The 42,970-nt window shown below is 52.0% G+C and carries 32 protein-coding genes; 9 read left to right on the forward strand and 23 right to left on the reverse strand.

Annotation, left to right across the window (positions count from 1 at the left end):
- Positions 1–604: 604 nt before the first annotated feature.
- The 3 genes from HK25_RS07435 to HK25_RS07445 are packed head-to-tail and all read right to left on the reverse strand — an operon-like array spanning position 605 to position 6,581.
- Entirely contained in the window at positions 605–2,173 is a 1,569-nt protein-coding gene (locus HK25_RS07435) for an efflux transporter outer membrane subunit (protein WP_086554796.1), read from the reverse strand.
- Positions 2,170–3,378 carry an efflux RND transporter periplasmic adaptor subunit gene (locus tag HK25_RS07440; protein WP_086554795.1) on the reverse strand — a complete coding sequence of 403 codons (1,209 nt, stop codon included), beginning with the start codon at positions 3,376–3,378 and terminating at the stop codon, positions 2,170–2,172. The genes HK25_RS07435 and HK25_RS07440 overlap by 4 nt, the downstream gene beginning before the upstream one ends.
- Positions 3,378–6,581: an efflux RND transporter permease subunit gene (locus HK25_RS07445; RefSeq protein ID WP_086635827.1), complete on the reverse strand. Its 3,204-nt coding sequence runs from the start codon at positions 6,579–6,581 to the stop codon at positions 3,378–3,380. The genes HK25_RS07440 and HK25_RS07445 overlap by 1 nt, the downstream gene beginning before the upstream one ends.
- Positions 6,582–7,191: 610 nt before the next feature.
- On the opposite strand from HK25_RS07445, the gene HK25_RS07455 reads away from it, so the two are divergent.
- A complete protein-coding gene (locus tag HK25_RS07455; protein ID WP_086635829.1) occupies positions 7,192–7,518 on the forward strand; it encodes a hypothetical protein in 327 nt (108 codons plus the stop codon).
- A complete protein-coding gene (locus HK25_RS07460; protein WP_086554792.1) occupies positions 7,515–8,654 on the forward strand; it encodes an energy transducer TonB in 1,140 nt (379 codons plus the stop codon). Before HK25_RS07455 ends, HK25_RS07460 begins: the two co-directional genes overlap by 4 nt.
- Positions 8,655–8,783: 129 nt before the next feature.
- On the opposite strand, the gene HK25_RS07465 is transcribed toward HK25_RS07460, so the two are convergent.
- Positions 8,784–10,307: a UvrD-helicase domain-containing protein gene (locus HK25_RS07465; RefSeq protein WP_158092799.1), complete on the reverse strand. Its 1,524-nt coding sequence runs from the start codon at positions 10,305–10,307 to the stop codon at positions 8,784–8,786.
- Between the two features lie 245 nt (positions 10,308–10,552).
- On the opposite strand from HK25_RS07465, the gene HK25_RS07470 reads away from it, so the two are divergent.
- From HK25_RS07470 to HK25_RS07485, 4 genes are all read left to right on the forward strand, one after another.
- Positions 10,553–10,993, forward strand: coding sequence for an acyl-CoA thioesterase (locus HK25_RS07470; RefSeq protein ID WP_086554790.1), 441 nt, complete (start codon positions 10,553–10,555; stop codon positions 10,991–10,993).
- A 230-nt stretch (positions 10,994–11,223) separates the two neighbouring features.
- A complete protein-coding gene (locus tag HK25_RS07475; RefSeq protein ID WP_086554789.1) occupies positions 11,224–12,054 on the forward strand; it encodes a ferritin-like domain-containing protein in 831 nt (276 codons plus the stop codon).
- 51 nt (positions 12,055–12,105) lie between these two features.
- Complete coding sequence (locus HK25_RS07480) at positions 12,106–12,486, forward strand: VOC family protein (RefSeq protein WP_086554788.1); 381 nt, start codon at positions 12,106–12,108, stop codon at positions 12,484–12,486.
- Between the two features lie 34 nt (positions 12,487–12,520).
- Complete coding sequence (locus HK25_RS07485) at positions 12,521–12,904, forward strand: VOC family protein (RefSeq protein ID WP_086554787.1); 384 nt, start codon at positions 12,521–12,523, stop codon at positions 12,902–12,904.
- Positions 12,905–13,010: 106 nt separating this feature from the next.
- On the opposite strand, the gene HK25_RS07490 is transcribed toward HK25_RS07485, so the two are convergent.
- The 7 genes from HK25_RS07490 to HK25_RS07520 form a co-directional block, all read right to left on the reverse strand.
- Complete coding sequence (locus HK25_RS07490; RefSeq protein WP_086635831.1) at positions 13,011–14,816, reverse strand: AMP-binding protein; 1,806 nt, start codon at positions 14,814–14,816, stop codon at positions 13,011–13,013.
- Between the two features lie 116 nt (positions 14,817–14,932).
- Positions 14,933–16,387 carry an AMP-binding protein gene (locus tag HK25_RS07495; protein WP_158092936.1) on the reverse strand — a complete coding sequence of 485 codons (1,455 nt, stop codon included), beginning with the start codon at positions 16,385–16,387 and terminating at the stop codon, positions 14,933–14,935.
- Between the two features lie 71 nt (positions 16,388–16,458).
- Entirely contained in the window at positions 16,459–22,824 is a 6,366-nt protein-coding gene (locus tag HK25_RS07500) for a type I polyketide synthase (protein WP_086635833.1), read from the reverse strand.
- A gap of 174 nt (positions 22,825–22,998) precedes the next feature.
- On the reverse strand, positions 22,999–23,406 hold the full coding sequence (locus tag HK25_RS07505; protein ID WP_086554809.1) for a CrcB family protein: 408 nt from the start codon (positions 23,404–23,406) through the stop codon (positions 22,999–23,001).
- A 282-nt stretch (positions 23,407–23,688) separates the two neighbouring features.
- The gene (locus HK25_RS07510) at positions 23,689–24,468 is read right to left on the reverse strand and encodes an SDR family NAD(P)-dependent oxidoreductase (protein ID WP_086635834.1); all 780 of its coding nucleotides are present in this window, start codon (positions 24,466–24,468) and stop codon (positions 23,689–23,691) included.
- Positions 24,469–24,586: 118 nt separating this feature from the next.
- Positions 24,587–25,969, reverse strand: a complete 1,383-nt coding sequence (locus HK25_RS07515) for an inorganic phosphate transporter (protein ID WP_086554782.1) — start codon at positions 25,967–25,969, stop codon at positions 24,587–24,589.
- A 249-nt stretch (positions 25,970–26,218) separates the two neighbouring features.
- Positions 26,219–26,695: an Rrf2 family transcriptional regulator gene (locus HK25_RS07520; protein WP_086554781.1), complete on the reverse strand. Its 477-nt coding sequence runs from the start codon at positions 26,693–26,695 to the stop codon at positions 26,219–26,221.
- Positions 26,696–26,780: 85 nt separating this feature from the next.
- Between HK25_RS07520 and hmpA the strand changes: the two genes are divergently transcribed.
- Positions 26,781–28,001 carry an NO-inducible flavohemoprotein gene (hmpA, locus tag HK25_RS07525; protein WP_086635835.1) on the forward strand — a complete coding sequence of 407 codons (1,221 nt, stop codon included), beginning with the start codon at positions 26,781–26,783 and terminating at the stop codon, positions 27,999–28,001.
- A 50-nt stretch (positions 28,002–28,051) separates the two neighbouring features.
- Here hmpA and HK25_RS07530 read toward each other — a convergent pair whose 3' ends face one another.
- The 3 genes from HK25_RS07530 to HK25_RS07540 form a co-directional block, all read right to left on the reverse strand.
- Positions 28,052–29,107, reverse strand: a complete 1,056-nt coding sequence (locus HK25_RS07530; RefSeq protein ID WP_086635844.1) for an alkene reductase — start codon at positions 29,105–29,107, stop codon at positions 28,052–28,054.
- A 62-nt stretch (positions 29,108–29,169) separates the two neighbouring features.
- Positions 29,170–29,793: a TetR/AcrR family transcriptional regulator gene (locus HK25_RS07535; protein ID WP_233127742.1), complete on the reverse strand. Its 624-nt coding sequence runs from the start codon at positions 29,791–29,793 to the stop codon at positions 29,170–29,172.
- A 126-nt stretch (positions 29,794–29,919) separates the two neighbouring features.
- On the reverse strand, positions 29,920–30,561 hold the full coding sequence (locus HK25_RS07540) for a LysE family transporter (RefSeq protein WP_198945965.1): 642 nt from the start codon (positions 30,559–30,561) through the stop codon (positions 29,920–29,922).
- 159 nt (positions 30,562–30,720) lie between these two features.
- Between HK25_RS07540 and HK25_RS07545 the strand changes: the two genes are divergently transcribed.
- Both HK25_RS07545 and HK25_RS07550 read left to right on the forward strand, forming a co-directional pair.
- The gene (locus HK25_RS07545) at positions 30,721–31,296 is read left to right on the forward strand and encodes a hypothetical protein (RefSeq protein WP_086635837.1); all 576 of its coding nucleotides are present in this window, start codon (positions 30,721–30,723) and stop codon (positions 31,294–31,296) included.
- Complete coding sequence (locus tag HK25_RS07550; RefSeq protein WP_086635838.1) at positions 31,296–31,661, forward strand: hypothetical protein; 366 nt, start codon at positions 31,296–31,298, stop codon at positions 31,659–31,661. Before HK25_RS07545 ends, HK25_RS07550 begins: the two co-directional genes overlap by 1 nt.
- Before the next feature lie 32 nt (positions 31,662–31,693).
- Here the strand turns inward: HK25_RS07550 and HK25_RS07555 are convergent, their stop codons facing one another.
- The 9 genes from HK25_RS07555 to HK25_RS12955 all read right to left on the reverse strand — a co-directional run.
- Entirely contained in the window at positions 31,694–33,220 is a 1,527-nt protein-coding gene (locus HK25_RS07555; RefSeq protein ID WP_086635839.1) for a PepSY domain-containing protein, read from the reverse strand.
- Positions 33,217–33,510, reverse strand: a complete 294-nt coding sequence (locus HK25_RS07560; protein ID WP_086554777.1) for a hypothetical protein — start codon at positions 33,508–33,510, stop codon at positions 33,217–33,219. The genes HK25_RS07555 and HK25_RS07560 overlap by 4 nt, the downstream gene beginning before the upstream one ends.
- A complete protein-coding gene (locus HK25_RS07565) occupies positions 33,510–33,779 on the reverse strand; it encodes a hypothetical protein (RefSeq protein ID WP_086635840.1) in 270 nt (89 codons plus the stop codon). The genes HK25_RS07560 and HK25_RS07565 overlap by 1 nt, the downstream gene beginning before the upstream one ends.
- Positions 33,780–33,783: 4 nt before the next feature.
- Positions 33,784–36,084, reverse strand: a complete 2,301-nt coding sequence (locus HK25_RS07570) for a TonB-dependent siderophore receptor (RefSeq protein ID WP_143295978.1) — start codon at positions 36,082–36,084, stop codon at positions 33,784–33,786.
- 612 nt (positions 36,085–36,696) lie between these two features.
- Positions 36,697–37,251 carry a nicotinamide riboside transporter PnuC gene (gene pnuC / locus HK25_RS07575; protein WP_086635841.1) on the reverse strand — a complete coding sequence of 185 codons (555 nt, stop codon included), beginning with the start codon at positions 37,249–37,251 and terminating at the stop codon, positions 36,697–36,699.
- The gene (locus HK25_RS07580) at positions 37,248–38,384 is read right to left on the reverse strand and encodes a phosphotransferase enzyme family protein (protein ID WP_233127743.1); all 1,137 of its coding nucleotides are present in this window, start codon (positions 38,382–38,384) and stop codon (positions 37,248–37,250) included. The genes pnuC and HK25_RS07580 overlap by 4 nt, the downstream gene beginning before the upstream one ends.
- Positions 38,385–38,389: 5 nt before the next feature.
- A complete protein-coding gene (locus HK25_RS07585; protein ID WP_233127744.1) occupies positions 38,390–40,777 on the reverse strand; it encodes a TonB-dependent receptor in 2,388 nt (795 codons plus the stop codon).
- On the reverse strand, positions 40,774–42,012 hold the full coding sequence (locus tag HK25_RS07590) for a sodium:proton antiporter (RefSeq protein ID WP_086554773.1): 1,239 nt from the start codon (positions 42,010–42,012) through the stop codon (positions 40,774–40,776). Before HK25_RS07590 ends, HK25_RS07585 begins: the two co-directional genes overlap by 4 nt.
- A gap of 512 nt (positions 42,013–42,524) precedes the next feature.
- Positions 42,525–42,970, reverse strand: a 446-nt coding sequence (locus HK25_RS12955; protein ID WP_158092937.1) for a hypothetical protein, incomplete at its 5' end; no start/stop codon positions are given.

Raw genomic sequence — 42,970 nt, forward strand, 5'->3', positions numbered from 1 at the left:
CGCTTATTGTCCTGATCTGCTCCTGGATACGCATATCCAGACCCCTTGGGAAAATAATACCAGAAAATGCAAAAAGTTATGATGGCAGGCGCAGAGGTGACTGATTAAACGAAGAGAAAAGTTCGGTGTTTATCACGTTCTTTTTCATACTCTTCCTGCATTTTGTAATGCCACACATGAGCACTTTAAAAAAATGCTATGTCAGGCCGCATCATGTCGTTTCGATCTCGATACTAACCTTAGCGTAAAGCGGCGCGTTGTGAATAATATATTTCGATTCCAAAACATTAATTTTTTGTTTTGTATTTTAATAGTTTTTTGAAAATCATCTTATACTTAATATAATATTTATTTATACTAAAGGTATAAGGAAAATTATATCATCACTATAAGAAAAACAGAAGCAATGAGACGGTATAATTAAAGCAGCTTTACGCTATTGCTGCGAGCTGCTGTCTGAGGCCACTACACAGCCTGTGCCGATCAGCGCCCAAAAGCTCATATCAGCTAAAATTTTTTGTCATGAAATAAAAAAAACGGCCACTACCTGAACAAACAGATAATGGCCGCCGGTTAAGTCATATACGAAAGATTTTTCTTATCTTTATTTCGTCTGACCCGTAAGATTTTCAAAGTTCTCAGGCTTCACTGTCGTAATGCCGCCTGCTGCTGCAGGATGATGCAGATTATCATATTGCAGCACATCAAACGTCATAGTCTGATCTGGTGTTGGCAGCATCTTATCCTGCCAGCCACCACCCAGTGCACGCACCAGCCTGACAGTAGACTGTAAAGCCTGGCTTTGTACCTGCGCCTGATTGATACGGGCATCAAGCGTGCTGACCTGCGCAATAAGAGCCTCAAGGTAGTTATCAGCGCCACCTTTATACAGCACCATTGTCAGTTTCTGTGTCTGCATCGCAGCCTGCACAGCCTTTTTCAGGCGGTCATTTTCACTGCGCAGACGTGCTGTTACTGACATACCGTTTTCAACATCCTTAAAGGCGTTCAGAACGGTCATACGGTAGTTATCACGCGTTTCACGGTAGCTCGACCAGGTGCGCTGCAGCTGCGCACGGCGCAGCCCGCCCTCAAAGATCGGCATGGTGACCGAGGCACCATAGGTCCAGAAACTGTTGGCAAGTTTAGCAAGGTCAAAACCGTTCGCGTCAAAACCACCCTGCGCGTTAAACGACACATGCGGGTAGAACGCTGCACGGGCAATACCAATCATGGCATTGGCCTGAGCCATTTCACGCTCAGAGGCTGCCACGTCAGGACGACGCTGCAGAATTTCTGAAGGCAGACCTGTGGGAATAACCGGCTCTGCATCGCTCAGCTGGTCAACCGGCACGATATGGAATGCTGAGGGTGAAACATTCACCAGCACAGCAATCGCATGCTCCATCACATCGCGCTGTGCCTGCACATCAAGCTGATGTGCTTCTGTCATGTAAAGCTGATTTTGAGCACGGGCAACATCAATACCAGTGGCGTTCTGATTTTGCAGACGCACCTCGGTCATCTTCAGCGCCTGCTTATAAAATGCAATCGACTGTGTGTAGATGGCATTCTGTGCATCAAGGCCGCGCAGTGCAAAATAATCTGTTGCGAGGTCAGCCTGAAGGCTTAACCGGGCAGAAGCATATTGTGCAGCAAGCTGCTGTGCATAGTATTTCTGTGAGCGGACACGGTTACGAATAGAAGACCAGAGATCAGGCTCCCAGCTCGCAATACCCCCATAGAACTCATCAGTCGCTGTGATCGGCCCCTTATAACGAAACAGCCTGTCAGCAGAGCTTTTATTATCACTGCCACCAAAAGAAAGACCAAAATGCGGCAGCAGGTCAGAGCGCGCTTCCATCACGATGGTACGGGCCTGGGCAAACCGTTCAGCCGCAGCCTGCAGGTCACCGTTACTGGTCTGGGCCTGTGTTTCCAGCGTGTTAAGCGTGGGATCGTTAAACAACGCCCACCAGTCAGAACGCAGAGCGCTGTCCTGTGGCTGCGCGACATGAAACAGCCCCTGCCCGCGCCATGCGGCAGGAACAACAAATTTAGGGTCTTTATACGTGGGGGCCAGGTTACAGGCCCCCAGCATCAGTGCTGAGGATAGTGCCACCCCTCTCAGGGCGGCACGTTTTTTGTTACGACGTAAAGAAGATAAGCTCATTCGTCATCATCTCCCGCACTGGCTTCGGCCTTAGCATTGCCACCTGTTGTCAGGTAGCCTTTTTCAGGCACACTCAGATGTACCTTCTGGCCTTCGAGCAGGTCAGCCGGCGGGTTATCAATCACCTGATCACCTGGCTGCAGCCCTCCGTCAACCTCAGTGTAGGAGTCAGACATACGTCCGACTTTAATGTTTCTGAAGTGTGCAATATCCTGCGCATCAACAATAGCAACCTGCATTCCGTTTTCCTGGAACACCAGTGCCCCTGTCGGGATCGTATAAACCCCGGGCTCTGACGGTGCTGTCAGCGCAACAGTAGCAAATGACCCGGGCCAGAGCTTCTGGTCATTATTATCAATCGTGAACTCCGTTACGGCAGTACGGGTGTTGGGGTCATAACCTTTAGCAATAGTCAGGAACTTTGCCGTAAACACCTGATTAGGATACTGCGGCACTGTCACTTGTGCGGTCAGGCCAGGCTTGAGCATGTAAGAGAACACCTCAGGCACAGATACGAACAGACGCATCTCGTGCGTATCAGCCACCGTAAAGAGTTCGCTTGCACCGCCATTATCACCAATGCCGCTGCCCGCGCCAACATAGTCACCCACGTTGACGTTACGCGCCGTTACGACACCATCAAATGGTGCAACAATGGTCTTAAACTTCTCAAGTGCAGCAAAGTGGTCAACGTTTGACTGTGCCGCTGCCAGAGCAGACTGTGCCGCCCGCTCGTTAGCATTCTGCACCGTGACTGACTGCCCTGAAACAGCCTGAGACTTACCCATGTTCCGCCAGCGGGTTGCTGTCACTTCAGCCAGGTTATATTTGGCCATCTGCACCTGCAGGTCAGCTTTGGCCTGCGCGTACTGGGCATCAAGACTTGGTGCGTTGATTTCGGCCAGAATATCGCCAGCCTTTACCGTCGAACCATAGTCCTTATACCACATTTTTACATAACCGGAGACCTGGGCAATCATCGGTGCCTGATACCAGGCATTAATATTACCAGGCAGGGTCAGAGAGACCGTATCAGGGGCCGGTTTGGGCTTAACCACAGCAACATCAGGAATGTTTGCTGTCGTTGCAGCCACATCAAGTTCGTGCTGGTTGTGCATACGATGCGCCACCAGGTAGCCACCATAGACAAGAAATGCACAGAACACGGAGCCAGCGAAAAGCTGTGTTTTTGTGAAAGCGGGCATCAGACAGCCTCCTTCCCGTTTTCGGAAGCCTCACCAGTCTCATGACCGTGTGGCGTATCAGAGTTTTTGTGAAAAATGGCGTAAACGCAGGGTACGAACAGCAGGGTGGAGATCGTTGCAACAATCAGCCCGCCGATAACAGCTTTACCCAGTGGTGCATTCTGCGAGTTACTGGTTGCCATAGGCACCATACCGATAATCATGGCAGACGCTGTCATGATAACCGGACGGATACGACCAAAGCCGGCTTCAGCCGCAGCTGTGATCGCTCTGCCATGAATAGCAAACCGTTCCTTTGCAAAGGCAACCACCAGAATGGAGTTCGCTGTTGCCGTTCCCATGCACATAATAGCCCCGGTCAGTGCAGGCACTGAAAGGCGCGTCTGTGTCAGGAAGAGGCTCCAGGCGATACCGGCAAGAGCACCTGGCAGTGCGGAGATGATAATGAACGGATCAACCCATGACTGGAAGTTCACCACGATCAGCATGTAGATCAGCACAACCGACACAATCAGACCGAAGATCAGCTCGTTATATGCCCCGTGCATGGTTGTGGCCTGACCATGAATGTCAACCACGGCACTGCGGGGCACATCACCTTTCGTCTGAGCAATAACCTTATTAACGCCGGCCAGAACTGAACCCAGATCTGTGCCCTCAGCAGAGACATAAATGTCAATGTCAGGCATGGAGTTAAAGTGAGATACCTGCCCTGGCGTGCCAATTGCTGACACATCACTGATAGCACCCAGAAGCTGCATATCTTTACCGCCCGGGTCACCATCGCCTTTATCAACCGGAATAGTCAGCAGGTCATTATAATGAGTCAGCTGGTCCTGAGAGACATAGACGTTGAGCGGGAAGGTAATGCCGGTTTTAGGATCGAGCCAGTATTGCGGATCAACCGTCTGACTGCCTGAAAGGGTCATCAGCTGGTTGTTAGCAATATCAGCTTCAGTCATGCCGGTAGCCTGACTGAAAGTACGGTTGCCCTTAACAAACAGCGTTGGTGTTTTCATGGTTTGCTGAATAACAACATCAGCAGCCCCTGGCACACCGCGGAGTTTATTGACCAGAATACGGGCATAGTCATAGTTTGCTCTCAGCTCTGGTCCTGATACCTGGATATCAATCGGAGCTGGTGAACCGAAGTTCAGGATTTTCTCGGTCAGGTCAGCAGGCTGGAAGGTGAAAACACTGCCCGGAAAGTTAGCAGAAAGTTTGTCACGCAGCAGAGCACGATAATCCCATACCGGAGATTCGCCGTCTTTAAGAGAAATCGTCAGGTCACAGTCCTGGGTTCCGATAGTTGGTGTCGGAATAAAGGCCTGGTTATGCGGCCCTTCGGGCAGACCACAGTTATTGATAATGCCAGACACTTTGCCAGGCAGCAGAGCATCGATACGGTTATCAACCAGAGAGACGATACGCCCTGTTGTTTCGATACGTGTGCCAAGAGGGGCACGCATGTGCATCTGAATCGTGCCAGACTTGACTTCAGGGAAGAAGTCCTGACCGGCAATAAGAAACAGCCCCAGAGACAGAACCGAAGCCCCCAGGAAGCACGACACAAACAGTTTACGACGCACGAGAATACGCTCAAGGAAACGCCCGTAAGCCAGACGGAACACATGGAACGCATGCTCAAATTTGTTCTGAAACTTACCAAAGAACCCTTTAGGCAGTGCCTGATGCTCATCACCATGTGCACCGGGATGTACCTGACCGGCGAGCAGATATTTGGCCATTGTCGGCACGAGGGTTCGTGACAGAATGAACGAGGCAAGCATCGCATACACAATGGCTTCAGCCATTGGCATGAACAGCCAGCCGGCAACACCACTCAGACGGAAGAGCGGGGTCCACACAATACAGATACACAGAGTTGAAACCAGGGTTGGAATAACGATCTGGTTTGCAGCATCAATAATGGCAGGCTCGAGGTCTTTTCCTTCTTCAAGATGCGTGTCGATGTTTTCAATCATCACGGTCGCATCATCGACGAGAATACCAACGGCCAGAGCAAGACCACCCAGTGTCATCACGTTGATAGTCTGACCTGACAGAAGCAGGCAGATAATCGCACTGAGAATAGCCAGCGGGATCGACGTTGCAATAATAACTGTTGAACGCCATGACCCAAGAAACAGCAACACGACAAGACCTGTGAGGATCGCGGCTGTCACCATCTCACGCACAACGTCTGTAATCGCTTCTTTCACGAAGACTGAAGCATCACTCAGCACAGAAATGTGCACGTCAGGCGGAACAATTTTCTCAATACGGGGAAGAAGGGCTTTGGTCTGTGCCACAACATCAAGTGTTGAAGCATCACCACTTTTCATGACAACAATTTCAACACCCTGACGCCCCTGGACAAGCACCAGGTTGGTCTGCGGGTGGCCACCACGATACACGTTAGCCACGTCATGAACGTAGATAACAGCATTACCAACACGCTTAACCGGAATATCACCCAGCTCTTTCATTGAGCGCGGTGTCGCGTTGGTCTGCACCATCCAGTCAGTTCTGTGAATTTTCTGGTCACCGGCCGGCAGCACGATGTTCTGCGAACGCAGAGCGTTCTGCACATCCATGGCTGACAGATGATGCGCCTGAAGCTGTTTCTGGTTCAGCGCAACCATGATGAAGCTGTCCATACCACCGTAAGCCTGAGGCAGAACCGCACCAGGCACCGTCACAAGAATAGGACGGATACGTGTCATGGCAATTTTAAACAGATCAGAAGGGGTCTGCTTCTGTGAGGTAACCTGAAGCGCAAGAACAGGCACTGAAGAGGCCTCAAGCTTCATCACCATCGGGGCAGGAATATTTTCTGGCAGCTGCTTGATCACAGTCTGCGAGATGGCGGTCACCTCAGCTTCTGCTTCCCCAATATCTGTTCCGGGCTGGAAGTAGATATTAACAATGCTACGGCCGTAGTACGTATTACTCTCCATGTGCTCAATGCCCTCAACAGTTGAGGTAACATTCAGCTCGTAGTTATAGGTAATACGGCCGGCAAATTCCTCTGGCAGCATCCCGCCATAGGTCCATACAACCGACACAACGGGAATACGGATATTGGGGAAAACGTCTGTCGGGGCCTTAAGCAGGGATAAAATACCAAAGGCCAGAATAAGTATAGACAGAACAACAAAAGTATAAGGTCGCTTAAGCGCCGTTACAACAATGGCATTCATGCGGTTCCTTTCATGCGAAATTACTCGGTGCAGCGCAAATTCAAGAGCAAAAACGTAATTGTGAAGTGCTATCACATATGCCGAAAAAAATTACGGGCAAATTAAAAAAAATACAGATTAGTAATATGAGGCAAATATGTGAAGGGTATACTTATTGTTGCGGCAAAAAAGACACTTTTTCGCCACAAAATTATAAAGAAAGTGCCATATTATTCTTAAAAATTACATTAAGATATTAATTAAATTCATTCATATTATGTAATATTATAAAAACGTTACTTTTAGAAAATATTCATAAAATCATTTTAAGTCGGGCCATATTCCGCCACAATCCACTATAAGGTATATGAAAAATGTCTGTATTTTAATATTTTCATACACCAGCCCTTCCTGACAGCCGGCAAGGCAGAGCGGCACGTTTAAAAAAGCCGAATCGTACCCCCTGCAGGTATTGCTTTCTCATCGCGCACGATGAGCCCGGTATAATTTTCATGATCTGCGCAACGGGTTTGCATTGCACAGCCACTGGCCGCACAGGTATAGTAAACGCTCACCCCCTGCTGAACACGGCAGGTGTTTTTTGTTTTCTCTGGCACAAAGAGAACAGGCAATGGCAACAACACAAAAAGCCTGCTGCTTCAGGCCAGAGCCATATGGTCCTGCTGCCGGCACCCCCGTTGCATGGCAGGGCCGGGTTTTAACCCTCTCATGGCTGACCATTGTTTCTGCCACTCTTCAGGCTATGTTCTTTATCAGGGCGCAGGCTGAACAGATGCGGATGTTCTGGCCGGCCTGCACCGTGACTGCTATATTCAGTACAATAGTTTTTATGATTATCTGTTATCATACACCAGCAGATGGCTGGCGCTGGCGTCAGGGGGAGACTTATCGTATGAAAGACGTTACCCCCGCTGAGGAGAGACCAGGCGCTTCATGAACTCTACACTCAGAGGTCCGTCATCAGACCAGGAGCAGCGCGAGCCGCGCCTGAACACAGGCAGAGCTGCGTCTTCAACCCTCGCCGATGCGGCATTTACCGATTTTGCAACACGTGAAGGCCTGCACACAACAGGCACGGCTTTGCCACGCCCTGCCAATGTACAGGTGCCTGGGGTTATTACCGGGCTTATGCGCAAAGAGCGCTATGCCGACACCACCCTGGGCCCTGTACTGACTGCCTCACTCATCGCTCATGTTGTTCTGTTCACGGCCCTGCTATGGAAAAGCGCACACCATAACCACTCCGGCAGCAAAGAGGGCATTGATCAGCCCTCCGTTGAAATGGTGTTCAGCAAACCTCAGGGCAGCTCGGGCATGACCGGTGAACCCTCGCCTGACATGGGCAGCGGCAATAACGGAAAAACCGCCAGCACTGCCGGCACAGCTGAACCAGAGCCTGATGCTGCCCCTCCTGCTCCGGCTGTCACACAACCTGAAACACCTTCAACCCCGCCCCTGCCCCCTTCTGATGACGGCCTGCCTCAGCCCACTCCGGAAGAAAAGCAGCCGGTAAGGCCTGCTTTTACGCCGGCCGGCAAAACACCTAAAGCAACAGGCAAAACGCCATCTGCCTCGCCATCACACAGACGCCCCACACACCACCAGCAGAAATCACCCTTTGCGAACCCGAAAGACCTCTCGTTTGATGAAGCCCCTGCACCAAGGCGCAGAACCACGGGGCGGCCGGGCGGGTCACGCGGGCCTATCGACCTTTCTATCGGGCCAATGGTGGACCATGGGCAGCTCAGCGGACAATATGCCTCACGCGCCTCGATCAAAGGGGTCAGCGATGATTATGCTGAGCAGATAAGCTCCTGGATCGAACGCCACAAATACTACCCGCCTGAGGCCGCCAGCAATGGTGAAGAAGGCCCCTCCTCCGTGCATGTTATCCTGGACAGAACAGGCCGGGTGCGCGCGGTGTACCAGACCAGCTCGTCGGGTTCATACTATCTTGATGCTGCCACGACAGGAATGTTCCGCGGGGCGCAGCTCCCTCCGGTACCGCCTGACATGAAGGGCAACCATTTTGATATTGATATGACGATGAACTACTTCCTCATCCGGCGCTAACAGCCGGGAGGAGGATCTTTCCTGACTGAGAATGTTACTAAAATATGTGAGTAATACGCATATTTTCATATATTTTAGTATGACATTACCCAACCCGGCCTGTGCAGACGCGGCAAACTCTGCTCACTCTCAGCTGTTTGCCCGCCAGAAGGTATAAAGCGCCTCCGGCAGGTAAAGGGTCTGACGCGCACGGGTGCAGGCCACGTAAAGCAGGTTAATCTCCTGGTCACACTCTTCCATCCGGCGGGTCAGATCGCGCGCTTTGCGGGCGCGGGCACGGGCTGAGCCGGTTGTCTCCTCCTCCAGCTTAAACCGGCGGGCAAGCAGCTTCTCACGCCGCTGTGCCCACTCTGCCGGAGAGAGGAAGTCATCCAGCATCATCACTGTCTCAAACTCGCGCCCTTTTGCCTTATGCGCCGTTGAGCAGATCAGGCTGACCTCTTCAGGGTCATCACGGTGCAGAGACTGAATAACCCCGATTTTTGTATCAAGGTCGCTGCCATGCTTTTCAATAATCGTGACCAGCTTGCGGGCCATGGGGTCGGCCGTGTCACCCTCACGCGCGGCGAGCAGTTCAGCCCATGATGAAAATGGCAAACGCCCCTGCCCGGCCTGCGATGGCGGTGCACCGATACTCTGACGATACAGCGATAAAGCTGCCCGAATATCCTGCACCATATCCTGTATGCCTCCCAGAACATGAAACGGGCGGTCAATCAGGGCCAGGCTCTCAAACAACCTGATATTGGTGCGGGCCATCACCAGTGTCTCGTGCGAGGGGCGGATTTTACCCTGATAAAGATGAATGGCACTTTTAACGGCCGGGTTACCATGCAGCGGGTAACGCGGCGGCACAGAGTGGCAGGACAGCACGCGCGACGCGAGCTGCGCCACGGGCTCACCAAAGCGCCAGCTGCGGCTGAGGGGCAAAGCTGGCACATGCAGGGCCGACATGGCATCTACCGCGCCACGAAACGCAAAAATAGACTGGTGCGGGTCACCCGCCGCTACCACCGGCAGACCTGATTTTTCGAGAATAGAAAATAAAACCGGGTTCAGATCCTGGGCCTCATCCACCATGATGTAATCATAGCCGGTTATCTGCCCCTCCATCTCGAAACGTTTGAGATACACATCATGCGTGATGGGAAAATCATGACGTTCATAACGCATAATGTAGCGAAAGGCCTCAGCCACAAATGTGCGGATATCACGGTTACGGGCCATATCCTGCTCAGGGCAGTGGGCCTGTGTCAGCTTTGTACCTGCCGAGACCAGAAAGGCTGACAGGGTTTGCAGGGCAATGCCGGCACTGCCAGGCGGAGCTTTAATACCAAGCTCTTTTTCAAGCTGGCGCACATGGCGGGTCGTGTAACGGCCTGTGAGCCGTGAGCGCTCAAGCGAGCCGATATTCAGCGCGGCAAATGCATAAGCATGGGCTGTGCGGGCCTCAACATGCCGGCCAAAACGCCCCCTGGCCTCGCGCGCAATCGAGGCATTAAATGCCAGATAAAGCCCCCGGTAGCGGGCCCACTGCGTGCTGAACATGACCAGCGTACTGGTTTTGCCGCACCCGGCACCGGCCACAACCTTAAAACTTTCGGTCGGGCTGCGGGCTATGACCGCAGTCTGCTCAGGCGTGCATGTTATCATTACTCTTCCGCTTGTCGTATAAACCAAAGGCCGCCACAGGCTACGCGCAGCAAAACGCCCTTCAGATAACATTCCTGTTTTCAAAAACAAACCAGCTTTACAAAAAACGTCTCTGACCTTTACAAAAAGGCAGTATATCCCGCAGGTCATGCACCTGCCCTGCGTCATTTCAGGCGGCTGTCTGGTCAGAGCATTGTCCCTGCTGCCCTGTTATGGCCGTCACACACTCAGGAGCATTCGTCCTTATGCCTGAAACATCCCCCGCCCTTCCTGCTGGCATCCCCACCATCCGCGTGGTTGCCATGCCCAGCAATACTAACCCTGCCGGTGATATTTTTGGCGGGTGGATTGTCTCTCAGATGGATCTTGCCGCCGGCACAGTGGCAGCCTTTCGCTCCAATGGTCGTGCCACAACGGTTGCCATTGACAAACTGACCTTTCTCGAACCTGTAGCGGTCGGGGATGAAGTGAGCATTTATACTGAGATCACCCGTGAGGGGCATACCTCACTGACCATTCATGTGCAGACATGGCGCCGCGCACGCCACACCCACAAAACAAGCAAGGTCACAGAAGGCGACTTTACCTTTGTTGCCCTGGATGAAAACCGCCGCCCGCGCCCGCTGCCTGATATGGACAAAATTGACCCATCTGCCGGCCCTGTCGGCATACGCAAAAAAGACTGATAAAAAAACAAGATACAGCAACAAAACCACAGATGACCGGCCGGAGCATCTGTGGTGCGTGCATAGCTGACTTCAAAATACGCATTATCCTGCTCTGGCACTTCATATCAAAAACAGGCTATGAGCTAACGACAGGAACCGGCAGGCTATTCTGACCGGTAAGGGCGTATGCCGGCACAAACCACATGCAGCCCCGACAGATATAGTCAGCGCAAAGAGGCACAACAGAGATGAAACACTGGCAGATTGATCAGCTACCCTGGGATCAGTTTGACCCCGCAAAAGTTGACCCTGAGTTGCTCAAGGCGGTAAAAGCTGCCTCGGTTGTAGAGCGTAACAGTGTCGATTATGCCATTTATCTCAACAACGTCTTCTCTGATGACCCGGACTTTAAACAGGCGGCTGATGAATGGGCTGTTGAAGAAATTCAGCATGGTGATGCGCTGGGCCGCTGGGCTATGCTGGCCGACCCGGAATGGGACTATCAGGCTGCCTTTCAGCGTTACCGCGACTTTTATCACATCAACCTTGAGGTCGATACCTCTATCCGTGGCTCACGCACCGGGGAGCTGATTGCCCGCTGCATGGTGGAAACCGGCACCTCATCTTTTTACTCAGCCCTGGCTGATGCCACTGATGAACCCGCCCTGAAAGCCCTGTGCCGCCAGATTGCCGCAGACGAGTTCAGACATTTCAAGCTGTTTTATGACCATATGCACCGCTATCTCAGGCGGGAGAACATCAGCACATGGCAGCGCGCACGCATTGCCCTGGGGCGGATTACCGAAAGTGAGGATGATGAGCTGGCATCGGCCTATCACACCACGAACGAGCCTGAAAATATGCCCTATGATCATAAACGCTGCATTGCCAATTATATGGCACGCAGCATGAAGTCATATAAACCGCAGCACCTTAAGCGTGTCACCAACATGGTGTTTAAAACCATTGGCCTGACACCGCACAGCAAAATTCAGAGCGTTGCGTTCTGGATTACCGAAAAACTGTTTTTCAGCCGTCAGGCAAAATTTGCCCGTATGGCCGGACTGCAAAGAAACTGACCCGCATGCCCTGCGTTCGGGTCTTTCAATCGCTGATCAAAGGATGGTCTCATGTTTAGTCATGTTACCCTGGGAAGTAATGATATTCCCCGGTCTAAAGTTTTTTATGATGCGATCATGGCCGCACAGGGCGCGCAGGCTTTGCCTGCTCCTAAACCGGGTATTCTTGTCTACGCCCTTGATGGCCAGATGCTGATCATTACCACCCCCATTAACGGGCAGCCTGCCACTTATGCTAACGGCGGCACAATTGGCCTGCGCATGACCAGTGCTGACCAGGTTGACGCCTGGCACAGGGCCGGGGTGATAAATGGTGGTGTTACGGCTGAGAACCCGCCTGGCATACGACACACCCCCATGGGTGACATGTATCTCGCTTACCTGCGCGACCCGGATGGCAACAAACTCTGCGCCATTTATAACGTGCCCTGAGCAGCAGGCTCGTATAGCCAACAAGGAAAAGAATATGTTCAGTCACATTGCTCTGGGCAGTAACGACCTGGCCCGCACAAAAATTTTCTATGATGCGATTATGGCCGTTCAGGGTGCTGAAGTGATGGATACGTCAAAAAAGCCAGACCGGCTGATGTATATCCATAATGGTCAGCGCATTATTCTGATCACCCCGATTAACGGCCAGCCTGCCACCTGCGCCAATGGTGAAACCCTGGGCCTGGCCATGACCAGCCCTGAACAGGTCGATGCCTGGCACAAAGCCGGCACTGAGCACGGAGGGGTGACAGCTGAAGACCCGCCGGGTGTGCGTCACTCCCCCATGGGTGACATGTATCTCGCTTATCTGCGTGACCCTGACGGCAATAAGCTGTGCGCTTTTTATAAAATGCCCTGAAGTAAAAAAAGATGCTGCCGGGCCTGAACATGGCAGCATCTTTCGTTCATATTGAAAACCTGGCCCGGTTATCAGTCCGGGCCACCTCTGCCAGATATTTTTATAACTAATGATGAGAAGCTGTTTCTTCTTTTAAGATAGAAACTGTCCTGAACGAGGCTTTATCGAATTTCTTTTCGAAAAGGATCGTAAATTTCTTATCGAGAAACATCTCCTGCGAGAGACGCATTCTGATTTTACCGCTTGATGTTTTCATCAGGTTTCCTTTCCTGACAAATGCAACCGTGCATAAATTGACACGCCAGGTTCTGAAAATGATTTGTGCCAGGGCACCAGCTCTGGCGCGCAATGCGTCATTATCATCAGCTGTATTTTCGACAATAACAAACAGCTCCTGGTCACCGCCATGCACAATCTGATCAAATACAATAGTATTGGAAAGCGTTACGTCAGGGTCTGCCAGCCCAAGGGCTGAAATAATATCCTCCACATCAAAAACCTGCTGACTGATCTCAATACGGTTATCAAACCGCCCGACAACATAAAGCTGGTCTTCGAACAAAAATCCTCTGTCTCCGGTTTGCAGGTAATGCCCCCTGTCACCTTTGCCGGTATTTATGACACCGGCCGGAAACTGTGAAACATAACCAGGGGAGACACTCTGACTATGCAGGCAAATTTCTCCCACCTGCCCTGGCGGAAGTATCTCACCGCTTTCGGGGCGGGTAATAGCCACGCTGCCAGCCTCAGCCACCCGGCCACATGACGCAATAAGCCGTTCATCGAGCGTATTTTGAGGGGGAGCAACCACACCAAGCGACAGATTGCTGCGCGAAAAAGACCCGAATGTAATACCCTGCCCGCGCTCACCCGCAGTCGCCATCAGCGTGGCTTCAGCCAGACCATAGCAGGACGAAAATGCAGTCTTTTTAAAACCGGCAGCAGCAAAATGCTGTGCAAATTTATCCATCGTGCTGCGCGAGATATATTCAGCACCATTAGAGGCCAGCTGCCAGCGGGATAAAGACAGACCAGCGGCCTCCTCTGCTGAGATACGGCTTATACAGGCGTCATAAATAAAGTTCGGTCCGCCTGAAATGCTGGCCTGATACTTACTGATTGCGCTGAGCCACCTTACAGGTTTTTCGAGCACCTTCTCCGGCGGGAGTAAAACACACTGAGCCCCGACCGCCAGAATAATCAGGGCACCACCAATAAGCCCCATATCATGCGTCAGAGGCAGCCAGTTTACCCCGCAAAGGTCGGCCCGCGTAAAGCTGAATGCCGTAACCTGTAACGCAATATTATGGGACAGATTACGATGCGTAAGCACCACACCTTTAGGGTTACTGGTTGACCCTGAAGTATATTGTATCAGGGCAATATCATCTTTTTTCCGGTCAGGTGTTACCAGTGTATAAGTGGCAGGTATAACGTCTGTAGGGATCCATAAAAAACCTGCACCAAGCATCTTACCTGTAAAATGCTTCTGAAATTCACTCAGAATAACTTTAGGCCCGATAACGGCCACAGCCTGAGAATCTTTCTGCACATGTGCAAAACGCTCAAGCACATTATAGGACCTGGGATAAACCCCCGACACCGGCACCATACCCGCTGTCATACACCCCATAATGCCACGAATATAATCGAGGCTGCTATCATACAGTAAAATAACCCGCGAACCACTTCTGAGCACTCTTTTCAGCCAGGCACCAAGCCGGAATGAAAAGTCCTGTAATTGTGAAAATGTCGTGCTGTCAGTCTCATTTTCACCATCCCCAAGAAATTTATACACTTCATGATCGGGTGTTCTGTGACGATGATAAGCTAATGCATCAACGAGTGTATTTTCGCCCCAGTCAATATAATATTTTCCATTATTTTCTGAACAAATAAATTTTTTAACCATAATCACTGCCTTGCAGCTACTTCATAAAAGTACACTTTAATACTTTCATGACATCATACAAGTAACCATAGATTTCAAAATGTATAACATCACTTTATATTCTGCATATTCAACGTTTAATGCATACGCGCTGACCGTTGCTTCCTCTCGTTCAGCACCATTTCGGTCAGCAGTACTCTGTCAGGATTACCGGCGTCATCAAGGGGAATCTGATCAACCCAGATAACCGTAAGCGTTGGCATGTTTTCATAAATATCATGCATTTTTCTGGATAGTTCAGAAATATCAATCTGCTCATGACATATAATAGCCACATAGGGCATATGCACACCACTGGCATCGGGCACAGCAAAAATACATCCGTCCTGAATACCCGGGTAAGCCTTACAAACCTCATCAAGGCGTGCAACTGAAAACTTATCCCCCCCAAAAGAAATAAGGTTATCAGCACGGCTCACAATAAACAGTTCTTTTTGATTATAAATACGCCCTATATCACCGGGATAAAACCAGCCATCAACAAAACGATCACTGAAATATTCTTCAAGATAGCCTCTATTCAGTGTATCGCCCTGTATCCGTAAAAGACCGGCGACATTCCCCTCTTTAATTTTTTTATTATCCTGATCGACAGCCTCAACGGTCATCCACGGTACAATAAAACCAGCACTTTCAGGCGCCAGTCCGCCGCGCACACTCCTGACAGCAACAGCCCCGGTTTCTTCCGTCCCGTAAATAACATGAATTCTGGTACTCAGGCCTGCTCTGGTTTTCTTCTCAAGTTCCGGTGGCAGCGCGCCACCAATAACGATAATTTCCACCGTGTCATCAGGCCTGCTGAGTGGCGGCAGCGCTGAGACCAGAATTTCAAGATGCAGCGGAGAGAGAATAAAAACCGAAGGCCGTTCCCGCCTGAAAAGATAATGTATATTTGAACGGTTAAAGAAGTTCAGGCACCCGCCGGATAAGATAGCGGCAAGACGGATCTGAAAACCACTAAGCAGATCAATACCGAGAAAGCAAAAAACATCGTATTTATCTGCACTTCTCATTTCGTTAACGCTCTGTATCAGACGATGAATATTCTGATGAAAGTTCGTGGCATCGATATAAATTTTGCGCGCGGTGACATCAGTTCCCGCAGCAACTGACACACGACAGATTTCGTCAGGAGAGCGTTCGTCGCTGGCAATTGTCTCCATATGCAGTGTTGACGGAAAACTCAGGCCAGAGAACTTAACAGAGGGAATATCACCTTCATACGAATCATCTGTTAAAATCAGATCAGGTTTTGTCAGCTCAACATAACTTCTGAACATCGAACCAAACCCCTCTGGCAGAGAGACCGACGCCACACCAAGCATATCAAGTGCAAAAATAATAACGAGATGATTGTACTGGCTGGCACATTTCACACCAACCAGTGCACAGCCTGCCTCTTTAATTTTTCCCAGCGCATGAGCAACATGGACGATATTCTGATGAAATTCGCCATAACTCCACTCACGCGAGATATCTCTGAAGATAATCTCACCAGAGGTATTTTTAAGTTTATCGTGTATAAGATCCATAAGCATTGAAATTACCTTTTGTAAAAAATAAAAAGGAAAATAATAATATTTTAAGTCTTTTTTACTTAAATTTATTCACCCTCAGAAGACGTTATATTTTTTACATTGATACGATCGAGAATAAATTTCGACATATTCTCAATAGTGTTATCTTTTGCCAGGTGCAGAACAGAAATTTCAACACCAAGCTCATTTTTCACTGAGGTCTGCAACTCAACTGCGGCAAGAGAATCTATACCCAGCTCAGACAGGCGCGCAGTCGAAGCAATATCTTCAGGTTTGACATGCGTTGTCTCTGAAATAAGTGCTTTCATCTGCTCAATGACATAGGGCAGACGTTCTTTATCAGGCAGCCTGACAAGCCTTGCGAGCCGCTCACTGGTAACGGCATTACCAAGACTATTCAGAATAACCTGTGAAAAACGCAGCAAACGTGTGCTGGTGCGCGCAGATTTACTCCATTTTTCCCAGTCAATATCCATATAACCCAGGTCGGGCAGGTCAAACGACAGCATCACCGGCAGGGCATCAAGCGCCTGGCGCGCTGTAATGCTGCGCAGCCCCACCATTTCGAGGGTTCTGGCCGCAACATCATTGCGGCTCAGCATACCCACATCAGCAATGCCACCCCAGTCAACAGTCAGAGAAGGCAGGCCACGGTTAAAACGGTTCCACGACAATGCATTCAGCACAGTGTTAGCCGCCATATAATTGCTCTGCCCGATATTACCCAGCATGGTCGTGGCTGATGCATACATTACAAAATAATCAAGCGTCATATTCTGCGTTTTTTTATCAAGCAAAACCGCAGCTTTCGCTTTTGTGGTCATAACCTTTGCAATTTTTTCCTGCGTCATGTTAACGACAAGCGCATCATCAAGCACTGCCGCACAATGGAAAACCCCTTTAATGGGAGGTAGTTTTTTCTGTGCCTGAGCAAAAACCATATCAAGGTCTTTTTCACTGGCACAATCAGCTGAGAAATACAGCACACTGGCATCACACTCTCTGAGGAAAGCCAGCTTCTCTGTCACATCCTCATCCGTTTCAGGGCGGCGGCCGACAAGCACAAAATGTTTAGCCCCCTGGTCGAGCAGCCACTTAACAGTCGCAAAACCAAAGCCACCAGCGCCGCCCGTGACCAGATAGGTCACATCAGACCTGACAACCGGCTGCCTGCGTGGCAGAGGATAAGCTGTAACATCCTCAAGCTTTGTGTAATCAACAACAACTTTACCAATGTGAGCGGATGATGCAAGGAAACGGAACGCATCAGCCACCTTAGCCGCCGGATAGCCCGTAACAGCCGGCAGTTTAATAACGCCCTGCCTGTGCAGCTGCGCCATTTCTTTCATCAGCTCACGCACATCCTCCTTCTGCTCCAGCATCATCCGGTCAAGGTCGAAGGAGAAGAACGCCATGTTCTGATTAAATGGCATAAGCGGAAGACCATTATTTTCGATAATGTCTTTTTTGCCAATTTCAACAAAGCGGCCATAAGGGGCAACAACAGCCACACTATGCGACAGCGCATCACCTGGCAGAGAATTGAGTACAACATCAACGCCACGCCCCTGCGTCACGTCACGAATGCCCTCCGCAAACTCCAGCGTTCTTGAACTCCAGACCTGCTCACACCCAAGCTCTTTAAGGTAAGCGCGTTTGGCTTCACTGCCAGCCGTTGCAAAAATACGGGCACCAATATGCTGCGCAATATAAATGGCTGTCATACCCACGCCACCTGTACCGGCATGAATAAGCACAGTCTCACCTTTTTGCAGGCGGGCCAGTTTAACCAGCGAGCAATAGGCTGTGGCTGAGGCAATCGGCAGGGTTGATGCCTGCAGATAATCAACATCGAGCGCATCGAGCGGGTAGCTGATCATCTCACTGGCAAGGGCTACCAGATGGGTCGCAAAACCGCCGGGCCATGAAATAACATAGCGTTTACCAGTTTCATAACCGGTAACACCCTCACCCACAGCAACAACTTCAGCCGTCGCTTCAGAGCCCATTTCATGACCATGGAAGGTGCCATCCATAATGCTGTCAGGCAAAAGGCCTGTTGCTTTAAGAATATCTTTAAAATTAAGAGCTGTTGCCAGAATACGAAACAGAACCTCGTCTTTTTTCAGTTTCGGGCAGACAAACCGCTCATAGTGCAGTGCATCAAAGGCAGCCCCCTTAACTGTTTCCAGGCGCACGGCAACAAGAGCACCATTTTCATCCCTCTCATCAGCCGAAAAGGGGAGAAGCTGCGGCGCAGGAGGCTCCTCACTGCGCTGCAGGCGGCCTGCAAAACGCGCCTGCGGGGTGAGAAGAACGTCGTCCTCCATCTCCTCAGGGTCTTCACCATTGAGAATTTCTGCACACAGCGCGCGCATAACATCCTCATCCGGGGTAGTGCCAATATCTACCAGCTTAATCGAAAGATTACTTTTTTCAGCCTGTATCCCACGCACAAAACCTCTGACAGCAGCCTGGTCAGGGGCCAGTGTTTTCCCTTTTTCAAGCGGGTAAGGCGTTACAGCCCCTGAGGTGAGAACATGCACAACACAGCTGCGCTCACGCTCTGTTTTTTCAATAACGGCATCAAAGAAGGTTTTAACCTTCCACAGCTCGGCAATACCAAGATCTTCTTCATTTTTGTCAGCAACATAAATGATGCTGTTATAAAGCTCAGGGTCAATACTGCCCGGTGCCGGCTCACTGATCTGCTCAGCCTCAACCGCATAAAGCGCAAGCTCTGCGGCCACACGCTTTGCAAGTTCTGAGGGGGCACCACAGATAATCACCTTCTTCTCTTCAAGAAGGATGTTTTTATCCTCTGTTTTTACCCACGCATTACGATAAATTTTACGCCGCAGGTCATCATTGCTGCGGGCTGCTGTTCTGATCGCTCTGGCTGTGAAATCTTTAATCTCGGCAACCAGCTCACCGCTTTCTGTGACAATCAGAATATTACCCTGAATGTCAGAGGCCGTTTTCTTTGTCAGCACACAATGCACACGCACCGCTGACAGGCCCTTGTGATACAGCCTGACCTGACGAATGCCTGTTGGCACAAACAGCGTACCTTTTGCCGTGCCATAACCTGCGGCAATCAGCGTCTGAAATGCGCCGTCCCACAAAGTGGGGTGCAGAAAATATTCATCAGCTGCCCCCGCATGCTCGTCAGCCAGCTTCAGCGCAGAGCGTGAGATTTTATCCCCGATATCAAGACTTATGATTGTCTGAAAAGACGGACCATAAGCAAAACCATACTCTTTAATTTCTTCATAAAATTTCTGAGGCATGACCGCATGCAGCACGCTGCCCTCTGCATAAGGCAATGTCACCTCAGGGGCAGCAACAGGCCAGGGCGCGCTGCTCAGAATTTTCATCGTCGCGTGCGGCACCCAGGTACTGTCATCATCATTTATATCACGCGAAGCCACGGTCAGACTGTGATCTGCCGGGTTAAAAACCCAGCTCATCTGCACATCTGCCAGCCTGTCATCGAGCAGCAGGGCTTTATCAATCGCAATATCTTCGAGAATAACCTCGTCAGTCTTCTCGCGCACAGCATGAAGTGCAACAGCACCTTCGATATATCCTGCGGCCGGGAAGAGGCACAGATCATCAATCTGATGGTCAGGCAGCCAGGGCATATAGTTTGTGTTTACACTGGCAAGCCAGGTCGGCAGAGACGCAGGGGCCTGCATGCCTAAAACCGGGTAGATAGTCTCGTCCAGCCTGTCCTGACGGGAGAGACGTGTCTCCACCCAGAAGCTTTCACGCGTCCAGGCGTAATGTGGCAGCACAATACGGTCACCACCGCTTACACGCGCCCAGTCGGGAGAGACCCCCGCCATAAACAGATGCGCCAGGGTGCGGGCGATAAAGGGCTCGTCATATTTTTTTGTATCAACGCAGCTCAGAATGGTCGCATTGCCGGTAACAGTTCTGGCCACATCACGCAGCGAACTGCTCAGAACCGGCTGCGCGGCAATTTCGATAAAAACACGGGCTCCATCTTCAGCCAGAGCTTCGACCGTGTCACTAAAACGCACAGGCAGGCGGGTATTGTCATACCAGTAGGCTGCATCATGACAAAAAGCATCATCACACCGGCTGGCCGTAACCGTAGAATAGAGCGGATATACCGGCCGGCTGAAGGGGGTAGCGGCAATATCTTTCTTAAACCCGGCCTCAATCTTCTCCATTGCAGGGTTATGATATGGCAGCTCAACCGGCAGGAATTTACTGAAGATTTTATTCTTCTTACAGATATCAGCAATAATACTGAGAGTTTCTTGCGGCCCTGACAGCACGGTCAGGCGACTGCTGTTTACTACAGCTGTGCAGACACCCTGACCAAAACGAGAAACAAAGCGCTCCTCTGCCTCCTCCTGATTCAGCCCCACGGCCAGCATCGTACCCGTGCCAGCCAGCGTGCTCTGATGCTGGCTGCGATAATAAGCAATCGTCACCGCATCTTCGAGGGTCAGCACGCCTGCCGCACAGGCTGCCGCAACCTCACCCACGCTATGACCTGTAACCGCAGCCGGGGTCACACCATAAAAACGCAGAGCTTCGAACAATGTCATCTGCACAAGGAAAATAGCAGGCTGGGCGAGCTGCGTTTTATGCACTTCGGCAGCATGCTCAGGTAAGGAGAGGAACTCTGTCAGAGAGAAGCCAAGCAACTTAGCAAACAGGGCATCGCACTTCTCAGCCATTGCACGGGCCGGTGCCGGCAGGTCATGCGACAGCAGAGCCATCATGCCCTCAACCTGTGAACCCATACCAGAGAACACAAAAACCGGGCCACCCATGGGGTTTTCGGCCTGTTTTCTGCCCCTGACAACAGCGGCACTCTCAGCACCGGCGGCGAGCGCGTTCAGAGCAGCAGCAGCTTCATCACGGGTTTTAGCGAGCACCGTTGCATAATACTCAAGGGGTGTTCGCGTTGTTGCCGCAGAGAAGCACATATCCGCCAGATCGACAGAGCTGTCAGACAGCAGAGTCGCATAACTGGCTGCAATTTTTTTCAGTGAGCTTTCGGTAAATGCCGTAACAGGCAGCAGGTAATGCCCCTCAGGGCGCTCTGCCTCGTCATGCTGTGCCGTAACGGTTTTTGTTTTTTCAGGGCAGGCCCGCAAAACAGCAACAGCATTTGTGCCGCCATAACCAAAGGAATTAACAACAGAATAGATATCTTTTGCCGTATCAAGCGCGACCATATCCTTAACAGGAACACGCAGATTCAGCTCATCAAACGGAATATTTTTATTCAGAACTGTCAGATTCGCCTGCGGGGGCACCTGTGCATTTTTCAGGCACAGCACGGCTTTAATCAGCCCCGCAACGCCTGCGGCCCCCTCAAGGTGCCCAAAATTCGCCTTCATAGACCCCACAAGCAGCGGCCTGCCTGTCGCTTTACGGGCCTGCCCCACAGCACGCCCCAGCGCACGGGCCTCAATCGGGTCACCGACCGGGGTGCCTGTGCCGTGGGCCTCCGCATAGCCTACCGCGGCAAGGTCGATGTCTGCACGTTCAGCCACGCGCTCAATCAGGTCTGCCTGCGCTTCTTCATCGGGCATTGTGAGTGAGAAAGTATGCCCGTCCTGGTTCACACCCGAAGCGGCGATTACACCATGGATAATATCGCCATCACGCACCGCATCTGCCAGGCGTTTAAGCACAACTATGCCACACCCCTCTCCGCGGCCATATCCGTCAGCATCATCAGAGAAACTTTTGCAGCGGCCATCCTTCGAGATAAAATGGCCTTTTGACATCGTGATCGATGCTGAAGGCGCGCCCATAATGTTCACCCCGCCAGCCAGCGCCAGGGAGGTTTCGCCATGACGCAGACTGACGCAGGCCTGATGAACCGCCACAAGAGACGAGGAACACGCCGTGTCGATCGACATTGATGGCCCATGAAGATCAAAATTGTAAGAAAGGCGTGCGGCAAGCATGGTGGCAGAGGCCGCTGTTGCGGCGTAATGATCGCGGATAAGCGGGCGGCTGTCAGATGAGCCGCTGACCACAAGCCTGTCGAGCGAGAATGACCCCATATAAACACCGGTCTGCGACCCGGCGAGCGAACCTGGCAGAATGCCGGCGTTTTCTAACGCCTCCCACGCGACTTCAAGTAAAACGCGCTGCTGTGTGTCAATAATAACGGCTTCACGCGGGGAAATACCAAAAAACAGCGGTTCCATATCCGCGAGTTTCTGATCAAGGAACGACCCGCGCTGCATATAGGTTTTACCTGGCGTGTCATAATCAGGCGCATAAAACCGCTTTACGCTCCAGCGATCAGCCGGAACACCGGAAGATGCATCACCCTGCTGGCAAAGAAATGTCCAGAACTGCTCCGGCGTCTCTACAGATGCGGGCAGCCGACATCCTATCCCGATGACAGCAATGTCCTGATCAGTATTCACGAAACCTAACCTCCTGTTTTACAGAGATTCCTCCTCTGACGGGAGGATGGTATTATTTAAATAACATTTTTTTAATAAAAATTAAAATGGCACATACTAATATGTGCCATTTCTTTTATTTCAAGAACAAAAAAACTAGAAAATAAACTACTTAATCAATACTTTATTAAGAAATTATATATCTTTATGTTTCTCAACTTCAACTGCCTGCATGGTCTGAAAATTAAAACAGACAGCCGTAATATAACCGGCAGAAGCCGCACCAATGCACATAACAACTGACAATATGACTGTCAGTAAGGCACGGCCAACCGCCCCCGTGCGCAGAAACTCAAATGTTTGCCAGCTGAATGTGGAAAAGGTCGTATAACCGCCACATATACCCGTCATCACCAGCAGGCGCATATTATCAGACATAGGGTAGCGCCCGTCTGCCATAGTCAGTGTCGCAAAAAAGGCAATAACAAACGAACCAACGGTATTAACAGCAAAAATAGTGCCCCAGGGCATTATGCGGCTGTAAGGTGCTGTCAGAACACTGACAACATGACGCAGAAGCGACCCGAGTGCTCCACCAAACATGACAAGAAGACAGGTATAAAAAGATAATGACACACCACTCTCCGTCCAGGTGAATAGTCCTGACAGAACATTACTGCTTTGTACTGAAACGAAAGGGAGGGCAGCGCACTCAGCCACCCGGCAGCCTCATGCCACCACCCTGCTCTTTTAATGAGCAGGAGCCCCTCAGATTATGAGGGGAATGTAAAATGCCTCCCACATCGTTGCAAGATAGTTAACTATTATAAAATTCGTCATTAGTATACAAAAAATTAACTAAAAAAGAAAAATAGTTTCAAAAAGTTATACATCTGACGCCCGGCCCATGCTCCGGTCGACAGCAAGACCCGCCGAAGCCTGACAAACGGGCATCATCTCAATCTGGTTAATATTCACATGTGCCGGCAAACCCAGAACCCAGGAGATCGTCTCTGCAATATCCTCAGGCAAAAGCGGCTCTGTGCCGTCATACACAGCTGCAGCCTTTGATTTATCACCAAGGCGCACTTCGCTGAACTCACTGCCGCCACACAGCCCGGGGGCGATATTGGTCACTCTGACACGCACACCCAGCAGGTCACTGCGCAGATTGCGCATAAACTGCGACACAAATGCTTTACTGGCCCCGTAAACATTAGCACCAGGGTAAGGATAAATGCCTGCTGTGCTGCCAAGAGCAATAATGTGCCCCCTGTTGCGCGCAACCATGCCGGGCAGAAGCACACGGGTCATAGCGGTCAGCCCCGTGACATTCGTGGCGATCATCCGCTCCCAGTCGAGGGCAGTTGCCTTCCAGGCTTTTTCAAGCCCCAGGGCCAGACCCGCATTATTCACCAGCACATCGACCTCCTGCCAGCCGACAGGCAGAGAGGCAGGCAGTTTCTCAACCGCTTCAGCATCTGTCACATCAAGCACAAAAGGCAAAAGTGCCGGCCCGGCCTCCTGCGCCAGAGCATCAAGACGGTCTTTACGGCGGCCTGTGGCAATTACACGGTAGCCGTCTTTAACCAGTCGCAGTGCAATAGCATGACCAAAACCTGCTGTTGCACCTGTTACCAGAACAGTAGCCCGGGAAGATGTCATAAAAAGATCCTCACACAAATCATGGAGATGCCCGGAAACGAAGCACCCTTAAACGCCAGTAAATGACAGTATGAGTCTGTCATTCATGCTGCCCGCAGGCAACACAAACAACCGTGCCTTAATGGCTGAGCAGGTAAAATAACCCCGCTGACAGAACGATAGTGACCGGCAGGGTCGCAACCCAGGCCAGCATAATACGGCGCATGGTGCCCCATTGCAGGCCAGAGCCAGCCCCCAGCATACTGCCTGCGATACCGGCCGTCACAATATGCGTGGTACTGACAGGCAGACCGGTATAGCCCGCTGTAAGAATAAGACCCGCCCCGACCAGCTCTGAAGAGGCCCCCTGGGCAGGGGTCAGATGCGTGCGGCCTATTTTCTCCCCCAGGGTGCTGACAATACGCTTATAGCCCACCATGGTACCGAGGCTGAGACAAAGAGCGCTCAGCAGCCTGACCCACCAGGGGGCGAACTCAACAACCGGGCGCAGTTTCATACGCAAATGAGCAGCCTGATGGCGCACCTGAGACGGCACAGCTTTATCAAGGGAGATTTTTTTAAGCGCTGCCACAATCTGAAACACATCAGAACGCACAGTCACGAGCGGCGGCAGCGGGCCGTTAAGAATTGGTTTATCGAGCAGGGAGTTCTCTGTCTGCAGGTGCTGTGCTGCTATCATCGCATCAGAGCGCAGCACATCATGGTCATACATATCCAGCACAGAACGGATCTCGTGTGCTTCACTCACAGTCACCGGCAGCGTATGCTGATGCTGCGGGTTGAGCGCGTATAACGCCGGCCAGAGCCCGGCAACTGTCAGCATAATCAGGCCAATACTTTTCTGACCGTCATTACTGCCGTGCGAAAAACTGACCCCGGTGCACGAGCCGATCAGCAGCCAGCGCACCCAGCCGCGCGGGGGCTGGTGCCCCTGAGGCGGCTCAAAAAGGGCTTTGTCTTTCACAAACATCTTCAGCACGCAGTAAAAGAGCCCCGCCCCGACCAGACCAAGAATCGGCGAGACTGCCAGAGCCTCAAGCACCTTTAAAACCTGAGGCCAGTCGATACCCTCACGATAATGACGGCCGTGAACAAGGGCATCACCCACGGCGACCCCAATGATAGAGCCGATGATGCAGTGAGAGCTGGAGTTAGGAATGCCGGCACGCCATGTCAGCAGGTTCCAGGACAGGGCTGCCCCGAAGAGAGAAAACAGCATAGGCACTGCCGGCGCACCATTTGGCGGGGTCAGCACATCAGGCGGCAAAAGCTCAACCAGAGCGTAAGCCACGCTCAGACCACCAGCCAGAACACCGGCAAAATTCATCACTCCCGAGAGCACAACAGCCTGAACAGGCTTCAGGGAGCGGGTGTAGATCACGGTTGCCACAGCATTTGCTGTGTCATGGAACCCGTTTACAAACTCAAATACGCAGACAAGAACGCTGCATATAATAAGTATAACAAGGGACAGAGGAGTGTCAGGCATAAAATGCAGCATGAGATAAAGAAGCTGACCTTTTGTTTCGCTACCTGTCGCATACAGGAAGACGCGCCAGCTTTTAATCCGTTATTTTGTAAATTTTCTCACTCAGGGCATTTTATGTTCAGATTTATGACACAAACTGAACGCTAAGCAGCGGTACTACAAAGATTTGCATGCCATAGCTCTGCCATTATATAAAATTCATTTACTGGCCATTAAGTTAATTATTAACTGTAATGTCATGATTTTTTAGTACAAAAAACACTAATCCTCCGCCCCTGAAGCCAGCCCTGCCTTATTGCTCAGCACCAGGCGCTCATAGGGGGTCAGCATATCATCCAGGGTGTAGTCATCGAGCACGGCCATAAATGCATCCATCGCTTTTGCCAGCCCTGAACGTAAAACACACCCTCCTGATAAAATACACTCTGTAACAATTTCTTCCTGCTCTGCCTCAGGCGGGGCCATGCAGGCCAGCAAAACCATCTCCTCCTCCGTGTAGCGCACAACATCACCGATCCGAATCTTATCGGCAGGTCTGGCCAGCTCAAGCCCGCCGTGACGACCACGAAACGTGCTGAGAAACCCGCCTTTGCCAAGATGATGGATCACCTTCACGAGGTGGTTTTCCGAAATCTTATAGACTCGGGCGATCTCGTGAATGGACACACGGCGATCAGTGTGAACCCCGAGATAGAGAAGAGTACGCAAAGCGTAGTCGGTATGAAGAGTAAGGCGCATAAACTAAACATTAACAAATTGACATCTTGTTTACCAGATGCTATTTAAAGATGTATAAAGTTTACATCTTTAAAGGAGAGAGTCCGTGACCGCATTACTCGACGACCAGACCCGCGCTATCGTTACTGCCTGCATTCCCGCGCTGGAAGCACACGGTCTCGATATCACCCGCGAAATGTATTCACGCCTGCTGGCTGACCCGGCCATTGCCGAACTGTTTAACCGCTCACACCAGAAAAGCGGCGAGCAGCCCACTGCCCTGGCCATGGCCGTGCTGGCCTATGCCCGTCATATTAATGACCTGGGCACACTGACCGGCATGATCGAACGCATTGCTGAAAAACATGTAGGGCTGAACATTCTGCCCGAGCACTACCCGCATGTCGGTCAGGCCCTGCTGGGGGCTATTGCCCATGTACTGGGTGACGCCGCCACACCTGAAATCATGCAGGCCTGGGGCAATGCCTATCAGTTTCTCGCCGACGTGCTGATGAACCGCGAAAGCCAGCTTTATAAAGAAAAAGAAGAGGCCCCCGGTGGCTGGCGCGGCTGGCGTGCTTTCACCATTCGTCAGCGCGTGGCAGAAAGTGGCGATGTCACCTCCTTCCGGCTTGAGCCCACAGACGGCAAACCCGTTGTGCTGCATAAACCCGGGCAGTATCTTACCTTCAACATCACCGTGCCGGGCGCAGGCTCACAGCGACGTAATTACAGCATTTCATCAGCCCCCGACTCCAGGGGCTACCGCATCAGTGTTAAACGTGCAGCGGGCGGGCTGGTGTCAGGCTGGCTGCATGACCACGCAAAAGAAGGCACCGAACTGCTCGTGTCAGCACCTGCTGGCACCTTCACCCTGCCAGAAGAAACCGCAAACCACCCGGTTGTGCTGCTGAGTGCCGGCGTGGGGCTGACCCCCTTTATTGCAATGGCCGAGGCCGCACATAAGGCCGGACGGAAAGCACCGCTGCATTATGTGCACGGCACCCACACCCCGCAGAGCGAAGCCTTTGGGCCGCGCGTGCGTGAGCTGGCAAAAGACGGGACAGTGCAGGCTGATATTTTCTATACCCGCAAAAACGACACCGCCGCAGCCGGGCAAAATGTGCAGACACATGAGGGGCATATTTCTGCCGCATGGCTGAAAGCCCATACACCGGCTGATGCCCTGTATTATCTGTGTGGGCCTGACGCCTTTATGCAGTCAGTCATTGCCGGGCTGAAAGCCGAAGGCGTGCCGGAAAGCCGCATCAAGCATGAAGTGTTTGGCTCAGCCACCACCCCGGAGGATGCCCTGCACGCCGCATAATTTCTGCCCTGCCCCGCACCATCACAGTGCGGGGCAGAGTGTAAACAGACTCACAATATGGGATAGTCGGTATATCCCTTTTCATCACCACCAAAGAAGGTCATACGGTCAGCATCATTCAGCGGGGCATCAGCCTTCAGCCGGGCCAGAAAATCAGGGTTAGCCAGAATCATCTGACCATAGGCCTCAAGGTCAGCCAGACCACTGGCCACGTCATGCCCGATCTCCTCACGGGGGCGGCCCGGGTGGTTAATAATCAGTTTACCCGACCAGATGCGGCGTATATCGGCCAGCAGTGCGTCATTTCCCTGATGCATAATGTGCACATAAGACAGGCCGAGCTTATTCAGCTCTGTCATCAGGTAGCGGTAAAGTTCGGGGTAGTCTGCCCCCTCGTCAATGCCCCACAGGGTTGTGCCGGGTGAGAAACGAATGGCTGTGCGCTCAGCACCAATTTCTTCAGCAATAGCCTGTGCAACTTCAAGGGCAAAACGTGCGCGGTTTTCGATCGAACCGCCATACTCATCCGTGCGGGTGTTTGCGCCAGGTGCGAAAAACTGCTGAATAAGATACGCATTGGCACCATGAATTTCGACACCATCTGCACCGGCTTCAGCTGCGCATTTTGCAGCATGACGGAAGTCCTGCACTGTCTGACGGACCTCCGCCGTGCTCAGCGCACGCGGGGGCGGAATATCCTGCATGCCTTTTGCCGTAAACATACCTGTACCCGGTGCAATGGCAGAGGGCGCCACGGCCTGACGATGATGAGGGGTGTTATCAGGGTGTGACATACGCCCGGCATGCATAAGCTGAATATAGATATGCCCGTTTGCGGCATGAACGGCTGAGGTCACTTTCTGCCAGCCGTCAATATGTGCCTGAGTGTAGATGCCGGGGGTCATCATATAACCCTGCCCGTCAGCCGAAGGTTGTGTGCCCTCGGCCACAATCAGCCCGACACTGGCACGCTGTGCATAATACTCCGCGGCCAGGGGGCCAGGCGTGCCATCATACTGCGCGCGGCTGCGGGTCATAGGTGCCATAACAAAGTGGTTTGGCAGAGTCATTTTGCCAAGGGTAACAGGCTGCCAGATATCCGTCATACTCATCAGCTCCTTAAAGGGCATGACACATGATGTGCGAGCATGCCCGAGAGAAAGGCCCGCTATGATGACGGTTTTATTCCGTCCCATAACAGGGTGATCACGTCAGCAACATGACTTTTGTCTGTTGCCCTGTCAGAGCCGCCTTCTCCGCACACGCGGTTTGAAAAAGCACGGTTATGCAGCACACCGAGCAATGTTGAGGCCAGTACCTGTGCATCACAGTAAGCCAGTTTTTCCTGCTGCTGTGCACGGCCGATCCACTCAGTCAGCGCACGAAAAGCCCGTGCGGGTGCTGAGGTCTCGGGGTTATCACCCGTGCACAGCGCATCAGTATCAATGCCACTGGCCTGAAGAACTGAAAAACCCGCATTAAGGTTTTCAAAAAATACGGCTATTGTGCAGGCAATTTCAACAAGCTGCTCCTTAACAGGCCGGCTATCCGGCCCGGCTTCGAGTGTGCCGATCCAGTGAATATCTTTCGGCGCCCCCAGCGCTGCCAGCATAAGCCCCTGCTTTGAACCAAAACGGTTAAAGAGCGTTGTATGGCTGACACCGATCTCGCGTGCGATGTCCGCTGCTGCGATACCGCCTCCGCGCTCGAGAAAGCAGCGGCGAGCCACAGCAAGGATGTATTCGTCTGAGATTTCTTTCGGGCGTCCGATTTTCATTCCTGTTTCCGACATGACGATTCACCCCCCGTTTATAACTTTCTTTCCAGAAAGAAAGCAAGAGGTCTCCTGATATGAAACGCCATCATACTCTGTCAGCGCGGAATGTGGAGGCGTTATCTCACCCCGCCCCTGCACATGTCAGTCAGGCGAGCGCTCAGTAACAAAGCGCAGCCCCAGCGCCATAAAAGCCAGACCAGCGCAACGGTCGATCCATTTCTGAAAACTCATGAAAATACGAGAAACACTTTCAAGGCTGAGAAGTGTTGCAACCAGCGCAAACCATGCCACAGCAATAACAAACATGGCAGCCACACATGTCAGCCCCAGCTGAACCGAAGCATGCTGTGGCAGTGCCGCAGCAAAAAGACCCGACACAAAAACCGGGGCTTTCGGGTTTGCAAGGTTTGTCAGTAACCCGGCCCTGAACGCACGTGTTGTGCCAGAAACCAGCTCTGTGTGCCCGCTCTGCGCTGTTTTCTTTTGCCAGCTGCTCATGAAAAGTCTGAAACCGGTGAAGAAAAGATAAAGCCCACCCACAATTTTAAGCAGCATGTAAAGCCAGGGCGCAGCAATAAACAGTGTTCTGACACCAAAAAACCCTGCCAGCCCCCATATGCCCACCCCCACAGCCACGCCAAAGGTTGCCCTGAGAGCCGCAGCTTTACCGCGCATCACAGCCAGCCGTGTCACAAGCAGAAAATCAAGCCCGGGCACAATCATCGCCACCAGCCAGAAGGCTGATACCGTAGCAACAACTGAAAGTTCACTGATCAGATTCATAGGGGCTTTATTCCTGCACAAATCAGGTTACAATATAAACAAATGCAATATCTGTCCGTCACCTTATAACACAAGAATTTATCGTATATAAGGGTTTACAAAGCCACTTTATTCGTAATTATATCCTCTTTTATTATTGAATTAATAAAAGAGGATATAATGGCATTTAAGGAAAAAATAAAAGAAAATATATTTACATCATCAGTATTATTAATAATATCAATACCATCAGTAGCTGTGATTATTCTTATGTTCTCCAGCCCCCACTTTATAGCCGGAGATCAGGGCCTTAACGCACCTTTTTTCTGGTCTTTAGCCGGCACATTTCTTAGCTATTGTGGTCTTATTTTTTCCTCTTACGCTGTTTATGAACTAAGAATAATTTCCAAAAGAGCATATTATAAAATACGCGCTCCCGAAATATGCAGAGAGTTAGACGATGTGATTAACAAAATGAACCTTATGCATCACCTCAAAATCTCTGAATGTGAAAGACCTCTTATAATCACAAAAATTCCTACAATTCTCATATCAATAAAGCGCTTCGACAATAAAGCACTCACAAAAAAAGCAGAGGATCTCAATACACTATTTAATACGATTAATGAACAGTTAAACAAAGCCAATAAATCGACTATAATGAAAAACCTGAACAATTACTGGGACTTTTTTGGGGGTATATCCACAATGCTGGACGAAATAAGAGAATATAATAAGCACCTTGGAGCATTATAATGCTGTACAGCACCAGAGACTGGCAAACCGCAATTTCAAAACTCATACAAATGACGGTTAACGGAGAGTTAAAATGGAGAAACAGTGATATTAATAACGCACGCCCTAATGCAGCAATAGAGAAATCCCTCCAGGCTGAGCAGAAAGGCAAAATATACGTCGTATCTCAGTCAAAATATAAATATTATTACGACGAAGATAATTTTTCATGGGAAATATCATATAATTTTTCAGTATATCAGAATAATTTATCCAATCTATCTCAGATTGCTCAGGCTCCATCTATGAATCTTATCGATTCTCTTTTTGATATTGCACAAAATAGCTATGCTTACTCTAATAATGCACTCAGTGATTTGTTATAAAACAACCAGGACGAAATACTTTCTGACGACCCTTACAACTCCCTCCCCCGTCGCAGGCCGGCATAAACTAACGCAGCGCCCACCAGCACAGAACACAGGCTCAGGCCTCCTCCCGTGGCTGACATCAGCACCGGCCGGGTGGCGAGTGCTGCGGCAAACGGGATATACAGCGTTATAAACCCGGCAACACTCAGCTGAAGTCTCAGCGCAAATGAGGGTGGCATAATAAAGCCTGAAATCATAAAAACTGCAAATATACTATAATATATTGCAGAAACCGTGACATAGCCTCCCCCATACGACAAAAAGGGAGCCGCACAGAACACAGCCGAAATACCCGCAATGCACCCCAGGGGGCAGCCCGTTGTCAGTGCCTGCAAAAACCATGTGCCGCGTGCTTCCTGCATCAGGCCAGTGCTGCGTTCGCGGCGGCGGCGCGAGGCTATCCACAACCGGTTGCCGGTATAAAATAAAAAAGCCCCGCCCAGACCAAGCACAACATACCCCCAGCGCACCAGCGTGCCACCAAAGCTGCCGAAATGCAGCGCAAAGAACGTGGTAAGCACAGCAAAACCTGTGGACTGATGGCCCGGCAGATAATCGGCTGAGACGATATGCCCGGTTATGGGGTTAAGGGTTGCAAACCCTGCTGTCGGGCCACGCAGGCTATAGCGGTCATCATGACCTGCCACACGCAACGCGACCTGGCCATGCATCAGAGTGTAGGTCAGTGTTTCAGGCACAAAACCAGGAGCCTGCTTTTGCACCGCATCACGCACAGCGACGGGCGGCAGCAGAACCTGCTGCATATGAGGCTGACCGTGCCCCCGCCCCTGCGTGTGCACAATGGCGGCCCCTCTTTTTGAAAGCAGAAAATGTTCCATGGTAAAAATCTGATCATGAAACGCAAACGCCACTGACGTCAGTGCCATGACAATATGAAACGGCAGCGAAAACACACCCAGAAGATTGTGAAAATCAAGCCATTTTTTACGTGCTCCGCCATCGGCACGCACCGCAAACAGCATACGGGTCAACCCGGGCAGAAAGGCAATAACACCCGAAATCAGCGCAACAGAGTACAACAAAGCCACCAGCCCCATCACCAGCCTGGCGGGTTCATGCGGCAAAGGCAGACCCACCTGCTGGTGCAGCTCGTCAACAAAACGCGCAGCCTCAGAAAGTGGCAGCTGCCCGCTCACCAGTTCACCCTGTTCATCCAGTGCCGCAACCGTAACCGGCACCCGGGCATGAGGCCGCCCCAAGGGTGACCAGCGCACACGCCCCTGCCGGGCAGCGGCCTCGTCATTCAGCACGATGGTATAATTCTCGCGGGCTTCAGGGTGGGCTTCAAATACCCTGTTCAGCAGGTCAGGCGTTTGCTCAAGAGAGGGGGGAGCAGGCAAAGTAACGGGCGGAGAAAGCCAGTTTTGCAGGCTTTCCTCAAACATGCTTATCGCCCCGGCATAAAAAGCCACGAACAAAAACAAAGCACTGATAATACCAACCCAGCTATGTACATCGCGGTACGTGCTGACAATGTCCTGACGTATCTTCATAACACTGCCGCCCGTGCCAGAACATACACGCCCCACACAAGGATATTAGCGCCCGTCAGCACCAGCCAGGCCTGCCGCCCTGAACGAAACAAAAAACAACTGCCAAGCAGAGCAACCCAGACCAGCACGGCCAGCCACATTAAAAACTGTGCCGACATGCTGCGGGGCATGCTGTCACTGCCAGACAGACAACCCACAACACCTGTAAGCCCCATGGTCAGCACCGCACCGGCCAGGCTTGCAGCAGAAACTTTAGGCAGCCAGCCACGGCTGCTGAGTGTCGTCGTCATTATGGTGTCCTGCGGCTGAAAATCAGAGCAATAAACAGCGGTGTAAAAGACCACGCTGCCATAAGAAATGTAACCAGCATAAAAACTGCTGTTGCCGGGCTGCGGCACTGTAGCAGCAGCAGCAGTGTCGCCCCCTCAAGGGCGGCACCAGCCCATCGTGCCGCATGGCCTGGCAACGGGCGGCACAGCAAACGCTGCTGTGACGAGGCCAGATAAACGAGCACACTGCCGGCAAAGGCCAGCAGGCTTGCCATGATTAAAAAAAGCATGCTCTCACCAGCGATATTCAAGACGGGCTGTCAGGCTGCGGCCCTGCCCGTAATAACATGCCGCAACGGCGGTGCAGGTCGCGACAAAGCGTTTGTTCGCAATGTTGCGCATATTGAGCGAAAAGGTCAGCCCCTGATAGCGCGGGTGTGCTTCACCAAAATCATAACGCAGGAACATATCAAACAGCGTATAACCCGGGATAGAAAGCTTATTCGCTGTATCACCATAGCTGTGGCCGGTGTAGCGCACCCCTCCGCCCAGGCCTGTTCCTTTAAGCAGGCCGTGGCGCACGCGCTGGTCAACAAATAACGAGGCCATCCATTTTGGCCCCTGAGGCATATAATTACCAATCTCGCTTGCTGTGTTCGACTTCCTTATCCGTGCATCACTGCGGGTGCCGGTGAAAATAACCGCCATATCCCACGGCAGGTTTGCCCGCCCTTCAAGCTCAAGGCCGCGCACCCGGGCCTTGCCTGTTTGCACAAGACATGTGCTGGTGCCACACATGACCCCGGCAGCGTTGGGAGTGGTCGTATTTTTCTGCGTGATCTGATAACCGCCAAAAGTAATATAAATACTTTTGCCATACTGGTAGCGCAGCCCGGCCTCATACTGGTCGCCGGTTGTGGGTTTAAACGGCTCGCCGGTCAGAGAGGTGGACGGGTCAGACACCTGCGGCTGGAAAGACTGCGCATAACTGAAATACGGCACCAGACCATTATCAAACAGATACACACCCCCGGCACGCCAGGTAAAAGCAGATGAATTTGTTATATAGCGGGTCTGCTTCAGCACATTCAGGGTGTTATCACGTGCCCAGTCCTGGCGGCCGCCAACGGTCACACGCAGGCGACCTGCTTTAAGCTGGTCCTGAAAGTAAATACCGTTCTGCTGGCTGACTGTTGACGTATAAACCTGCGGGGACAGCGCCCCGGCAAACCCTGATGAACCACGCGAAGACGGGTCAAAAATATTGAGCACAGGCAGCACCAGCGAGGACTGCACGAGGTCACGCGAGTGGTTCCAGTTTGTATAAAAATAATCAGTGCCGGCCAGCAGTAAATGACGCACCGGACCGGTGGTCATGTGCCCTTCGAGCTGAAGGTCGGTTGTAACACCCTGCGAACGGCCCCGCCCCTCTACCGCACGGCGGGCAATGGTCTCACCCGGTATACAGCCTGCTATTGTTGCCGGGCATTTTGACAGGGTATCACCCGACAGCACCGTCGCCCGGTAGAGCGTATCAATATAAGTATAACGCGTGTTGTTACGCAGGGTGAAAAAACGATTGAAATGATGCTCAAGAAACGAGCCAACAAGTGCCTGGTTACGGTCAAATGTGTTCCAGTGTGGCTCACCCAGGTTCGCATTATTTTTAATATGCCGCCCCTTTGACGCATAAAGCGTGCCGGTTGCAGGCAGAAACTGATAGGTCGAGCCCCCCTGGTCACGCTGATATTGCGCGAGAACTGTCCAGCTCGACTTTGGTGCATATCGCCAGGTCATACTGGGTGAGAAATAATACCGCCCCAGCTGCACCCCGTTAACCTGCGTATCACCATATTTGGCCATAGCCACCGCCCGCCCGAGCAGTGAACCACTTTTATTAAGACGGCCGGACAGGTCGCCCGAGACCTGGCCCTGCCAGTTTGAAAGGTCAGTAAAACCTGTACCCTGCAAAAAGAACTCACCCTCGCTTTTAGCGGTGGGGCGTTTGGTCACCAGGTTTACCACCCCGCCTGGCGCAGTCTGCCCGTAGAGTGCGCCTGACGGGCCTTTAAGCACCTCGATCTGCTGCAGGGCAAAGGGATCAAAAGAGGTGCGGGTCCACTGCCCGCCTGAGGGCAGACGCAACCCGTCAACAAAGTTATTATTGGAAGAAAAACCCCCGGCCCCAAAGCCACGCACCGAAACCTCATCAACACGGCTGTCGATACCAGAGGGCTCGGCCTGCACCCCTGCTGTGTAAGAGAGGGCATCAGCAATAGTGGGAGAAGCACGCAGTTCAATTTCCTCACGGTTCACGATAGAAATTGTCTGAGGCGATTCAATAATAGGAGTGCGGGTTTTGGTAGCAGATGAAGCGCGTGACAGGCCTGTGGCCGTCACTACCAGCTCTTCTTTTTTGCCAATAACGACAGGCTGTTTCGGAGGTGTTGCACCACTGCTGCCCCCGGCATGTGACCGGGCATAGTGTGAGCGTGAAGACGCTGTTTCGGGTGTGTCCGCCAGAGCATCTGCCATATCCCCGCCAAAAAGTGCTACGACAGGGAGCAGACCAGCGACCGCATGTGAAAACGACATTCTGTGCTCGCCATATTTATTCAGATAGATTGGGATGCCGGCTCTAACTGAGAATGATAATGATTGTCAATTGCAATTTATAAAAAGACCTCAGGCCCGAAAAAATCAGACACATGGCTTTCAGGCTCTGATCAGGGCTGAAGCAGAATAACCTTTACGCCTTACATAAAATAAATGTGCTCAGAGCAGCCCTGCACCAGGAGAGGGGAACAAAGCACGAATTATGACAAAACAGGCCGCCAGCCGCGCCTGAAAACAGGTTATGCACAAAGTTATCCAGAGGTCTTTCCCCGTTTTCTGTGGATAAAATGACAGAACTCACAGGGGCGTTACTTATAAAAAATGGCTGTTTTCTGCCGAAAATATCTTTTTCTTTATGTCAATCCTTAAAAGCACTTGACTACAGAGCCTTTAAGGCGGTGTGGATTCTGTCGAATCATCCACATCTGCCCCTGCCTGCACGGCCTCTGCTGCATTCGCACCAGTAAAAGCCGGTCTGTACCAGAAAAACCTCCTGGCTTTTATGGTATTCACCCGTCAGTAAATGACTTCTTTTTCAGGTCAGCGGCAGAAAGGATAATACCGCACGGGCTTTATTCTGTCTTTGTGGTGTTATCTCGCCTCTTGGCGCCACAGCCGCAGGCCGGTAACAGCCAGTCCGACAAAAACAGCATAAAGCACAGCAGTAGGGTAAAGACCCCGCACAGCAAACAATCCGGTGTAAAACAGATCAACCACAATCCATACCCACCAGCAGGCTATATGCTGGCGGGCCATCCACACCTGCCCCAGAATACTGTAGGCACTCAGCATCGCATCAGAAAACGGGGCAGCATCATCCGTCAGGCGCGATAGCGCATAGCCGGCGCCCGCTCCGCATGCTGTGCTCAGCACCACACCAAACCAGAGACTGCGTGCCTCAATCGGCCTGACCTGCACCAAGCCATCATGATGCTCTGCGCTTTGCCACCGCCACCAGCCATAACAGGCAAGAGCAGCAAACACCGCCTGCAACGCCATATCGGCATATAAACGCGCCTCGTGAAACACGATGCCATAAAGCAGGCAGGCAACCAGTGTCACTGGCCAGCACCACACCACGCGGCAACCGGTGAGCCACACACTCAGCGCACTGACAAAAACTGCCACCAGCTCAGTCGGGCTCATGCCCCGGTGCCCCGGCGGGAGCAAACATCGAGCATAGCCTGCCCCTCTGCACTGTTAAACCACTGAGCATGCCCCAGCAGATAATCATCATATGCCACAGAAGCAGAAGACGGATCATGCAGCAGGGTTTCAAAATAAGCGACTTCGGAGAGGGCAAATTCCACATGCACCAGAGGCAGAAAAGCCCTGAGCAGCGCCCGCGCTGTGTCATCAGGCGGGCTGATGGTGGCATAACCACGCAAAAAAGCAGCCATATCCTGCCAGGCAACATGCCGCTCCTGCGCAGGTGCAAGCCAGTCAACCATGCTGCGCTCAAGAGCTGTGGCCAGATCGAACATCGCACAGGTGCGCCCGGCCATACCAAAATCAAGCACGCAGGCTATATCGCCCTGCGGGGTCCATAACAGGTTAGAACCATGCCAGTCACCATGCCCGCCGCAGGGCACGATTTCTGGCAGCAAAGGCACAAGCCTGTCATGCCAGGGAGAGAGGACACGCTGCACATCTTCCTGCCAGGAGCGTGAGCGTAATGCCTGTGCAAGGCCGGGCTGTGCAGGCACCCATGCCTGTAATGCCGCCATAAGGTCAGCCTGGCCGATAACGGCCATGGAGGAAATAAGCACTCGTCCGGCTGCCCGGTCGGGTGCGGTATAAGACGCGGCTGCATGGTGCAGTCTGGCCAGTGCCTGACCTGCCGCATAAGCATGCTCAGGGCAGAGATAAGGCTGCCATGACATGACATCACGATACATATCTTCACCCGGAGCACGGGGGAAAACCTCATACGTCCAGTCATTATGGGCCAGCGCAGTGGTGCCCTCTGCCGTGACGCAGGGCAGACACACCGGCACGCCCTCACGTGCCAGATGCTGCATAAAAGCGTGCTCCTCTGACAGGGCCGCGACATTACGAAGGCTGCTGTGGTGACGTTTAATCAGGCAGGCCTCCCCTGCCCCTGTCACCAGTGCTGCAGCTGAAAACGGACGCATGCTGTGCCAGGCACACGTGCCGCCTGGTACCACACCGGGGTAATGTGCCAGTACAGCCCGGATTTCCTCCGCAGTCAGGCAGGGCCAGTCACGCCCGGTCTGCACACCAAGCACGCCAAACTGCCCTGGCTCTGCCGCACTCACCACGTTCAGAACCGGCCTGAAGCGGTAAACAGGGCCGCAAACCCGCCACCGATGTAATAAGTGGGGTCCTCGCCCGCAATGCTGCTGCCCCGCCGGCCTGTTGTCGTGCGGGCGTTAAGGGTGGGGCTGGCAAGGCCTGAGAGATAATGCTGATTAGTGATATTTATAAAATTCATGCGCAGTTCAGGGGCATTAAGAAAAAAGATCTTAGAAAAACGATACCCCAGCGCCATACTGGCCGTGACATAAGAGGGCATACGCTCATCGTTCATAAAAGTTGCGTATTGCCGCCCCATATATTTTGCACTGAACACACCAAACACATGCCCGTCATCATATGTCAGGCCCACAGCAGCCTGCACTTTTGGGCTGCGCACCGCTGTTTTGCCACGTGTGGGGAGCAGATCTCCGTTTGAGGCGATGTCGTTATCAATAGTGGCGTGCAGATATTCAGCCGAGACATAAGGGCTGAAATGATGCCAGGGGCGCAGCCCTGCCTCGATATCAACCCCGCGCGAGGTCTGCCCGCCGGCATTGATGGTTGAGGAAATAAAAGACCCATTAACCGGCACAACAGTTTCAACCTGCCGGTTGGTAAAATTGTAATTGAATAAAGTCAGGCTGCCTGTCACCCGGGTGCCGGTATACCGGTAACCCAGCTCCTCAGCGATAGAATATTCATTCTTCACGTTGTTTGTGCCACGGGTCAGCACATCGCCCGAGCCGGGGTCGTAAGCCGTGTAAAGGGCACTTTCAGCCGGGGTGCGAAAATTAGTCGTGGTGTTGAAAAATACCTGATGCTGAGGGGTGATCTGATATTTTATTGCCAGCCGGGGCAAGGGCACGGCGGTGTTCATACCCACGCGATAAGGCCCGCCGGGCAGGCTGTTCGTGCCGGTGCGGGCAAACATCACCTCTTTAAAACCGGCAGAGAACTGCAGCCGGTCATGCAGGAAAGAAAGCGTATCACCCACAAACAGGGCATTGACCTGTGTGATGGTATGGTTATGCGCACCATAAAGCAGGCTGCCATCAGCCAGTTTAACAGAGGCACGCCGGCTGCCGCCCCATATATCAGGGGCTGAGCCATCAGCCGCAACAGGCACGTAGGTCTGGCTCTGTGCATCGTCAGAATAGTCATACCAGTAACCGGCGACCAGCGTATTATGGCGGGTATGCCACTCAAGAGAGGCCGTAAAACCAGAACGATAGCTGCGCTGCGTGTAGTCACCACGCACAGTCGCGACCCCATCCGTTGCATCAGGCAGGTTCAGGCTGCCGGGCACCTGCTGGTTGCCCTGCCATGCGCCAGTAACAGGCAGGGTCGAGCCACCCGGAGCATTGCCATAAGCCCCCTGTGCATAGGGTGTGGTGTGTAATGTCAGCCCCGGTGCAAGCTGCACACTGACTGGTGCCCCCAGGTAAAGCGTGCGCTCGGGCTGACGGTATAAACGCCAGTAATCTGTGCCTGCGGCCTCGTTCGAGGCGTCATAATGCCGGGCCAGATTATTGCCACCATGAATGCCATCCTGGTGCCATTGTGAGAGTGTGGGCTGAGGGTAGTAACTGTCTGTCGCCTGGTTCCATGAGCCAAGCAGTGCAGCACGGTTAGCAGCCCCCCAGGTTTTAAGCAGTTTAAAGTCAACATGCTGGCGCTCATCACGCCCGGGACCACGCCAGTTATCTGTCTCCCCATGCGAGTAAGAGACAAAGCCTCTCACCCCGCTTTTTCCGATCTCACCCGTATCGGCACGAATAAATTCGCGGCTGGTATTATAGGAGCCATATGAAAAATCAGCCTGGCCACCCGCCTTCTGTGCCGGGTCGCGAAAGCGCAGCGTCATAAGCCCGCCTGCCGCGTTAAGCACAGGGCTTTCAAGCCCGGCTGCACCCTGTGCCAGAGTAATGGTTTTATAATTCTCGCTGTCAGCAAACTGACTGGGGTAGCCGGTGTAATAGGCAATATCGTTAAGCGGCATGCCCTCAAGCACATAGCCGATGGCATCTCCGTTCAGGCCACGCACGGAAATATTCGTCTGAGGGGAAAAGCCCAGCGGGTCAGAGGAGGCCACATTAGCCCCCGGCAGCAGAGCCACCAGGTCAAAAGCTGAGGCCGAAGGTGCCTGATGCGCAATATAACTCTGACTGACAACACTGGCAGCCTGTGGCGCACTTTGCGGGCGGATGAGGCCTCCACCGCCTTCTCCCGCGTCAGAGGAAAGGACCTCGACAACCTCAGACCCCGCTGCCGCCCTGACCGCAGACGGGACTGTTTTACGTGCGGGCAGATTATTCTCCGCCCGGGCCTCACCAGCCAGGGCAGAAAACACAGGCACCAGCACTGACGCCGTCAGTACCCCCATAACAGGCCAGGAATACCGGCCCTGCTTCATGAAAACGAAAATCTTTTAACCACTGCTTCCATCGTAAGCCCCTGCACAAGAATGGTAAACACAACCACACTATAGCAGACTCCGAGAAGAATATCATGCTCTGGCCCGGGGGGCAGACCAAGGGCCAGAGACACCGAAATACCACCACGCAAACCGCCCCATGTCAGCACAGTGAGCACACTCGCCCGCCCCTGCCCGCGCAGGTAAACCGGCAGAGTGGCGAGAAACACACTGGCAGCACGAACCAGCAGCGAAAGCGGCAGTGCAATAAGAGACGCCACAAGCAGCGATGTCGAAAATGTGACCTCAAGAATGGCAAAACCCATCAGCACAAACAGCAGAGCATTAAGGATTTCGTCTGCCAGCTCCCAGAAGATGTGCAGTGTTTTACGCCCGGTTTCTGTAATCTTACTCTGCGTGCGCGGGGCGGCAATGAACAGTCCGGCTGTTACGGCAGCAATCGGGCCTGACATACCCCATGCACCACACAGGCTGTAAACCCCGGTGCACAGCGCCAGCGTAATGAGCAGTTCGAGGTGGGCGTCATCAACGATACCAATCGCTTTCTGGGCAACCCAGCCACCGGCCAGACCTGTCAGAATACCACCGCCAACCTCGAGCAGAAAAATATGTCCAAGGTCAAACATTGTAGGCATGTGTGACTGCACTGCCATGTCGAGAGCGACGGTAAAAACAGCAACAGCAACACCGTCATTAAAGAGGCTTTCACCGGCAAACAGAGCCTGAAGCTGCGGGGGTAGTCCGAGCCTGCGCAGCATACCCACAACAGAGACCGGGTCAGTCGGTGCAAGAATAGCCCCCAGCACCACACACCAGACAGGCGCAACGACCAGACCGGCCAGAGCAAACGCAATGCCAATACCCAGGGCGAACAGTATAACTGCAAACACTGTGCCAAACAGAGCAAGCGCCAGCACCGAAAATTTACGCTCAGACATTGCCCGCAGGTCAACGGACTGCGCACCGGCAAACAGCAGGAACGACAGGGCGCCGTCAAGCAGCACACGCCCCATATCAATACGTTCAAGAGTTTCTTTCACCCATTGCAGCACCGGCCAGGGCACGAACTTATCTGCCAGGACGAGAGCAGCAGAAAAAATTATGGAAATAGAAAGTATGCCAATAGTAAAAGGCAGGCGTAATGTTTTGGAATTAACAATGCCAAAAATGGCAGAAATGGTAATAACCAGCGCAAACAGGCCGAGGGATGTCATGCTGTGCCTCTCTGATGGTCCAGAGGGTGTGACATAAAAAACCCGACACAGATCAGGCACGACACAACCAGCTGGATTGAAATTGTTTTTTTGAGAGCATGCCCCGGTTAATACAAGGGGAGCAAGAAGAACCCTGCCTTCAGAGAAAAAAGAATATAATACTGTCTCTTTCATGTCGCGCTTTGTTTGTTTAAAGAAATGACATGCATTTTATCATTATCTTATGTAAATATATAAAATACTTTTTATGCATAACAAATGAACTTTATACAATAAATATAGTTGTTTATATTTTTTATAATTCAAAATATCCATGAAAATTATATTTTACTCTGATTAATCATCCCAGCGCTATCGGGACGTAATGAGATACAAGTAAAACGACAGCAAAAAACACCGCTTAAAAAACGGTATATGCTGCTACGAATAATCAGCTCATCTGTTCCGTATAAAAACAAAAAAAGAACAGCACCCGCCTGTGTGAGTGCTGCTCAAATATTTTGTCGGTCTGATTATTCCGGCAGAGCCTGCAGCACCATCAGTTTCCATCCGCCTGAGGTATACACAACCGGGGCATCATCATCTGCATCCAGCACAACAAGGCCAATGGCAGGCTCTTTCCAGCTTCTGATCTGCTCGCGGCTCAGAGCAGGCAGATGCAGCCCTCCCTCGGGCGTGACAGTACCATGCAAAGTTTCATTACCCTGTGTGTCAAGCATACGCAGCGATGCCCCTGCTTTACTGTCTGTCAGACCTGATGACACGTTATACCCCGTCTGAATAACCGATGTCGGCTCCCACGAGAGTTGCTGCCCGCTGCCAAGACGCAGGGCCTCTGTCGTGTTCAGACCTGTCAGGTTTACACCAATCAGGGCCTGCCCGTTAAGGGTAACGGCACTGGCATCTGCGTTTGTCAGGGTTGTGATCATACCACTGTTCAGGTTACTGCCGGTTATGC

This window comes from Acetobacter sp. DsW_059 (assembly GCF_002153695.1).
Lineage (GTDB): Bacteria > Pseudomonadota > Alphaproteobacteria > Acetobacterales > Acetobacteraceae > Acetobacter > Acetobacter thailandicus.

Coding starts and splice junctions, on each gene's coding strand:
- HK25_RS07590 (WP_086554773.1), bottom strand. CDS start 42,012: ATGACATCCCTCGGCCTGTTTGCGCTGGTTATTACCATTTCTGCCATT.
- HK25_RS07445 (WP_086635827.1), bottom strand. CDS start 6,581: ATGAATGCCATTGTTGTAACGGCGCTTAAGCGACCTTATACTTTTGTT.
- HK25_RS07470 (WP_086554790.1), top strand. CDS start 10,553: ATGCCTGAAACATCCCCCGCCCTTCCTGCTGGCATCCCCACCATCCGC.
- HK25_RS07545 (WP_086635837.1), top strand. CDS start 30,721: ATGGCATTTAAGGAAAAAATAAAAGAAAATATATTTACATCATCAGTA.
- HK25_RS07465 (WP_158092799.1), bottom strand. CDS start 10,307: ATGATAACATGCACGCCTGAGCAGACTGCGGTCATAGCCCGCAGCCCG.
- HK25_RS07485 (WP_086554787.1), top strand. CDS start 12,521: ATGTTCAGTCACATTGCTCTGGGCAGTAACGACCTGGCCCGCACAAAA.
- HK25_RS07460 (WP_086554792.1), top strand. CDS start 7,515: ATGAACTCTACACTCAGAGGTCCGTCATCAGACCAGGAGCAGCGCGAG.
- HK25_RS07555 (WP_086635839.1), bottom strand. CDS start 33,220: ATGAAGATACGTCAGGACATTGTCAGCACGTACCGCGATGTACATAGC.
- HK25_RS07475 (WP_086554789.1), top strand. CDS start 11,224: ATGAAACACTGGCAGATTGATCAGCTACCCTGGGATCAGTTTGACCCC.
- HK25_RS07515 (WP_086554782.1), bottom strand. CDS start 25,969: ATGCTGCATTTTATGCCTGACACTCCTCTGTCCCTTGTTATACTTATT.
- HK25_RS07510 (WP_086635834.1), bottom strand. CDS start 24,468: ATGACATCTTCCCGGGCTACTGTTCTGGTAACAGGTGCAACAGCAGGT.
- HK25_RS07490 (WP_086635831.1), bottom strand. CDS start 14,816: ATGGTTAAAAAATTTATTTGTTCAGAAAATAATGGAAAATATTATATT.
- HK25_RS07480 (WP_086554788.1), top strand. CDS start 12,106: ATGTTTAGTCATGTTACCCTGGGAAGTAATGATATTCCCCGGTCTAAA.
- HK25_RS07535 (WP_233127742.1), bottom strand. CDS start 29,793: ATGTCGGAAACAGGAATGAAAATCGGACGCCCGAAAGAAATCTCAGAC.
- HK25_RS07435 (WP_086554796.1), bottom strand. CDS start 2,173: ATGAGCTTATCTTCTTTACGTCGTAACAAAAAACGTGCCGCCCTGAGA.
- HK25_RS07550 (WP_086635838.1), top strand. CDS start 31,296: ATGCTGTACAGCACCAGAGACTGGCAAACCGCAATTTCAAAACTCATA.
- pnuC (WP_086635841.1), bottom strand. CDS start 37,251: ATGAGCCCGACTGAGCTGGTGGCAGTTTTTGTCAGTGCGCTGAGTGTG.
- HK25_RS07505 (WP_086554809.1), bottom strand. CDS start 23,406: ATGTTTGGTGGAGCACTCGGGTCGCTTCTGCGTCATGTTGTCAGTGTT.
- HK25_RS07570 (WP_143295978.1), bottom strand. CDS start 36,084: ATGTCGTTTTCACATGCGGTCGCTGGTCTGCTCCCTGTCGTAGCACTT.
- HK25_RS07540 (WP_198945965.1), bottom strand. CDS start 30,561: ATGAATCTGATCAGTGAACTTTCAGTTGTTGCTACGGTATCAGCCTTC.
- HK25_RS07455 (WP_086635829.1), top strand. CDS start 7,192: ATGGCAACAACACAAAAAGCCTGCTGCTTCAGGCCAGAGCCATATGGT.
- HK25_RS07565 (WP_086635840.1), bottom strand. CDS start 33,779: ATGCTTTTTTTAATCATGGCAAGCCTGCTGGCCTTTGCCGGCAGTGTG.
- HK25_RS07560 (WP_086554777.1), bottom strand. CDS start 33,510: ATGACGACGACACTCAGCAGCCGTGGCTGGCTGCCTAAAGTTTCTGCT.
- HK25_RS07520 (WP_086554781.1), bottom strand. CDS start 26,695: ATGCGCCTTACTCTTCATACCGACTACGCTTTGCGTACTCTTCTCTAT.
- HK25_RS07530 (WP_086635844.1), bottom strand. CDS start 29,107: ATGACGGATATCTGGCAGCCTGTTACCCTTGGCAAAATGACTCTGCCA.
- HK25_RS07440 (WP_086554795.1), bottom strand. CDS start 3,378: ATGCCCGCTTTCACAAAAACACAGCTTTTCGCTGGCTCCGTGTTCTGT.
- HK25_RS07495 (WP_158092936.1), bottom strand. CDS start 16,387: ATGGATCTTATACACGATAAACTTAAAAATACCTCTGGTGAGATTATC.
- HK25_RS07585 (WP_233127744.1), bottom strand. CDS start 40,777: ATGAAGCAGGGCCGGTATTCCTGGCCTGTTATGGGGGTACTGACGGCG.